Genomic DNA, 55171 nt, shown 5'->3' with positions numbered 1-55171 from the left:
GCGGGATCCGGTGGCGATGGCTGCGGCCTGGGCTCCGATGGCGGCGGACCATATCGGTTTGACCTTCTCGATCGTGGATTATCCGCGCACGGATGCCTCGGATTGGGAATGTGCAACGCAGGCGGCATTGGCCGTGCGGGCAAAGACGGGCCGTCCCTTTGCCGTGGTTGCCAGTTTGCCCGAGCTGCTGCCGGAAGACGTGGCCATGCGGCTGTTGGACGGGGGCGTGGTGCCGATCTGCGGATTGCGCGAGATGATCGTGGCAGCCGAGATCGCGGCGCAGGTTCCCGACCTGGAACCCGAGATGCCGCTGCCGGCGAGCCTGGGGCCCGGGGACGCGGTCTTGCTGGATGAACGCCAGGCCAAACAGGCGCTTGCGGCATATGGTGTGCCTGTGCCCCTGGCGCTGGAGGTCACGCGCGACGGTGCGTGGGACGCCAGCGATCTGAGCGCACCCTTTGCGGTCAAGGGCATGGGGCTGGCGCATAAATCCGAAGCGGGCGCGGTGCGTTTGGGTATCTCGCAGGCGGCGTTGAAAGACGCGGTCAGTGCCATGCCCACGTCTTCGGTTCTGATTGAAGAGATGATAACCGGCGGTGTTGTCGAACTGCTGATCGGGGTGACCCGTGATCCGGCGCATGGGTTCGTTCTGACCATCGGCGCGGGCGGTGTGCTGACCGAGATTCTCCGAGACACCGGTTCGCTTCTGGTGCCCAGCAGCCGGGCGCGGATCAGGGATGTGCTGCATGGGCTGAGGATCGCTCCGATCCTCGCCGGGTATCGGGGCAAACCTGCCGTCAATATCGAGGCTGTTCTGGATGCGATCATGGCGGTGCAGAAATATGTGATGGACCATGCCGACACGTTGGAAGAAGTTGAGATCAACCCGCTGATCGCCACGCCAGAACGTGCAGTGGCTGCGGATGCATTGATACGAAAGGGAATCTGATGGAGTCTTGTGCAGGGAGGGTGAGATGAGCGACCCGATAAAGTCACGGCGCGAGGGTGCCATTCTTGAGGTCACGCTGGATCGACCCAAGGCCAATGCGATTGATCTTGTGACCTCTCGCAGGATGGGCGAGGTCTTTGCCGGGTTTCGCGATGATCCCGACCTGCGCGTGGCGATCATTACCGGGGGCGGCGACAAGTTCTTTTGCCCCGGCTGGGATCTCAAGGCGGCAGCCGATGGCGATGCGGTCGACGGCGATTACGGTGTGGGCGGCTTTGGCGGCTTGCAGGAGCTGCGCGATCTCAACAAGCCGGTGATCGCTGCCGTGAACGGGATCGCCTGCGGCGGCGGGCTTGAGCTGGCCCTGTCGGCGGACATGATCCTTGCGGCCGATCACGCGAGCTTTGCCCTGCCCGAGATCCGGTCGGGCACCGTGGCGGACGCGGCGAGTGTGAAACTGCCCAAGCGCATCCCCTATCATATCGCGATGGAGCTGTTGCTGACGGGCCGCTGGTTTGACGCCGACGAAGCCCATCGCTGGGGGCTGGTGAACGAAATCCTGCCGGCGGACCGGCTGATGGAGCGCGCCTGGGAACTGGCGCGGCTGTTGGCAAGCGGGCCGCCCCTGGTCTATGCCGCGATCAAGGAGATCGTGCGCGACGCCGAAGACGCCAAGTTCCAGGATGCGATGAACCGGATCACCAAGCGGCAATTGCGCAGCGTGGATGTGCTTTATTCCAGTGATGATCAGCTGGAAGGTGCCCGGGCTTTCGCTGAAAAACGCGATCCTGTCTGGAAAGGCCGCTGATACCAGCTCTGCCGCCTGTTTTCATTCCGCGCAGCGATGCTAGGGTGTCGCTCAAAGGAACGGGGGCTATGCGATGCTGGATGTGGTGATTGTCGGGGCTGGCGCGGCCGGTGTCGGTGCGGGACTGGCGCTGCAGGCGGCCGGCAAATCCTTTGTCATCCTGGAAGCTGCAGATCGCATCGGGGGGCGGGCCTTTACGGACAAGGCGACAATGGAGTTGCCCTGGGATCAGGGCTGTCACTGGCTGCATTGCGCGGATGTGAACCCGCTGGTGCCCTGGGCGGACAAGGTCGGGACCCGCTATATCCGGCAGACGCGGCGCAAGCGGTTCATGTATTGGCTGCATGATCGCTGGGCGGGCAAGGACTGGGTCACGGCCAGCAATCAACATATCGAAGAGGCCTTTGGCGCGGTCTATGAGGCCGCGCGCGCGGATCGCGACATTCCCGTGTCCGAGGTGCTGCCTGATGCCGGTGCCTATGGCCCCGGCGTGCGCCATCTGCTGCAACTGATGGCAAGCGAGGATCCCGAGCTGGAATCCGCCTCGGGCTATGGGGATTATGCCGATACCGAGGTCAACTGGCCTGTGCTGAGCGGCTATGGCGATCTGATCGAACGTATGGCGCAGGGCCTGCCGATCCGCACGGGCGTCCCGGTTTCAGCCATTTCCGAACAACCCGGAGGGGTACGGGTCGAAACGCCCGAGGGTCCGGTCGAGGCGCGCAGCGCCATTGTTACCGTGTCCACCAACGTCCTGAATTCCGGCGCAATCCGGTTTTCCAGCCCCGAGGTGCAGCCTGTCCTGGAAACCGTCCAGCATGTGCCCTGCGGATCCTATGAAAAGGTGGCGATCGGATTGCGCCGTCCTTTGCCGGGTCTGGTGGAAACGCAGTTCTTTTCGATCGAACCCGCAGGGGCATCCCCGATCAATGTTCAGTTGCTGGACTGGTCGGACAAGATGGTCATCGTGCATATCGGCGGCGGCACCGCCCGCGAGGCAGGCCGGGACGGGCCTGACGGATTGCGCGCCTTTGTGACGGAACGTATCAAACTTGCCTTTGGTGCCGACATCATGGACGAGGTCACGGCCACGGCCCCGACAGGCTGGCAGGACAATCCCTTTGTTCAGGGCGCCTATAGCGCCGTGCGACCGGGATTTGCGCAGGCGCGGCGCGATCTGATCGGGCTGCACTCCGGGCGCATCGGCTTTGCCGGCGAGATGTTTTCCCTGCACTGGCAGGCCACGGCACATGGTGCCTATCAGACGGGCCAGGATGTCGCCGCGCGGATGATCGCGCACGAACTGTCCTGAGGGCTCAGGCTTTGCGGAACAGCGCCACATAGGCGCGATCGTCCCTATGCGCGCCGCTGGCCTTGGGGCCATAGATCGGCACGTCTTTCAGGGTCAGATCGGTGATGTCAGATCCCAGGGCGTTGAACTTGGCCTGGAATCCCGCGCTTTCATAATGCTTGGCGTTGATCGACAGAGCAAAAAGCGCCTGTGGTCTGGCGACGCGCAGCAACTCGGTTATGGCGTCCGGCCCGACATGGCCCGTCGTGAACGTGCCCGAGGATATGATGCCGGCATAACTGCCTTCCGGGACTGGCAAGCCCTGGGTCAGATCCGCCTCTATCGCGTCGCGATAGATGTCCTTGAGCATCGCGCGGCCCAGCATCTCGCCGCTGATATCGGTCGCGTCGATGGGATGGGCCCCGTGGCCGGCCAATGCGACCCCGCAAAGACCCGTGCCTGCGCCGACATCCAGAAGGGGGCCATGCCCGCCGGCCTCGACAAAGGCGCGGGCGGTTTCCTGCGGCAGGATGTAATCCTGCCGATCGGCAAAATCGCTGTCATAGCTGTCTGCCCATCCCGCATAAAGCTTGCGGGAATCTTCGGAGGTTTTGAGCCCATAGGCATCGGCGAGGTCTGGCGATTTCCTTGTCATGCCCCATCAAGTTCATGACCTGCGATTCGGATCAAGCGGCGTCGAAATCCAGTACCAGCTTGTCTGAGGTGGGACGCGCCTGGCAGGCCAGGGTAAAGCCCGCCTTCAGCTCCCAGTCTTCCAGCGAATAATTCACCGCCATTTCCGCACTGCCTTCGGCGACCTTGCAGCGGCAGGTACAACACATGCCCCCCTTGCAGGAAAACGGCAGTTCCAGCCCCTGGCGTGCGGCCGCGTCGATCACCGTGTCATCCTGCGCTTCGAACCGAAACAGGCGACGTGTTCCATCCAGCATGACTTCGACCGCGACACCCGAGGCGGCCGCGGCCTCGGCGGCTGCGGATTTGGGCGCGCGGGGCACCTCTCCATCCTGGTAAAACCGCTCGAAATGGATGCGCTCTTTGGGGATGTCTGCGGCGACAAGTGCTGCGCTCACATCGTCGATCATCTCGCCGGGGCCACAGAGAAACACGCCATCCGCGCCGATCAGATCAATCGCTCCGGCCTGTCCCAGCGCGATCACCTTCTCTCCGGTGATCCGCCCGTTCAGAATGGCAACATCCTGGGGTTCGCGGCTCAGCACATGGATCATCGTGAAGCGGTCAAGATAGCGATCCTTCAACCCGTCCAGAGCGTCGCGAAACATGATCGTGTCGGTGCGCTTGTTGCCATAGATCACCGTCACCTCGCCGCCCTGATCCAGAACATCCGAGGCGATGGAGACCATCGGCGTGATCCCCGAGCCCGAGGCGATCAGAACGATCTTGCGTGCGCCCTTGGTGACGAAACGGCCCTCGGGCTGCATCACCTGCAGTGTATCGCCGGGCTTGAGGTCCTGGGCATAGGTCGAGAACGCCCCGTCGTCGACACGCTTGATACCCACGGTCAGCGGCTCACCGGGTGCACTGGCAATCGAATAGGATCGCCGGATATCCTGCCCAGACACGCTGGCACGCAGGGTCAGGTACTGGCCCGGCTCAAACGCGAAAGCGGCTGCCAGTTCGGCAGGCACGTCGAAACTGATCGCGACGGCGCTGTCTGTTTCGGGGTGTACGGCGCTGATTGTCAGGTCGTGGAACATCGCGGGCTCCTCAGATGCATTTGAAATAGTCAAAGGGTTCGGCGCAGCTCAGGCAGCGATACTGAGCCTTGCAGGCGGTCGACCCGAATTCGCTCAGCTTTTCCGTATTGGCGCTGTTGCAGCGTGGGCAATGGACGGTTGTTTCACCAAAGAGGGCCATTTTCGAGCCTGTTTCCTGTTCAGGCGGCGCAATCCCATAGGCGCGCAGCTTTTCGCGGCCCTCATCGCTGATCCAGTTTGTCGTCCATGCCGGAGACAGCACGCGCTCGATCCTGGCGTCAAAGCCGACTTGCAGCAATGCGGTCTCAATCGCCAATTCTATGGCGAGGGTCGCAGGGCAACCCGAATAGGTGGGTGTGACCCGGGCCACCGCCACGCCGTCCTCGATGCGCACATCGCGCAGAATGCCCAGATCGGCGACCGTGACGCAGGGCACCTCGGGATCGGGCACAGCGGCAGCGGCGGCCCAGGCGCGTCCTGCGTCCAGAGGGGTGGCCGCACTTACCACGTCGCCCCCGGATGGGCGCGATAGACCGACTGCATCTCGGCCAGCAGATGCCCCAGGCTTTCACCATGCACACCGCGCCGACCGCCGGTCTGCGGATACTGCACGACGGGACGGCTCAGCAGCGCATGGCCAAAGATCTCGTCCACCGTGGCGTCCCAGGCAGGTTGGATGGATGCGCGGGAGGGCAGGGCGTCAAGGCCCTCGGCTGCGCTCTCCTCGAACAGCTCGCCCACATAGATATGCAAGGCCTCAACCGCGTCATTCATGCGCCGGGCGCTTTCGTCGGTGCCATCTCCCAGACGAATCACCCATTCCCCCGCATGGCGGATGTGATAGGCCATCTCCTTGACGGCCTTGCCCGCGACACCGGCGATGATCGGATCCGAACTGTTCAGCGCGGCCTCCCAATAGGGTTTCATGAAGGCGGCGAAATAAAGCTGGCGCAGGATCGTATGGGCGAAATCTTCGTTCGGGCGTTCACAGAGCAACAGGTTGCGATACTCCCGTTCCCCGCGCAGATAGGCCATGTCATCCTCGGTCCGGCCCTGGCCTTCCAGCGTGGCGGCATAGTCATAAAGCGTGCGCGCCGTGCCGATCAGATCCAGCGCCATATTGGGCAGGGCCAGATCTTCTTCCAGCATCGGCGCATGGCCGCACCATTCGCTCAGGCGATGGCCCAGAACCAGATGATCATCCGCCAGTTCAAGAACAGCGTCAAACAAGGCCATCACATATGTCCCACTTCATCGGGAATGTCATAGAATGTCGGATGGCGATAGATTTTCTCACCGGGCTCAAAATTCTCGCCCGCCTGATCCGGATCGCTTGCGGTGATGGCCACAGAGGGCACCACCCAGATCGAATTGCCTTCACCGCGACGGGTATAGACATCGCGCGCGGCCTGCAGGGCCATGACTTCGTCCGCGGCATGGATGGATCCCACATGCTTGTGGGCCAGGCCATTGCGTGGGCGGATAAACACTTCCCAAAGGGGCACTTCACCGGTCATGAGACCCTCTCCTTCATCTTGCTGAAAATATTCCTGGGGAGCGCGAGGGGGCGTACCCCTCGCTCCCGCATGTGACGTCTACTCTGCGGCCAGTTTGCGCGCGCGGCGTTTCTCGGCATGGGCCAGAGCGGCTTCGCGCACCCAGGCTCCCTCGTCCCAGGCCGCCTTGCGCGCCTTGATCCGGTCCTTCGCCATCGGGCCATGACCCTTCACGACGCGCCAGAACTCGTCCCAGTCGATGGGCCCGTGATCATAGCCACCCTTGTCCTCGTTCCACTTCAGATCAGGATCAGGGATCGTCAGACCCAGGTATTCGGCCTGGGGCACGGTCGCATCGATGAATTTCTGTCTCAGCTCATCATTGGAGAACCGTTTGATCTTCCATGCCATCGACTGATCGCCATGCACCGAATCCCCATCATGGGGACCAAACATCATGATCGAGGGCCACCACCAGCGATTGAGGCTGTCTTGTGCCATCGCCTTTTGTTCAGGCGTGCCTTGCGCCAGCGTCATGACGATCTCATAGCCCTGGCGCTGGTGGAAGCTTTCCTCCTTGCACACGCGGATCATCGCGCGGGCATAGGGGCCATAGGAACAGCGGCACAGGGGGATCTGGTTCATGATCGCCGCGCCATCCACCAGCCAGCCGATCGTGCCGATATCGGCCCATGACAAGGTGGGATAGTTGAAGATCGACGAGTATTTCGCGCGCCCGTCCAGCAACTCTTCGGTCATGTCCTTGCGGCTGACACCCAGGGTTTCGGCGGCGGCATAAAGATACAGGCCATGCCCGCCTTCATCCTGCACCTTGGCCAGCAAAGCGGCCTTGCGGCGCAGAGAGGGCGCGCGGGTGATCCAGTTGCCCTCGGGCAGCATGCCGACGATTTCGGAATGGGCGTGCTGGCCGATCTGGCGCACCAATGTGCGGCGATATCCTTCTGGCATCGCGTCATTGGGCTCGATCTTTTCTTCGGCGTCGATGCGTTTCTGGAACGCCTCAAGGAATTCGGGGGTTTCATCCGTGCGCCCATCGGCGCCGATCAGGCCTTGGCTATACATCGTGAGGGCTCCTCCAAACCGGTGCTGAAAATATATGTTACAAAAAACGTCATGGCAAATGATTTTTGTAACACTTGCGCTGCGTCTGCTGGCAGAGCATCAAAGGCCATGGCCAAGACATTGCTTTCATTCGGACACGGCTATTCTGCTCGGGCACTGGCGCGCCGGTTGCTGCCCGAGGGCTGGACGATCTATGGCACCACGCGCGCGCCCGCCAAGGCCGAGGCGATTCGGGAAAGCGGAGTGATCCCGCTGCTGTTTCCCGGCCCGGACTGCGAGGCCGCATTGGCGCAGGCCAGCCATATCCTGATCTCTGCCGGGCCCAGCGAAGAAGGCGATCCGGTTCTGGCCGCTTTTGGCGATCAGATTGCGGCGGCCGCCTCACGGCTTGAATGGGCGGGCTATCTCTCGACCACGGGTGTCTATGGCGACCACCAGGGCGGCTGGGTCGATGAGACCACGCCCCTGACGCCCTCGACCCGACGCGGGCAGTGGCGCAAGGATGCGGAACAGGCCTGGCAGGCGATTCCCGGTTTGCCCTTGCATGTGTTTCGTCTGGCCGGGATCTATGGCCCCGGTCGCGGGCCATTTGCAAAGGTGCGCGACGGCTCGGCGCGGCGCATCATCAAGGAGGGCCAGGTCTTCAGCCGTATCCATGTCGATGATATCGCGCAGGTGCTGCATGCCTCGATCCACCGTCCCCACCCCGGAGCGGTCTATAACCTGTGTGACGATGATCCGGCACCGCCCGAGGATGTCATCGCCCATGCAGCGCTGTTGCTTGATGTGCCGGCACCCCCCGCCGTCGCCTTTGACGAGGCGGATATGACACCCATGGCGCGCAGTTTTTATGCCGAGAGCAAGCGTGTGCGCAACGACCTGATCAAGGATGAGTTGGGCGTGCGGCTGATCTATCCGGATTATCGTGCGGGGCTTGCGGCTCTCTTGGCGCAAGAGGATTGATCGGCGGACCTGTCCGGGTCATTCTGATCGTGTCTGAGTGGTTCGGAGTGAAATGATGCGCGCACATGTCCTTGCGGTAGCGATGTCTCTTGTGATGATGGCCGGGGGCGCGCATGCGCTCAGCTGCGGCAATACATCGGCGGGGTTCGAGACATGGAAATCCGACTTTGCCGCCTATGCGCGCACGCAGGGGGTCCAGGCGCGCGGATTGCAGGCCCTGTCCCAGGCGCAATATGCCTCGCGCACCATTTCTGCGGACCGCAACCAGAAATCCTTCCGCTATAGCCTCGACAAGTTCATGGAACTGCGCGGCTCTGCCACCATTGTGGCGCAGGGCAAGAAGCGCAAAGCGCGCAATCCGGAATTCTATGCAGCCCTCGAGCGGCAATATGGCGTGCCCGCCGGTGTTCTGATTGCCATTCATGGCATGGAGACCGCCTTTGGCGGATTCATGGGCGATAGCCAGATCGTGTCGGCCATTGTCACGCTCACCTTTGATTGTCGCCGGGCCGAGTTCTTCCGGCCCCACGCCATCGGTGCGCTGCTGCTTGTCGATCAGGGAACGATCACCGGAGACACCCGGGGCGCAAAACACGGAGAACTGGGCCATACGCAATTCCTGCCCGGCAATGCGATGACCTATGGCGTGGATGCCAACGGCGATGGCAAGGTTGATTTCTATGACCAGAGCGATGCGCTGGCCTCCACCGCCAATTATCTGCGCCAGAAGGGCTGGATCCCCGGGCGCGGGTATCAGGAAGGCGAGCCGAATTTCGCCGCGATCAAGCAATGGAATGTAGCGACCGTCTATCAGCAGGCCATCGCGATCATGGCAAAACAGATCGACGGTTAATCTTGAAACGCTTCGGGCGGGGCGTCCTGTTCTGACAGAACGAACGTGTGGATCGAAAAGATCACGGCTTGGGTCCGGGGCAGGCGGAAGATGGATTGCTTTTCACACCGGAAAAACCGCGGGCCTGTTTTGCCCGGCCGGGGGCGGGGCGGGCCGTTCTCGGATCTGGGTTGATACAACTCTGCATCCACGTACCACAACCGATTGAAGCGCCAGAGCGGTTTGCCCAGTTGCACACCATCAAACAGGCGCTGCACGCGGCGGCTGATACCGCTGTCATAGCTGGGCACGGGTGCGTGGATCACCGTCATGGGTCGTCCGAATTTCTCGTCCAGACGCCAGCTTGCCGGAAAGCAAAGCACGGCACCGGTCAGCACATGCTCTTGCCCGCGTTTTTCCAGAATGCAGAGGTCTTCCTGCACAAGCTGACCCAGGGTGCCCAATGGATCGCCGGGCTGCAGCGTGATGGCCAGACCATCAGGGCGCGTCACGGTGCTGTCGCTGACCCGGTAGCCCCGCTCAGGCGTCGCGCGCAACAGGGCCAGGGTTGTCGCAAGCAATTCTTCGGCGGCAGGCCGCGCGCTGTCCTGCAGGCTCAGCACATCTGAGCGACGCGCTTTCAACAGTTCGGACCGATAGGCCATCTGCGCGCCAAAAGCTTCGTCCACCATAAGCCAGTCATCGGCCTGCAGTGGCCGAATTCCCGGCAGGCTGCGCGGTGTGACATCGAACGGAATCCGGGTTTGGCAAATCGGTGCGCGCGCTGGGGCGCTGGCGTCATTCATCTTGTCCGTGCCTTCCTGTTGCGCCCCGAACCTATGAAACCTTCCCTCTGCCTGCCAAGCGGCTTTTGGGGGCGATCCAAAGCCTGAATCCCCGGAAAGCCTGCAATCCCAGTCAGAATGCGACGCAAGAACGCGTCGTTTTTCTTCGGTTTGACACTGAAATGCCCGGTTAGCCTTGAGCAGTGCAAGAGGAGCTTAGTGATGAACACGCATTACCGCGACACCCGCAAGATCGACCCGACACAGGGAGCCGTTCTGGGTGATGGCACTCCGAACGACAATGATCGTATCGAGATCGGGCCCACGCAACTGGCCTTTCGCGAATGGGATGCGGCCGGTCTGACACTCCCCAATCTCGAAGAGATGCGCAGGTTTCGCTGGACACGTCTGACCCAGCATATCGTCGATCGCGGCTATGCCGGCCTGTTGATGTTCGACCCGCTCAACATCCGCTATGCCACCGACAGCACCAATATGCAGCTTTGGAACACCCATAACCCGTTCCGGGCCGTTCTGCTGTGTGCGGATGGGTACATGGTGATCTGGGATTACAAGAATTCGCCCTTCCTGAGCGCATTCAATCCGTTGGTGCGTGAACAACGTTCGGGCGCGTCGATGTTTTATTTCTCCAGCGGCGACAAGGTATTGCAGGACAGTTCAAGCTTTGCCGCCGAAGTGGCCGATCTTCTGCGCGCCCATGCGCCTGGCAACACGCGTCTGGCGGTGGACAAGATCATGCTGCATGGCGCGCGTGCTCTCGAAGCCGTGGGTTTCGAGATCATGGAAGGTGAAGAGGTCACGGAAAAGGCGCGTTCGGTGAAGGGTCCGGACGAAATTCTGGCGATGCGATGCGCCAATCACGCCTGTGAAACCGCAGTGCGCGCGATGGAGGATTTCTCGCGCGCCCAGGTTCCCGGTGGCACCATCTCCGAAGATGACATCTGGGCTGTGTTGCATGCCGAAAACATCCGGCGCGGTGGTGAATGGATCGAAACGCGGCTGCTGGCGTCGGGTCAGCGGACAAATCCGTGGTTCCAGGAATGTGGTCCCCGGATCGTTCAGAACAACGAGATCGTGGCCTTTGATACCGACCTGATCGGCAGTTATGGGTTCTGCATCGATATTTCACGGACCTGGTGGATTGGTGACCAGAAGCCCAGCAGTGAGATGGTCTATGCGATGCGTCACGCGCATGAGCATATCATGACCAATATGGAGATGCTGAAACCGGGCGTGACGATCCCCGAGTTGACGGCCAATTGCCACAAGCTGGACGACAGGTTCATGAACCAGAAATACGGCTGCCTGATGCACGGGGTGGGCCTGTGTGACGAATGGCCTTTGGTGGCCTATGCCGACAAGGCGGTCGAAGGTGCGTTCGACTATCCGCTAGAGCCGGGCATGGTCTTGTGTGTCGAGGCGCTTGTCAGTGAAGAGGGCGGCGGGTTCTCGATCAAGCTGGAAGATCAGGTGCTGATTACCGAAGACGGATACGAGAACCTGACGACCTATCCGTTCGATGCGGCGCTGATGGGCAACGCCTAGCGGCCCGAAGGCTGCAGGCGCTGCCCTGATAACCGGATTAGCTGGTCAAGATGAACTGATCGAAGGTCGCTTCGAGCTGCTTGGCCTCTTTTTCGCTATCCGTGGCATAATCGCGAAGCATCTCGAACTGCGAGACAAGTGTTTTCTTCATCTGCTGGCACGACGCTTGCAGATCCTTGGCCAGTTCCGTCTTGAATTCCTTGGAACCGAGGAACTTGTCGAACGAGTCCTGAAGTTTCTTGTTCGCGACCAGCATCTCGCGACATGCGATCACAGCGCGCCCGACCGGTTCGCCCATTTCTTTCACGAACTTGCCATGCGCCTTCTGATAGGCCGACAGGTACTTTGACACATCCGCATCGGATTTCTGCAGGAACTTGGATTTCTTGATGCCGGCCTCTTTCTTGATCAGCTTCCAGGTTTTGCTGTCCAGGGTGGCCACGTCGCACTCGTCAATGATTGACTTTACCATTTTGGCCCGCATTTCCTGCCATCGCAGAATGCGCGCCATATCAATTGCTTTACCTTCGGCTTGCAGCGCGGGTTGCACCTTCTTCAAAACCGCGTTGAACGTCTTTTGATCCATTTTCCGATTCAAATAGGCACTTTTTGCCTTGTTCAAGGCTTCTTCTGCTTTCGACACGGGAGTTTCCTTCGCACATAAAAAAATTGTTCAATGTCGAAAGAGTATCTTCAAACGATCGAAGCGCAACGAATTTTGGCCCGCCACTGCGCAGTCGACCTGAGTTTTTTCAAACCCGCGCTTGTGAAAGTCTCTGGACCGATTTGAAAGAGGCAGCCGGACCACTCTGGCGCAGCGGCGTCAGGCGCGTTTTCCTGCGATCTGGGCCACACCCAATACATGCAGCACCTTGGCCTCGATATCCGCGGCATTCATGCCGGCTACCGCATACATGTCCTCTGGGCTGGCCTGATCAATGAAGATATCGGGCAGCACCATCGATCGGAATTTCAGCCCGTGATCAAACACGCCCTCGTCGGACAAAAGTTGCGCCACATGACTGCCAAAGCCACCCACGGCACCTTCTTCGATGGTGATCAGCGCGTCATGATCCGCTGCAAGTGAAAGGATCAGATCCTTGTCCAGCGGTTTGGCAAACCGGGCGTCCGCCACGGTGGGCGTGATTCCCTTGGCATCCAGCGCTTCGCAGGCCTTCAGCACTTCTGAAAGGCGGGTTCCAAAAGACAGGATGGCAACGCGGCTGCCCTGGCGGATCATGCGGCCCTTGCCGATCTCCAGTGGTTCGCCACGTTCGGGCATATCGACCCCGGTGCCTTCTCCACGCGGAAAGCGGAAGGCGATCGGGCCGTCGTCATGTGCGGCTGCGGTTGCCACCATATGCACAAGTTCGGCCTCATCCGCCGCTGCCATGACGGTAAAGCCCGGAAGGTTGGCCAGAAAGGCAATGTCAAAGCTGCCCGCATGTGTTGCCCCGTCAGCCCCCACCAGCCCGGCGCGGTCGATGGCAAAGCGCACCGGCAGGCGCTGGATCGCCACATCGTGGACCACCTGGTCATATCCGCGCTGCAGAAAGGTGGAATACATCGTGCAAAACGGTTTCATGCCACCCGCCGCCAGGGCTGCGGCAAAGGTCACGCCGTGCTGTTCGGCGATTCCGACATCGAAACACCGGCTTGGATAGCGTTCCGCAAACAGGTTCAGGCCAGTGCCGTCGGGCATCGCTGCTGTCACGGCACAGATCTTGTCGTCCAGCGCGGCTTCTTGCACCAGGCTGTCTGCAAACACGCGCGTGTAGGACGGCGCGTTTGATGGCGATTTGCTCTGCTCTCCTGTCAGCACATCGAACCTTGCGGTCGCATGTCCCTTGTCTCGCGCCGCCTCGGCCGGGGCATAGCCCTTGCCCTTCTTCGTCAGCACATGGATCAGGATCGGCCCCGTTGCCCGCGCCTTGACCGTGCGCAGGACAGGCAGCAACTGGTCCATGTCATGCCCGTCGATGGGGCCGAGATAGGAAAACCCAAGCTCTTCGAACAGCGTCCCGCCCACGGCCATGCCCTTGAGCATTTCCTTGGCGCGCCGCGCCCCTTCGCGGAATGGCTCGGGCAGTAACGACACCGCGCCCTTGGCCGCGGCCTTAAGCTCCTGAAACGGCTCTTCTGCATAAAGCCGCGAGAGATAGGAGGACAGCGCCCCGACCGGCGGCGCAATCGACATCTCATTGTCATTCAGGATAACGATCAGGCGTTTCTTGAGGTGCCCGGCGTTGTTCATCGCCTCAAAGGCCATGCCTGCGCTCATCGCGCCATCACCGATCACCGCGATCGCGTCGCCCAAACCCTCGGGCGTCACGCCTCCCAGATCGCGCGCCACAGCAAAGCCCAGAGCGGCCGAGATCGACGTGGAAGAATGCGCAGCGCCAAACGGATCATAGGGCGATTCCGACCGCTTGGTGAAGCCGCTCAGACCGTCCTTCATGCGCAGCGTGCGAATGCGCTCGCGCCGACCGGTCAGGATCTTGTGCGGATAGCATTGGTGCCCCACATCCCAGATCACCTTGTCGCGCGGCGTGTCGAAGACGGCATGCAGCGCCACCGTCAGTTCAACCACACCAAGGCCCGCGCCCAGATGTCCACCTGTCACCGACACGGCCGAAATCGTCTCCCGACGAAGTTCATCCGCAACCTGGCGCAGCTGGCTGTCGTTGAACTGCTTGAGATCGGCAGGTCTTGTGACCTGGTCCAGCAGCGGTGTCTTGGGGCGGTCTGACATAACGCCTCCTTCTGGGGCGTGGCTTCAATTCCGGCGGGAGATAACGAAACGCGCAGCGTCTCGCAAGGTTTCCGCCTCTTCACCGTAAACAGTTAATGCATCACAGGCCTGCGTCACCAGATCGCTGGCGCGGCGTTTCGCCCCGTCCAGCCCCAGCAACGACACAAAGGTGGCCTTGCCAGCATCGGCATCCTTGCCCACGGCCTTGCCGACGGTTTCGGCATCGCCCTCGATATCAAGGATGTCATCGGCGATCTGAAACGCCAGACCCAGGGCTTTGGCATAGGCCCCCAATGCCGCCGGATCCGCGCCGACCAGCCGGGCACCGGCCTGTGCGGACCATTCGATCAGGGCACCGGTCTTGCCGGCCTGCAGCCGGGTGATCTGCTCCAGCGTAAGCGGCACATCCGCGGTCTCGGCCGCGATATCCAGAGCCTGGCCCAGCACCATACCCTCGACACCGCTGGCGCGCGCAAGGCTCAGGGCCAGGTCGGCGCGCACATCGCCCGATCCCGCCTCCGGGCGGGTCACCAATTCAAAGGCCAGCGTCTGAAGCGCATCGCCCACCAGAACCGCCGTGGCCTCGTCCCATTTCATGTGAACTGTCGGGCGACCGCGCCGCATGTCATCATCATCCATGCAGGGCAGATCGTCATGGACCAGGCTATAGGCATGTAGCGCCTCGATCGCGGTGGCGGGCCACAGCGCGCGCTCAGACGTTACCCCGTGCAGCCGCGCGCCTTCCAGCACCAGAAACCCGCGCAACCGCTTGCCCCCTTGCGTGGCATAGGCCATGCCATGGGCCACGGGCGAATCCTCAAAGGCCGACAGCACCAGATCGAAATGCGCCTGGATCTCGGCGGCGGCCTGCTTCAGCCGGCTATCGAACATCGGGCTAAAGCCCTTCGACAGGCTTGGTCCCGGTCACAGAGCCATCCCCATCCAGGGTAATCGCAGCAACCTTTTCCTCGGCGCGCTTCAACTCATCCTCGCAGCGCTTCTTCAAGGCCGCGCCCCGCTCATACAAGGCGATGGACGCATCCAGAGCCACGTCGCCCCGCTCCAGTTGATCCACAACGGATTCCAGCTCGCGCATGGCGTTTTCAAATGTCATTTCGGATACAGGGGTTTCGCTCATGTCGCGGCCTTCATCAGTTCTTGTACATGCGCCCGGGCGCTGTCGGACAGGGCCTTCAGATCATAGCCGCCTTCCAGTGTCGACACCACCCGCCCCTGACACAGTTCAGCGGCCAGGGCGCACAGCTCTGCGGTGACCCAGGCAAAATCATCGGTTTCCCAGTTCAACTGCGCAAGCGGGTCATCCATATGCGCGTCAAACCCGGCCGAGATGATGATCAGCTCCGGCCCGAACGCGCGCAGGCGCGGGAACACCTGCCTGGTGTATTCAAAGCGCATCTTGGTCCCATCGCTCTCCGGAGGCAGCGCGATGTTCAGCACATTGCCATGCGCCCCGGTTTCCGACGGGTTGCCCGACCACGGCCAAAGCGGCATCTGCTGGCTGGTGATGACCAGGGCGCGGGGCTCATCCCACAACAGATCCTGCGTGCCATTGCCGTGATGCACATCGAAATCGACGATCGCCACGCGCTCCAGGCCATGCACGTCAAGCGCATGTCTAGCCGCCAGAGCCGCATTGCCGAACAGGCAAAACCCCATGGCTGTTTGCCGCTCGGCGTGATGTCCCGGCGGACGTATCGCGGCAAATGCATTGGTCGCCTCGCCCCCCAGCACCATGTCGACAGCCTTGATCGCCCCGCCCGCCGCGCGCAGGGCTGCCTGCAGCGACCCGGGCGACATCCAGGTATCTGCATCGATCTGATGATGGCCCTCATCCGGAGCCCGCCCCCGGATATCCGCGATATGGCTTTGCGGATGCACGCGCGCCAGATCCGTATCGCGCGCCAAAGGGGCTGTCACCCGCGTCAGATCCAGCCCGTCCAGCGCATGCAGAACATGCTCAAGCCGCGCAACGCGCTCGGGGTGGCCTTCAGGCGTCACATGGCCGAGGCAATCGACATGTGTAATCAGCGCTGTTTTCATCAAGACACCCCCGCTTCTTTCTGGTCACAAATACCCCAATCCCACGCCCGACACCGGCACGGATCCGATCAATCCGGAGACAGCATATATCCCGCGCCCCGCACCGTCTGAAGATAACGGGGTTGCTTGGGGTTGTCTTCGATCTTGCGCCGCAGGCGGGTGATCTGAACATCCACGGCGCGTTCCTGCGCCTGCCCGCGATCACGGCCCAGATCCTCGACCAGCTTGTTGCGCGTCACGGCCTCGCCGGGGCGGGCCGAAAAGATCTTCATCAACTGGCTTTCGGTCGCCGTGAGGCGCACGATATCGTCACCGCGCCACATCTCAGCGCGTTCGATGTCATAGCGGATCGGGCCAAGATGCAGGATCTTGGGAGTGGTGTTTTCCGTCGGTGTTTCCGGCATGCGCCGCAGGATCGCGTTGATGCGCAACAGCAGTTCCTTGGGCTCGAACGGTTTGGACAGATAGTCATCCGCCCCGGCTTCAAGCCCGGCGATGCGATGCTCGGTCTCGCCCTTGGCGGTCAGCAGCAGGATCGGGGTCGTATGGGTCTCGCGCAGCGCGCGGGTCAGCGACACGCCATCCTCGCCCGGCATCATCACATCCATGATGATCATGTCGAAATCCAGCCCCAACAAGACACGGCGCGCATGTTCGGCGTCCCGCGCCGCGGTTACCAGAAACCCGTTGCGCATCAGGAATTTCTTCAGCAGATCGCGAATACGCTCGTCGTCATCGACAATCAGCAGATGGGCATCCAGTTCGCGCATCATCCGGCGTCCCTGAGGCGAACGAAGGTTCTGCGCAAATCCACTTCCATCATCGCCTCCAGCACCTGGCGGAACCCGGCAACGGCTTCGGGCCCTGCGTCTCGGTATGCCGCGCGCATGCGGGCGCGCTGGGCATCGGACAATTGCGATTCCAGCTCCTGACCATCCTCTGTCAGATGCAGATGACGTTCGCGCTTGTCTGATTTGCCGACGCGGCTTTCCACAAGCCCGTCCTCGATCAGGGTGCGCAGCACCCGGTTCAGGGATTGCTTGGTCACGCCCAGAATCGACAGCAGATTGTTCACTGTTGTGCCCGGCGCGCGGTTGATGAAGTGAATGGCGCGATGATGCGCGCGCCCATAGCCTTTCTCGGACAGGATACGATCGGGATCCGCGGTAAAGCCGCGATAGGCAAAGAACATCGCCTCGATTCCCTGCCTGAGTTGCTCGTCGGTCAGGAAAAGAAGGCTTTCGCCCATATAGGCCTGAGTGCTGCGTCCCTCTGACATAACCCTCTCTACTTTTCACTGTCCGTCATTGCGCCAAGCTTACGTCAGCCTTGTTGACATTCCAACAGTGAAAAGGTATCGAATCGCAGTTTTGGCGCAAGAATATGTCCGGATCGGACGCAAGTGCGCAACATATGAAAACGCACATGGATGTGCAGGAGAATATAAAATGGCGAGTTATGACGACCGTGATGGCCAGATCTGGATGGACGGCAAGCTGATCGACTGGCGCGATGCGAATGTCCACATCCTGACGCATGCAATGCATTATGCAAGCTCGGTGTTCGAGGGTGAGCGCGCCTATAACGGCAAGATCTTCAAGAGCCGCGAACATTCCGAGCGCCTGCGCCGCTCGGCCGAGATGATCGATTTCGAGATCCCCTATTCGGTGGATGAGATCGAAGCGGCCAAGGCCGAAGTCATGAAGGCGTCCGGCCTGTCTGACGCTTATGTGCGCGCCGTTGCGTGGCGGGGAGCAGGCGAAGACATGGGTGTCGCCTCTGCCCGCAACCCGGTTCGCATGGCCATCGCCGCCTGGGAGTGGGGCGCCTATTACGGGGACTCGAAATTCAAGGGTGCCAAGCTGGACATCTCGAAATGGAAACGCCCCAGTCCGGAAACCATTCCCAGCCATGCCAAGGCGGCGGGTCTGTACATGATCTGCACCATGTCCAAACATGCCGCCGAAGCCAAAGGCTGCGCGGATGCGATGATGTTTGACTATCGCGGCTATGTGGCCGAGGCGACCGGCGCGAACATCTTCTTCGTCAAGGATGGCGAAGTGCACACGCCGACCCCGGATTGCTTTCTCAACGGCATCACGCGCCAGACGGTGATCGGCATGCTGAAAGACCGCCAGATCCAGGTCCATGAACGCCACATCATGCCCGAAGAACTGGAAAGCTTCGAGCAATGCTGGCTGACCGGCACCGCCGCCGAGGTCACGCCCGTGGGCCAGATCGGAGACTATAACTTCGAGGTCGGCGCGCTGACCCGCGATGTCGCCGAAAGCTATGAAAAGCTGGTACGTCTCTGAGCCATGACGATGGACCACGCCGCTTGTTCCCGCGATGGGCAGGCGGCGTGGAGCCCGCCTGATCTAACGGGCATCCCGGCGCGATCCGCCATGCCGGTGTTCAGAAATCCACCCCGCGCTGGGCCTTGATACCGGCGGCATAGGGGTGCTTGACCTCGGTCATCTCGGTAACCAGATCGGCATAGTCGCAGATCTCCGGCTTGGCGTCGCGCCCTGTCAGGATCACGCTGGTGCGGTTCGAGCGGGCCTTCAACCCCTCCAGCACCGCCTCGACATCCAAATAATCATACCGCAGTGCGATATTGATCTCGTCCAGCACGATCAGGTCGAAGGCACCGCTGGACATCATCTCGCAGGCCTTTTCGAAGGCGGCTCTGGCCGAGGCGATGTCGCGATCCATGTCCTGCGTATTCCAGGTGAACCCGTCGCCCATGGTGTGCCAGGTCACCTCGCCCAACCGCTCAAAGAACTGCCGTTCGCCCGTGACCCAGGTGCCCTTGATGAACTGCACCACGCCCACGCTGTGTTTCCAGCCCAGGGCGCGGATGATCACGCCAAAGGCCGAAGATGATTTGCCCTTGCCATTGCCTGTATGCACCAGAACCAGGCCCCGTCCGGGGTCGGTGGCCTCGGCGATCTTGGCGCGCTGACTGGCCTGCAGCTCTTTCATCTTCACTTTGTGGGACTGTGGGTCAGACATGGGTGCCTCCGATAGCTGGCTGTGCGCACAGTAACTGTCCGTGGTGCATGGTAAAGCCCTAGCCGCTCTTGGGGTCGCTGACCGCCCGGACCTTGGTGCGATCCATGCCCAGTTGCCGCTCGCGCCAGATCACCAGAGCGCCGCCCGCGATCACCAGCGCGGCACCGATCAGCATGACGAGTGTCGGCAATTCGTTGAACCAGACATAGCCGATCAGAACCGCAAAGATCATCGAGGCGTAATCATACGGGGCCAGCATCGATGCCCCGCCAAAGCGATAGGACGAGGTGATCAGGATCTGTGCCAAACCGCCCAGAAATCCGGTGCTGATCAACAGCATGACGGTCTGAGCATCCGGCTTGACCCAACCAAAGGGTGCGGTCAGCAGCGACAGGGCCGCCGCGGTGAGGGAAAAATAGAACACGATGGCCGCGGTATGTTCCGTTTCGACCATCCGGCGCACGTGGATCTGCACAACGGAGCGCATCAGAGTGGCGATCAGAATGGCCAGCGCGCCAAGGGTGGCACCATCCTGCAGATCACCGGTTCCGGTCAATCGCGGCCAGAGCATGATGATCACACCGACAAGCCCCAGAACGACGGCCGAAACGCGCACCATGCGGATCTGCTCGCCCAGGAAGATCGCCGCCAGAATCACGGTGAAGATGGGCGTTGCAAAGCCGATCGCCGTGACTTCGGGCAGTGGAAGCAGGCCAAGGCCGGTAAAGGTAAGTCCCATCGCCGTGGTGCCCAGAATCCCGCGCAGAACGTGATAACCGGGCTTGCGGGTGATCAGCCCCTGGCGCAGCTCGCGGCGCATCGCCAGCCAGACCAGAATGACGGGAATCGCGAAGAACGAGCGAAAGAAGACCGCCTGTCCCGGCGGGACCTCTTCCGCCGTGGATTTGACGATTCCGGACATGACAACAAAGACGAAAACCGCCGCCAGTTTCAGCCCGATTGCCAGTCCAGGTCGATGCGAAGTTAAGTTTTCTGCCATGCGCAAGGCATGCGCCTTTTGCGTGATTAAGGCAAGTGGGCCAGGCTCAGTCCTGCGGTCTCTCGACCAGCCGTATCCGAGACGGCAACTTGCCCAGAAAGGCCGTGATGTGACCGGCTATCAGTTCGGGCGCTTCCTCATGCGCCAGATGTCCAAGGCCGGGCAAATGCACCACGTGGGCATTCGGCATGCGCCGCGCGGCCGCTTCCGGGATCGAGGGGGGAACGGCCTCGTCCTTGTCGCCAGCCAGAAACAGGGCCGGTGCCCTGACACTCTGCAGATCAGCCAGCAGATCATCCAGAGACCATTGCGCCATCATCAGCAAGGTTGCGTCCACATGACCGCGATCCGCCACCAGTCGACGATAAAGCGCCAGACCCTCCTCGGGCAACGTTGTGCCTGTTGTCTCGATCAGGTTGCGCACCCGCGCCGGATTCGCCGCGCTGCGCGAAAAGAACCCCGCGACCCCGGGCGTCAGCGCCAGCAGTTTGGCCATGACCGGGAACAGGACGCCCGCCACGCCTTCGAAATGACCCAGTGCGGGGTTGATCCCGACAATCGCCGGGGTGGGTTTCAGCTGCTGAGAGACACGCAAGGCCAGCGCGCCGCCCGCCGAATGTCCGATCAGGGCCTTTGGATGCCAGCCTTGCTGCCGGATCAGGCTGATCAGGTCGGTTGCCATTTGCTCTAGCCCGCAGCGATGGCGGGCGCCCAGCTGAGTCAGACCCTGCCCGGGCAGGTCGATGGCAACGACGTGGAAATCACGCGCCAGAATGGGCAGCAGGTCGCGGAAGGAATGCACCGAACCGCCGGCACCGTGGATCAGGATCAGCGTCGGACCGGTGCCGTCTTCCTGAACATGCCAGCGGTGGGGCTTGCACATGACCTGCCGCGACAGATCGCGGTTTGGCCAATCGGGCGGAGGGGGCCAGCGCATGCGCTCATCCCGTTCCCAAGGCGCCGGACACAGCCTGGCTGACACGCTGGGCATCGGCACGTGGCAAGGGCAGATAGGGCGCATCCAGCAAGGCGGCCAATCCCTGCAAAGCAGGCTGCGGGCGGTTTGATGTATCAATCATCAGCCCCTGAATGTTCTGCGCGCGCAGGGATATGGCCAGCGCCTCGCTGTCGGCGGCGGCGCGCGGGCGGTCAGCGCTGCCATCCAGCGCGATATTGGCACGCCCATCCGTCATCACGACAACAGTGGGCGTCAGACCCTTGGCCCGGCTGAGCACGGCCAGTTCCGCCGCCTGCCTGAGGCCCGCGGCCAGCGGAGTGCCGCCACCGCCCGGCAATGCCGCCAGACGGCGTTTGGTCTGCACAAGGCTGCGTGTGGGCGGCAGCAACAGTTCCGCCCCGGTGCCACGGAAGGCCACAAGCGCCACATGATCACGCCGCGAATAGGCCTCGGCCAGCAGGATTTCGACCGCGCCTTTCGCTTCGTTCAGGCGGCTGATGGCCGAACTGCCCGAGGCATCTACGGCAAAGATCAGCAGGCGGTCGGATTTCTCTTCGAAGCGGCGCATGCGCAGATCGCTTGCCCGGATCAAAAGGCCGGGCGCATCCGGTTGTGCCTTGCGGCGGATCGGTTGCCAGGGGGCCGCGGCGCGCAACGTGGCGACCAGATCGATACGGGTGCGCCCATCCAGACGACCGGGCCGCGATGGCAGGGGGCGGCCACGGCGGTTGCCTTTGCGCTTTTCACCGGCCCCGGACCCTTTGGCGCTGCGGTTGCCCGCCCTGGCCTTTATCTGATCCAGCAGACCCGCCGGCAACAGGGCCGCGACCGCGTCGATCAGCATCTCGCCCGAGGGCAGGCTGTCGGATTGATCGGTCTCATCCGCGCCCTGGCTTTCGTCGGGTGGTGGCTCGGGCATATCCGGCTCGGCGGGGTCGTCTTCCCGGTCCTGAGGCAAAAGCGTCGCCCGGTTTGGATAGACCAGAGCAGCAGCGGCCGTGATGTCATCGCCGCCAACCGTGTCCCGACCGTTCAGCAAAGCATGGGCACGGGCACAGCGCAGCGCCAGAACAGGCGCGCGCAGGCTGTCGATACCAAAGCGCGCGGCCAGCACGGTCAGAGCGGTCAAGGCTTCATCCGGGACGCTGACATGGGTGTCGTCAGGCACGGGGGGCAGCAAGATCGGCGTGATGTCGCGCAGGGGGATGTCACCAAGATCAACGTGGAACGCCAGGCGCTCGGGAAGCGCCGGGGCGACGTGTTCATCCTGTTCCGCGCCCTCGTCCAGACAGATCAGACACGAGCCGTCCTGCGTATCCATATGCTGGGCCAGCCGCGCGGCCAGACCGGTTTCGGCGCGCTCGGCCATTGTCAGCACGATTACCTGCGGTTCAGCCAGAAGGCCCCGGCTGCGCACCACTGTGCCGGCCGCAAGGGTCGCGGCGATATCCACGCCGCCAAAAAGCTGATCATCGCTGATCGTGGGATGGATGCGCCGCACGGGCAGCGGCATCTGGGCCAGTGCAGCCACCAGCGCATCTCGCGCCGGACCCGGGCGTGCACGAATGACCATACCGCCCAGACCGGCGGGATCCATCGCAAGACAGGCCAGCGCGGTTTTCGCCCGCGACCAGATGTCAGAGGCCTCGCTCACCCCAGCACGCTGGCAACAACGCGCGAGACGCGGGCACCGGATCCGGCCTCATCCAGAGGATCGCGGCGCAGCCGGTGCGACAGGGCAAGGGGGGCTACATCGCGCAGATGTCTGCGGGTGACACGGCCATGCCCACGATAGGCCGCAAGCGCGCGCGCGGTCCGCAGCAGCGTCAGTTCACCGCGCAGCCCGTCCGACCCCAGCGCAATGCACAGCTCGGCGCAGTCGCGCAGGATCTTGTCCGAGGCTTTGACATCTTTGACCAGAGCGCGTGCGGCAAGGATACGTTCGCGGATTCGCTCTTCTTCGCCCTGCCATTTCATCATGAATGTCATGCGATCGGCATCGAATGAATCCCGGCGCCGGATGACTTCGACCCGATCATTGATATCCGTGGGCGAGGCCACTTCGACAGAGAGGCCAAAGCGATCCAGAAGCTGCGGGCGCAGCTCGCCTTCCTCGGGGTTGCCCGAGCCGACCAGGACGAATTTCGCCGGATGGCGGATCGACAGCCCTTCGCGTTCGACAACGTTTTCCCCTGATTGCGCCACGTCCAGCAGAAGGTCGACGATGTGATCCTCCAGCAGATTGACCTCATCAATGTAAAGATAACCGCGATTGGCCCGCGCCAGCAGACCCGGCTCGAACGCCTTTTCGCCCCGTGTCAGGGCGCGTTCGATATCCAGCGCGCCAACCACCCGATCTTCGGTGGCTCCCAGCGGCAGGTCGACCACGGGCGTGGGCTTTTCGACGATGTCGGTCCTGAGAACCTCGGCCCAGTCCGGGCAGTCTTCGACGCGGGCCGAATTCACCGGACAGCCGTCGACCTGCTGTATCGGCGGCAACAGAGCGGCCAGCGCGCGCACCGCCGTTGACTTGCCGGTTCCGCGGTCGCCGAAGACCAGAACGCCGCCGATGCCCGGGTCGATGGCCGTCAGGATCATCGCCTGTTTCATGGCGTTCTGGCCCACGATGGCCGAGAAGGGGAAAGGATGTGTCATGTCTTTGCTTCCAGTTTCTTCAGGGGGCTGGCTCCGCCCCAACTTCCCATGTCGCCGGTCACGGTGAACCGGGCATACAGCTCTTCGCGAAACCAATGACCCTCGCGCACCGCGTCAATGGCGCATTGATGCGGCCCGCCCTTGGCGCGCGCAAACAGAGCCATGGATTTCGCATCCGGCCAGATCGAGAACGTGACCTGATGCAGCAGCGGCACCTCTCCGATGCCGATCTTGAAGATCACATTGGGGTCGGCTCCGATGACGTCCGATATGCTTGGCACCTGTTTCCAGAACTTCGCCGCAACCGACGGTTTGACTGTGGCGCGCGTAAGTGCCGCAAGTGGGCCCGGTTTCTGCTCGGTCGTGGCCTCGAAAGGTGTGGTGCCAGACCAGTGTCCGCGCACCGAACTGGGTGCCAGGAACACGGTCCAGTCCTCGTCTGATTTGGCGCGATACGCGTTCCAGATGCCCGAGCCTGCCACTTGCCGTTTTGCAGTCTCCTCATCACGCCATGTGGCCAGAATCGCATAAACAGCCGTGTTCGGGACAGGTGTAAAGCCTTCGCCGGTGCCTGACCCGCACAGCTTCCAGAACTCCAGACCCTCGACCTTGGGCAGGGCGAATCGGGCAGCCCCCATCATTCCCAGCGCCCAAAGACGCGCAATGGGGGTGCGAAAACGAAAAAAGCTGAGTGAAACGGCTTGCATGGCTAGAACTTGACGGCTTCCACAGTGTGTCAATCAAAGTTTACACATTTTCTCTTGCAAGGAAAGCGGGAATAGCCCCATTGTAAATCATAGTAGACATATTGTTTGGACGATGCATGACACGCGTTGACACGATCAGACCAGGCACCCCGGTGGTGTCTTCTCTGAAGAGACGGGATGACACACCGCATGCGCTGGTGATCGGTGCCGGTCTTGGCGGGCTGGCGGGCGCGATGCGTTTGGGTGCCAAAGGCTATCGCGTGACCGTGATCGACAAGCTGGATGCGCCCGGCGGGCGTGGCTCTTCGATCACGCAGGACGGCCATCGTTTTGATCTTGGTCCGACGATCGTCACCGTGCCGCAGGTCTTCAAAGAGCTCTGGGCCGCCTGTGGGCGCAATTTCGACGCGGATGTCGATCTGCGCCCGATGGATCCCTTTTACGAGATTCGCTGGCCGGATGGCTCGACCTTTACTGCCACCGGCGACACCGACCGGATGCGCGCAGAAGTTGGCCGGCTCAGCCCCGGAGATGTCGCGGGCTATGACAAGTTCCTGAAAGACGCCGAGACACGCTATTGGTTCGGCTTCGAGGATCTGGGCCGCCGCTCCATGCATGAACTGTGGGAGCTGATCAAGGTTCTGCCCACCTTCGCCCGGCTGCGCGCGGACCGCTCGGTCTATGCCCATGCGGCGCGACGCGTCAAAGACGAGCGGCTGCGCATGGCGCTGAGTTTCCACCCGCTGTTCATCGGGGGCGATCCGTTCCGCGTGACGTCGATGTACGCTTTGGTCAGTCATCTCGAAAAGGAATTCGGGGTGCATTACGCCATGGGCGGCGTTGCCGCGATGGCGCAGGCAATGGCCAATGTGATCGAGGATCAGGGTGGCACCGTGCGTCTTGAGACCGAAGTCGACGAGATCATCACGAAGAACAACCGCGCCACCGGCGTGCGATTGCTGTCGGGCGAAGAGATCGCCGCGGATATCGTCGTGTCGAATGCCGATGCGGGCCACACCTATGACCGCCTGCTGCGCAAGCGCACCAAATGGCGCTGGACCCTCGACACTCTCAAGCGCAAGCGCTGGTCCATGGGGCTGTTCGTCTGGTATTTCGGCACCAGGGGCACGCGCGACATGTGGTCCGACGTGGGTCACCACACCATCCTGAACGGCCCGCGCTACAAGGGCCTGATCAATGACATTTTCATCCACGGCAAGCTGTCGGATGACATGAGCCTCTATGTGCACCGCCCCAGCGTGACCGACCCGTCTGTCGCCCCCGAGGGGGATGACACGTTCTATGCGCTCAGCCCGGTGCCCCATATCGGCCATGACGATCCCGTGGATTGGACTGAATGCGCAGAAAGCTACCGCGCCAACGTCCAGAAGGTGCTGGAAGAACAGATGCTCCCCGGTCTGGGCGATCACCTCTCAAGCTCGCTGGTGTTCACGCCGGAAACCTTCCGCGATCGCTATCTCAGCCCGCATGGGGCCGGGTTTTCGATCGAACCGCGCATTCTGCAAAGCGCATGGTTCCGCCCGCATAACGTGAGCGAAGAACTCAAGGGACTCTATCTGGTGGGTGCCGGCACGCATCCCGGTGCAGGCTTGCCCGGTGTCGTCTCCAGCGCCGAGGTGCTGGCGCAACTGGTCCCCGATCCAGCCAAAGCAAAGGTGAGCGCATGATTGATCCCAAGGATATGGACGCCTGTCGCGAGGCGATCCGTCATGGATCGCTGTCCTTTTATGCAGCGTCAAAACTGCTTCCGGCATCGGTGCGAGATCCGGCGATGGCGCTTTATGCCTTCTGTCGGTTGGCGGATGATGCGGTCGATCTGCAGGACGCAAAGGCGGATGCGGTTCTCAGCCTGCGCGAGCGGCTTGACCTGGTCTATGCGGGCCGTCCACGCGACGCGGCCGCGGACCGCGCCTTCACGGCGGTGGTCGAAGAATTTGAGATGCCGCGCGCGCTGCCCGATGCCCTGCTTGAAGGGCTGGCCTGGGATGCGGACTGGCGACGGTACCAGACCTTGTCCGAGCTCAATGCCTATAGCGCGCGGGTTGCCTCGGCCGTCGGCGTGATGATGGCGGTGCTGATGCGCGTGCGCGACCCGCAGGCGCTGTCGCGCGCCTGCGATCTGGGCGTGGCGATGCAACTCACCAACATTGCGCGCGACATCGGTGAAGACGCCCTGGAAGGGCGGCTCTACCTGCCGCTGGACTGGTTGGAAGAGGCCGGGCTGACCGCCGAGGAATTCCTCGCCAATCCCAAGCCCACCAAAGAGATTCGCGCCATGGCCAAACGCCTGGTGATGGAGGCCAACCGCCTCTACTATCGCTCGGAAAGCGGGATCGGTGCCTTGCCGCTCGCCTCGCGCCCGGGGATTTATGCGGCCCGGTTCATCTATGCCGGGATCGGAGGCAATCTCGCCGCGATGAACTATGACAGCTTCAGCGCCCGTGCACGCACGACGAAAGCCCAGAAAATCGGCTGGCTGGGTCAATCCCTGCTGCGCACCGCCATAAGCATGGTCATGCCCAGGTCGGCGGTGATCTATGCGGCCCCTTTGCCCGAAGTCGCGTTCCTTGTGGATGCGGCCGCCTCGAACCAGGTACGCTCCCCGGCGCGCTCGGATGCGCTGGTCGAAGTGCTCAATCTTCTGGAACAAAGGCGGCGTGCCGAGCGGAATAACTTGATCGGACGCAACGCCGGGTTAAGCTAGAAGATATGTTCTGGCTGATCTTCTGTATTTTCTTTGCGGCCTGCGTCGGTGCGGGGGCGACCGGTGGCTTGTTCAGCCCCGGACCATGGTATCGTGACCTGAAAAAACCCAGCTGGACTCCGCCTGACTGGGTGTTTCCGGTCACGTGGATGGTGCTCTATGTGTGCATGGCGCTTGCCGGTGCCCGTGTGGCCGTGATGCCGGACAATGGCGTCGCCATGGCTTTCTGGGCGATGCAGATCGCGTTCAATGGCCTCTGGACGCCGGTGTTTTTCGGACTGAAGAAAATCCGGCTGGCGATGGCGGTGATCGGTGTTCTCTGGCTCAGCGTGTTGTTGACGCTGATCGCGCTGTGGCAGGTCGATCTGATCGCGGGCCTGTTGTTCGTCCCCTATCTTGTCTGGGTAACGATTGCTTCGGCGCTCAATGCTGCGGTCTGGCGTCTCAACCCCGACGAGGCGCGCGCCCATTGATCGCGCGTCAGGACGATCGCGGCACCTGCGGTGCCATTCCTTTTTCAAAGGTGCCTCCGGCGGCCGTTTTTTCGCAAGAAGAAGCAGGCAAGGTCCACCCCGCAAACCGGAAGCTTCACGTTCCGGGCGCGGGGCTTCTCCTTGCACGGTCATCGGCTCGGCAGCCTGTACCGTGACCCAAGCCTGCACCCATCAGGGTTAAGCCAAGGTTAAGCCAAGGCGGCAACCCGCCTCTTCTTCTTGCTGAAAATACGGCTCGCAGCAGTTGTCACAGAGCGCCGCATCAACCGTCCCTGAATCTCCAGTTCCGGCGGCGCGGTACGCGCACGGCCAGCATGGGTTTGAGCAACGGGCTTCGGAAACGCCTCAGATCCAGCGCTTCATGCACGCCCACGGTTTCAACGCCGTCCAGTTGCGTCTTGACCGCCGAGCGGGAATAGAACGGCGCATCCAGCATGGCTTTGACCTGATGCGGCTGATAGCCGGCGTCCGCGCGGGTCTCGCGCGACAGTGCCCACAGGGTGCGTTTCATCCGCGCCTTTGGCGGCAACTTGATCACCGAGGCATTGCCCTCCCGGTCGAATGCAAAGCCCGCCGCCAGTTCCGAACCATCCAGTCGTTCGGCGTCGTAAAAACAGGTCGCACCTTCCGGCGTCGGAAAGCGTCCCCATGTCCAATAGCTGAAATCCTCCTCCAGCGCGCGGGCGCCGAAGTTGGCGTCGAAATACCCGTGCCCCGACCAGGTCCAGCCGGGTCTGTCGATCTCGACCTCGATCCTGGCCACGGGGGCGAAGGGGCGCCAGATATGGGCGCGTTGCGCATCCAGCGCCAGTTCCACGCCCGTCACCGCCGAGGGCATCACCCGAATCTGACCCCGGATGCGACTGATCAGGGGCGGTGAGGAGATCTCGTCGATGTCGATGATCAGCATGTCGTTTTCCCAGCGCATCTTCGATGGGCCGACTTCAAGTGCAGAGCTGCTCTGGCGCAGGGCGGGCGTGCCGCGATCGGTCATGGTAAAGCGACCGCCGGGCCCATAGGTGGCGACGTTGATGCAGACATGGTTCTGCGGGACCTTTCGCCCCGACCACCGGTACCAAGGTGAAAATACCGACCCGATGAAGCCGATGACCGACACCGCTCGTGTGCCGTCGTCGCTTATTCCGTCGACATACCACCAGGCATAACCATTCGGCCCAACGTCGACGTTGAAATCAGGTCGCTCAAGATCGCCCCGGCCGCGTGCCGGGCCGAAAGCGTCGCCATCGGAACTCCCGCTCCGGGATGTGCGCCGCCGCCCACCAGGTAGAGACCCGGAATGGTGCTGCGCGCCGTGGGTCTGTGAAACGCTGCCATCATGCCGTGCGGGCTTTGCCCGTAAAGAGCGCCCTGGGTCTGCGGAAACAGCCGGTCGAACATCGCCGGAGTCGTGATCGTTTCCAGATCCGGTGACGGTGTGAATGTCAGATCGAAAGACTGCATCCGCTGTATGATCGTCTCGTGCCATGATTGCAGGTCCTTGTCTGTGTGGTTCTGGGGGCGTGCCGGCGCATTCGTGATGATCTCGAATCGCTCGAGCGGTGGCGGGGCATGGCCCTGTCCGCGATCTTCGGCACAGATATAGAGGCTGGGGTTTTGCGGGATGCGCCCCGCTTTCAGGTCGTCGAACTCCGAGGCCGCGTCATCGGCAAAAAGCACATTGTGATGCGCAAGCTCACGCCCCCGGGGCGTTGCGGCAAAGCTGTAGACCCGGGCCGAATAGGAGCGCGGAGTCGTGAGGGTTTGCGGCGCAATGGTTGAGCAGTCCCGGCCAAGGGCACCGGCAGCCAGTGCGCGCGGGTCGCCGTTGAACACGATGGCATCGGCGGGCAGGCGCGCGCCGCCTTCCAGGATCACGGCCCGGGCGCGACCTTCTGCGATGTCGATGCGCTCCACATGACTGCCCAGGCGGATATCGACGCCCAGTGCTGCGGCCAGTTCTGACATGGCTCCGGCCAGCTTGTGCATCCCGCCTTTGACAACCCAGACTCCGGTGGCTTCGGCATGCCAGATCAGCCCCAGAACCGCCGGGGCCTGATAGGGCGATCCGCCCACATAGGTCGCATAGCGCCCGAACAGTTGCGCCAGTCTCGGGTCGCTGAACTGACGCCGGAGCATGCTGGCCAGTGTCGAAAGGGGTGCCATCGCCCCGATCACCGAGGGGTTTGACAGAACATGCCGTGTCAGCGCCCCCAGTTTCGGCTCGGCCGCGCGCATCATTGGGGCGTCGAAGGCCTCGAACAGGGCGCGGCTTCTGTCGCAGAAGGCCCGGAACTCGGCTTCGGATTTCGATCCGGCGAAGTCCCTGACGGCGGTGGCGCTCTGATCGGGGCTCGCAAAGAGATCCAACTGTGATCCATCGCTCCAGCCGTGCCGGGCCAGCAGGTCCTGCCGGATCAGCGAGACATGATCGTCCAGCCGCGCGCCCGCGCAGGCAAACAGATCGTCAAACATCTGGCGCATCGTCAGAACCGTTGGCCCCGCATCCACCGGTCCGGCGGCGCTGGGCAGGGTTCTGATCTTGCCGCCCGCGTGAGTGTGCCGCTCAAGCACCGTGACGCTCAGGCCCGCTGCGGCCAGGCGAATGGCGCTTGCCAGGCCGCCCACACCTGCACCGATCACGACAACGCGCGTGCGCGATACGGTGGGTTTGTCGAACCGGGTTGGAGAAAAGGTCACGTCTGGGTCCTCGGATTGCGTCTTATAGTTGACTCAGACAGGGCAAGTGTCCAGTATGATTTACACTTAGATGTCGTGAACACGTGACATTTGCGCCAAAAGGGACCACAGCATGCCTCTGACGACACGGATCGAAGCTGCGATAACGCAGGCCATTCTCTCAGGTCAGGGCAAGGTTGCCCCGCCAAGACTGGCCGAGGCGCTCGCCTATGCCACGGCACCGGGTGGTGCGCGGATCCGCCCCACGATCTGCATGTCCGTTGCCCTGGCCTGCGGCGATGATCGCCCGCGGCTGACGGATGCGGCGGCGACCGCGCTTGAGCTTATTCACTGCGCAAGCCTCGTGCATGACGATCTGCCCTGCTTTGACGATGCGGCAACCCGCCGGGGCAAGCCCTCGGTGCACCGCGCGTTTTCCGAACCATTGGCCGTGCTGACCGGTGACAGCCTGATCATCATGGCGTTCGAGGTGCTGGCGCGGGTGTCCGAGGACGATCCCCAGCGCACGGCGCAAATGCTTCTGACGCTGGCCAAGCGGTCGGGGATGCCCTTTGGTATCTGCGCCGGGCAGGGCTGGGAGAGCGAGGCCAAGATTGATCTCTCGGCCTATCATCAGGCCAAGACGGGGGCGTTGTTCATCGCGGCGACCCAGATGGGCGCGATTGCCGCCGGACAGGAGGCCGAACCCTGGTTCGAACTGGGTGCCCGGATCGGCGAGGCCTTCCAAGTCGCCGATGATCTGCGCGACGCGCTTTATGATGAGGAAACACTTGGCAAGCCCGCAGGTCAGGACGATCTGCACGGGCGGCCCAATGCGGTGACCGAACTGGGTGTGCAGGGCGCGGTCTCGCGTCTGAAGGATATTCTGGGCGGCGCGATCGCGTCGATCCCCTCCTGCCCGGGCGAGGCACAGCTGGCCCAGATGGTGCGCGCCTATGCCGAACGTCTGACCCCCGTGATGCCTGCGCGGCAAGCCATCTGATATGGCTGGCGAGGCGACAGAAGGCTGGCGCGGCGGATGGATGAACCGTCTTGTCGCGCGCCCTGGTTTTCAGCGCTGGGCCAGTGATTTTCCCCTGACCCGCGGACGCGCACGCCGGGATGGCGCCGCGCTGTTCGACGTGGTTCAGGGCTTTGTCAAAAGCCAGGTTCTGATGGCTCTGGTCGAGCTGGATGTGTTTCGCCGACTGCGTGCAGGCCCCCTCACGGCCCAGCAGATGGGCCATGCCGTTGATATTCCCGCGGACCGGATGCAGGTGCTTTTGCAGGCCGGTGCGGCCTTGGGCCTGCTCAGGCGCAAGCGCGGGGGGCGGTATGCGCTGGCCCGTCAGGGTGCGGCTCTGATGGGGGTGCCCGGGCTTGAGGCGATGATCCGCCACCACCGTGCGTTCTATCGTGATCTTGAAGATCCGGTGGCCTTGCTGCGCGGTCCCGAAGCGACTGAACTGTCCGAGTTCTGGCCGTATGTGTTTGGCGCGTGGGGCGATGTCGCGCCGGATGTGGCGCGGACCTATTCTGATCTGATGGCGCAAAGCCAGCTGCTTGTTGCGCAGGACACGTTGCAAAGCGTCAGCCTGAAAGGCGTCAGGCATCTGCTTGATATCGGCGGCGGGACCGGCGCGTTTCTCGAGGCGGTGGGCACAGCCTATCCCAAGCTTGAAATGACGCTGTTCGATCTGCCCCAGGTCGTCCCGGATGCCAGCGAGCGCTTTGCCGCTGCAGGCATGGCGGACCGGGTGCGAATCGATGATGGATCGTTCCGAGAGGATTCGCTGCCCGAGGGGGCGGATGCGATCTCGTTGATCCGGGTTCTTTATGATCACGCTGATTCCACGGTTCAGGCGCTTCTGGCAAAGGTCTATGACGCGCTGCCTGCCGGTGGGCGTCTGCTGATTTCCGAGCCAATGGGCGGCGGCGCGGCCCCTGAACTTTCCGGTGATGTCTATTTCGCCTTCTACACGATGGCGATGCAGACCGGGCGCGCGCGCTCTGCCGAGGATATCGGTGCACTTTGCCGTGCTGCGGGCTTTGAGAACATCCAGAGTCCGACCCCGAAACGCGCCTATGTCACGCGCGTTTTGACGGCCGTGAAGCCGGGCTGACATTTCCACAGATAAAGTGTCTAAAGTAATTGACACTTTGAACTGTCAGGTTAAACTGACAGTGCGACAAAATGGATGGTCCGAGTCTTTGACCCGCACCGTTCCGAGACCGGCACGATGTACAGGAGGCCGACATGCATACCGACGCGGTGCTCTTGCGGGGGCCAAAGGATCTTGGATTAGAGCGCATCAAGCTGAACGATCCGGGCGAAAACGACCTGATCATCGACATTTCACACTCCGGGATATCGACCGGGACTGAAAAACTGTTCTGGTCCGGGCAGATGCCACCCTTCCCCGGCATGGGCTATCCGCTTGTTCCGGGCTATGAGGCTGCGGGCGAAGTGGTCGAAGCCGGCGCGCTGACCGGCTTCAAGCCGGGCGACCGGGTCTTTGTGCCCGGCGCGAATTGCTATGACGGTGCGTTTGGCCTGTTTGGCGGCGCAGCTGGGCGGGTCGTCAGTGACGCCGCCCGCGTGACTCGAATCGACAAGGCTCTTGGGGCCGAAGGCGCGCTTCTTGCGCTGGCCGCCACCGCGCGCCACGCCATGGCGGGTATGGACAAGGCCGTGCCCGACCTGATCGTCGGTCACGGTGTTCTGGGTCGCCTGCTGGCACGTCTGACGATTGCTGCCGGAGCGCCTGCGCCAACTGTCTGGGAGATCAACAAGGATCGCCAGGGCGGTGCCGAGGGCTATGAAGTTCTTTCGCCCGAGGATGATCCGCGTCGCGATTACCGCGCGATCTATGACGCGTCTGGAAATGGCGCGCTGCTGAATGATCTGGTGGGACGTATCGTGAAGGGCGGCGAGATCGTTCTGGCCGGCTTTTACACCGAAGCGCTGAGTTTCTCTTTCCCGCCCGCCTTCATGAAAGAGGCACGCTTCCGCGTTGCCGCCGAATGGCAGCGTGACGACCTCACCGCAACGCGCGCTCTCGTTGAAAGCGGCGCGCTCAGCCTGAATGGACTGATTACACATCAGGCGTCCTCGCCAGACGCTCCTGATGCCTATCGCACGGCCTTCGAAGATCCGGCCTGCCTGAAGATGATACTCAATTGGGAGCCCTCGGCATGAAAGACGAAGTACCGAACCTGAAGGACTTTGATCAGCGCTTGCGCGACGAAGCCGCAGAGGAGCCCACATTGGAGGTTCCCCGCGGGGAACCGACGAAGAAAACCCAGATCATCGCGATCTATGGGAAAGGCGGGATCGGCAAGTCGTTCACGCTGGCCAACCTCAGCCACATGATGGCCGAGCAGGGCAAGCGCGTGCTGCTGATCGGCTGCGATCCCAAATCCGACACCACCAGCCTTTTGTTTGGTGGCAAGGCCTGCCCGACCATCATCGAAACCTCGACCAGGAAGAAGCTGGCCGGTGAAGAGGTCAAGATCGGTGATGTCTGCTTCAAGCGCGGCGGCGTGTTCGCCATGGAGCTTGGCGGACCCGAAGTGGGTCGCGGTTGTGGCGGTCGCGGAATCATCCACGGCTTTGAGCTGCTGGAAAAGCTGGGCTTTCATGACTGGGATTTCGACTATGTCCTGCTCGACTTCCTGGGCGATGTGGTCTGCGGCGGTTTCGGCCTGCCGATTGCCCGTGACATGGCGCAGAAGGTCATTCTGGTTGCCTCGAACGACCTGCAGTCTCTCTATGTTGCCAACAACGTCTGTTCGGCCGTGGAGTATTTCCGAAAGCTGGGTGGCAACGTCGGCGTAGCCGGTCTGGTCATCAACAAGGATGATGGCTCGGGCGAGGCGCAGGCCTTTGCCGAAGCGGTCGAAATTCCGATCCTCGCGTCGATCCCGCAGAACGATGATCTGCGCAAGAAGTCCGCGAACTACCAGATCGTCGGCACCGCTGAAAGCGAATGGGGCGCGCTGTTTGCCGCCCTTGGCGACAACGTGGCCGAAGCGCCGCCGATGCGCCCGACCGCCCTGTCTCAGGACGAGTTGCTTGAGCTGTTTGACGGATCTGAAACCGGCGCCGGCGTGGAGCTGGTTCCGGCCACCGACACCGACATGCGCGGCAAGAATGCCAAGCCGATGAAATCCCTAGAAGTCGTTTACGACGAGGCATGATCTGATGACCGAGGAAATCAGATACGACACAGCTGCGGAGGCTGAAGTGATCGAAGGCGACGCGCGCGTTCACGCGCCCGACGCCGCTCCGGTCATCACCGATGGTCTGGGGTGTCATTCCGGTTCGGAAATGAAGAAAGCCGCGGAACTGTCCGGCAATTCCGGGATCCTCGAGCAATATGCCAGGGATTATCCCCAGGGCCCCCATGACAAACCGCAATCCATGTGCCCCGCCTTCGGGTCCATGCGCGTGGGCATGCGGATGCGCCGCGTGGCGACTGTTCTCAGCGGGTCGGCCTGTTGTGTCTATGGGCTGACATTCGTGACCCATTTCTATGGGGCGCGCCGCTCGGTTGGCTATGTTCCGTTCAATTCGGAAACGCTGGTCACCGGGAAACTTTTCGAAGACATCCGTGACAGTGTGCATGAGATGGCGGACCCGGATCGCTTTGATGCGATCGTGGTCACCAATCTTTGCGTGCCCACTGCAAGCGGTGTGCCGCTGCGCTTGCTGCCCAGCGAGATCAATGGTGTCCGGATCGTCGGTATCGACGTGCCCGGATTTGGAATTCCTACCCATGCCGAGGCCAAGGACGTTCTGGCCGGGGCCATGCTGAACTATGCCCGTGCCGAGATCGAGGCAGGGCCGGTGGCAGCCCCCGTGGGTGGGAAATCAGATAGACCCACGGTGACCCTGCTAGGCGAAATGTTCCCCGCCGATCCGATGATTATCGGGCAAATGCTGGCACCGATGGGTCTTGCGGCCGGACCGGTCGTACCCTGCCGGGAATGGCGCGAGCTTTATGCCGCGCTCGACTGTGGCGCGGTTGCGGCGATCCACCCCTTCTATACCGCTGCCGTGCGTGAATTTGAAGCTGCAGGGCGCCCTGTCCTTGGCTCAGCACCTGTTGGCTATGACGGCACTGCCGCCTGGCTTTCCGCGCTTGGCGATACGTTCGGTCTGGCCGCAGACAAAGTAGCCGCGTCCCAGAACGCGTTCCTGCCTGCCATCAAAGGCGCGCTGGCGGGAATGCCGATCAACGGCACGATCACGTTAAGCGGATATGAAGGCAGCGAACTGCTGGTTGCCCGCTTGTTGATCGAAAGCGGAGCCAACGTGCCCTATGTCGGCACGGCTTGCGCCAAGTCGCCCTGGTCGGCGGCGGATGCCGAATGGCTGGCGGCCAAAGGCGTCAAAGTGAAATTCCGCGCCTCTCTGGAAGATGACTGTGCAGCGATGGAAGCGATCAAACCCGATCTGGCCATCGGCACGACGCCGGTTGTCCAGAAGGCCAAGGAGCTGGGTATTCCGGGGCTGTACTTCACCAACCTGATCTCGGCGCGCCCGCTTATGGGTCCGGCCGGTGCAGGCTCGTTGGCGCAGGTGGTCAATGCCGCCATCGCCAACAAGGGACGCATGGACAAGATGAAGGCGTTCTTTGAGGGCGTCGGCGAAGGCGATACCGCAGGTGTCTGGGAAGGCGATCCCAATCTGCGTCCCGATTTCCGGGCGGCTCATCAGAAGAAACTCGACAAGCAGGCACGCGCTGCCAAAGCCCAGGAGATGATCTGATGCTGATCCAGGATCACGATCGGGCGGGCGGATACTGGGGCGCGGTATATGCGTTCTGTGCCGTCAAGGGCCTGCAAGTTGTCATCGACGGCCCCGTGGGCTGCGAAAATCTACCAGTCACCAGCGTGTTGCATTACACCGACGCGCTGCCTCCGCACGAACTTCCGATCGTAGTCACAGGGCTAGGAGAAGAAGAGCTGGGTCGGGATGGGACCGAGGGCGCTATGAAGCGAGCTTGGGGTGTGCTCGACCCAGCTTTACCATCTGTCGTGGTGACAGGCTCTATCGCCGAGATGATCGGCGGGGGCGTGACACCCATGGGAACCAATATTCAGCGGTTCCTGCCCCGGACGATTGATGAAGATCAGTGGGAAAGCGCGGATCGCGCGATGACCTGGATCTTTACCGAGTTCGGAATGACCAAGGGGCGCATGCCTCCCGAGAAGAAGCGCGAGGAGGGTGCAAAACCCCGCGTGAACATTCTGGGACCGATGTATGGCACGTTCAACATGCCGTCGGATCTTGCCGAGATCCGCCGCCTTGTCGAAGGCATCGGGGCCGAGATCAACATGGTCATGCCTTTGGGCGCCCATCTTGCCGAGATGCGCAACCTGGTGAACGCTGATGTCAACGTCTGCATGTATCGCGAGTTCGGCCGCGGCCTGTGCGAAGTTCTGGGCAAGCCCTATCTGCAAGCGCCCATCGGAATTGAATCGACCACCAAGTTCCTGCGCACGCTGGGCGAGATGACCGGGCTGGATCCCGAACCGTTCATCGAGCGCGAGAAACACTCCACGATCAAGCCGGTCTGGGATCTGTGGCGCTCGGTCACGCAGGATTTCTTTGCGACGGCATCTTTCGCGATTGTCGCCAACGAAACCTATACCCGGGGCATCCGGTTGTTCCTTGAAGAAGACATGGGCCTTCCTTGCGCCTTTGCGGTCGCCCGCGTGGCCGGCAAGAAGACCAACAACGACCAGGTGCGCGCGATGATGGGGCAGAAACGCCCTCTGATCGTGATGGGGTCGATCAACGAAAAGATGTACCTTGCCGAGCTGAAGGCCGGCTTCGGTCCCGCGCCTGCGTTCATTCCGGCCAGCTTTCCCGGCGCCGCCATCCGGCGCGCCACGGGGACACCGTTCATGGGCTATGCCGGGGCGACCTACCTGATCCAGGAGGTCTGCAACGGTCTTTTTGATGCGCTGTTCCACATCCTGCCCCTGGGCACGGATCTGGATGCGGCCGAGGCCACACCAACCAATCTGCGCCGCGACTTCCCATGGGATGACGATGCGCAAGCCATGCTGGACCGGATCGTTGCGCAACATCCGATCCTGACACGAATTTCCGCTGCCAAGACGCTGCGAGATGCGGCTGAGAAAGCTGCTCTCAACTCCGGGGCTGAGCGCGTGGTCATCGAGACCGTGCGCGCGCTGGACCCCGCCCTGGCAGAAGCGGACACGGTTAACACAGAGGGAGATCTGCTATGACAGATGCCACCACTCAAACCCCAACCCAAGCGCGCAGCCACAAGCCGCCGCGGACGGAGTTCATGGTCTATTTCGCCATCATCTTCGTCGCGACGTTGCCTTTGGCCTGTCTGACCTGGGCGCTGGCCGCAATCAAAAGCGGCAGTCTGACGGATAAGGGGCCAGTGGCCCGTGCCTGGAGCCAGGCGCGGATCATCACCCCGATGATCTTTTCCGCCTGACAGCGCAGAGCGAATTTCACGACAGACGATGCGTCGTGACAAAGGACTGACTGCCTGGAAACAGGTGGGCAGAGCCCGGAGGGGTTGCAAGGCTCCAAAGGACCCGGCCGCGGGGTGCGCGGCGTCAGCATAGTTTTTCGAAAGGAAAGTTCATGGCTGATAATTCCGACCTGTCCTTCACAGGTCTAACCGACGAGCAGGCGCAAGAATTGCACTCCGTCTACATGAGCGGGCTCTGGCTGTTTTCGGCCGTGGCCATCGTTGCTCATTTGGCGGTGTTCATCTGGCGTCCCTGGTTCTGAGGAAGGATTAAGAAATGGCAAAGTTCTATAAAGTCTGGCTCGTTTTCGATCCGCGCCGTGTGTTTGTTGCACAAGGCGTTTTCCTCTTTTTGCTGGCAGCGATGATTCACCTCGTCCTGCTGAGCACGGGACCAGATGGCTACAACTGGTTCGAAATCGCCGCTGCAAAGCGCGCGATGTAAGCCGGCCCGTTAGGGTAGGCAGACGGACCGGAAGGCGTCTTCAAAACAGCGCTGTGGGCGGGCAGGACTTGTCCGGGGTCGCCCACAGCAAAACAAACCAACTAAACAACGACGGCTTTCGGACTGCTACTGGTCGGGCCGCCAAACGCGGAGACACTGAAGATGGCGTTGCTCAGCTTCGAGAGAAAGTATCGCGTCCGCGGAGGGACGCTGATCGGCGGCGATCTGTTCGACTTCTGGGTGGGGCCTTTTTACGTGGGCTTCTTTGGAGTCACGACAGCCTTTTTTGCCCTGTTGGGCACTGTTCTGATTTTCTGGGGGGCCTCTCAACAGGGGACCTTCAATCCCTGGCTGATCAATATTGCACCTCCTGACCTGAGCTATGGTCTGGGAATGGCGCCGCTGCTGGAAGGCGGTCTGTGGCAGATCATCACGATCTGCGCGACGGGCGCATTCATCAGCTGGGCGCTGCGCGAGGTCGAGATCTGCCGGAAACTTGGCATGGGCTATCACGTGCCTGTCGGGTTCGCCTTCGCGATCCTGGCTTATGTGACGCTGGTCATCATTCGGCCCTGGCTGATGGGCGCCTGGGGGCACGGGTTCCCATACGGTATCTTCAGCCACCTCGATTGGGTCAGCAACACCGGCTATGCCTATCTGCACTTCCACTACAACCCGGCTCACATGCTGGCGGTGACACTGTTCTTCACCACCACATTGGCGCTGGCGTTGCATGGTGCGCTGATCCTGTCGGCTGCAAACCCTGAAAAGGGTGAAGAAATGAAAACCCCGGATCACGAAGACACGTTCTTCCGCGATCTCATCGGCTATTCGATCGGCACATTGGGTATTCACCGGCTTGGCTATCTGCTTGCGATCAACGCGGTGTTCTTCAGTGCCGTGTGTATCGTGATCTCTGGTCCCGTCTGGACGGCCGGCTGGCCCGAGTGGTGGAACTGGTGGCTTGACCTGCCGATCTGGGGCGAAAATCCAATGCCGGTCGGAGGAATGTAATCATGGCCATCCGCGAATATCAAAACATCTTCACGCAAGTGCAGGTCCAGGGTAACCCCGAATGGGGGATGGACGACAACGGCCAGATGGGTCGTGAACGGATCGGCCGCCCTTTCTTCAGCGTCCTGGCCGGTTGGTTCGGGAACGCCCAGATCGGCCCGTTCTATCTGGGCTCGCTCGGGATGATCTCGCTTGCGACCGGTCTGATCTGGTTCAACATCGTCGGCATGAACATGCTGGCGCAGGTTGGCTGGTCGATCCCTGAGTTCATCCGGCAGCTGTTCTGGCTGGCGCTCGAGCCTCCGGGACCGGAACACGGTCTGTCCATGCCTCCGCTGAATGATGGCGGCTGGTACATCATCGCCAGCTTCTTCCTGCTGGTCTCGGTGATGACCTGGTGGCTGAGAACCTACCAGCTGGCGGCGGACCACAAGATGGGCAAACACGTTGCCTGGGCGTTTGGCTCTGCGATCTTCCTCTTCCTGGTTCTGGGTCTCTTCCGCCCGATCCTGATGGGATCCTGGTCCGAGGCTGTGCCTTACGGCATCTTCCCGCACCTGGATTGGACGACCGCATTCTCGATCCGCTACGGCAACCTTTATTATAACCCCTTCCACTGTCTCTCGATCGTGTTCCTGTATGGCTCGGTGCTGCTGTTCTGTATGCATGGTGGCACCATCCTTGCCGTGACCCGCTTTGGCGGCGACCGGGAACTGGAACAGATCGTCGACCGTGGAACGGCCACGGAACGTGCGGCTCTGTTCTGGCGCTGGACCATGGGCTTCAACGCCACGATGGAAGGTATTCACCGCTGGGCCCTGTGGTTTGCGATGCTCACCCCCATAACGGGCGGCATCGGGATCCTTCTGACAGGCACTGTCGTCGACAACTGGTTTATCTGGGCGCAAGAGCACAACTTTGCTCCGATCTACGATGGCTCGTTTGGCTACGAAGACTACGGCTCATACGAAACCTTCATCGGGAAGGAGAACTGATCATGCTGCCCAAGTGGTTTGATAAATGGAACCGGGAAAACCCGACCGACATATTCGGTCCGGCCATCCTGGTGGGTGCCCTGGGAGGCGCAGTGTTCGTCGCGATCCTTCTGGTCACCTGGGGGCAACCCTTTGCCACCAACTCGATGCAGACAGGTCCGCGTGGTACAGGGATGTCTGTTCCCGAATTCAGCGCGGCCCTGGCCAAGCCTGACCCAACGATCGAGAATTACTTCACCGCAGAGCCTTTTGTGCCCGAAGGTGGAGAGGCCCTGGCCAAGGATGTATACCAGAACGTGCAGGTCCTGGGTGAACTGACCGAGGACAACTTCAACCGGCTGATGAATGCCATGACCCAGTGGGTCGCACCCGATCAGGGCTGTGCCTATTGCCATGGCGACGGCGATCTGGAGACCTATGGCTCGGACGATCTTTACACCAAGGTTGTCAGCCGCCGGATGATCCAGATGACCCAGACCATCAATGATGGATGGGCGGGCCATGTGAATGCCAACAAGGAAGTGGGTGTCAATTGCTATACCTGCCACCGTGGTGAGAACGTGCCGTCCGAGATCTGGTTCAAGATCGGACCTGTGAACCAGGCAGCCGCCGGCTGGTCTGCGATTCAGAACAGAGCGACGATGATCAGCCAATCGACCTCGCTGCCATCGGATGCTCTTGAAAAGTACCTGCTGGACGGTGAACAGATCGTTGTTCACGACCTGGAAAGCCGCGTTGCCGGTGGCCCGGCAAGTGACGACAATCCGCTTCCCTCGATCCAGAATACCGAGCGCACCTATTCGCTGATGAACTATTTCAGCAACTCACTGGGTGTGAACTGTGTGTTCTGTCACAACTCGCGGGCCTTCTATGCCGCCGCCGGTGAAGTGACGCCGCAGTGGTCGACCGCGGGTCTGGGTATCCTGATGGTGCAGGAGTTGAACAACGATTACCTGGTTCCGCTGAGGGATGTGTATCCTGCCGAACGGCTGGGACCGGTGTTTGCGGACGCCCCCAAGGTTGCCTGCAAAACCTGTCACAAGGCCTATCAGCAACCGATGCAAGGCCTGAATGTGATCGCCGATTGGCCCGAGCTCGCCTCGTCAGAGCCACCGGTATACGAATAAGGGCTGGGCAGCGGGTTCCCTGTCCGCTGCCCCCCTTAGCCTAGCACGGACCCGCGGCTTCCTGGGTCCGGGCTCGGGGTCTCAACACCCCGGTTCCCTTCCTGTTGGCTACAGGAAACCGGCGTCGTGGGCGTGGGGGCGCTCCTATCTCCCACGACGCCTTCTATCACACGAAAGGTGATTGATCCATGACTCATACTCGCACCCCTCTTCTGGATCGTGTCGCTGGTCCGCAGGATCTGAAATCTTTCACCGACGCAGAACTTGGCCGGGTTGCGGGTGAGTTGCGCAACGAGGTCATCTCGGCCGTGTCCGAGACCGGAGGCCACCTGGGATCGTCTCTGGGTGTTGTCGAACTGAGCGTGGCGATCCACGCGGTTTTCAACACACCGAATGACAAGCTGATCTGGGATGTCGGTCACCAGTGTTACCCTCACAAGATTCTCACCGGTCGTCGTGATCGGATGCGCACGCTGCGCCAGAAAGACGGGCTGAGCGGCTTCACCAAGCGCTCGGAAAGCGAATATGACCCCTTTGGTGCGGCCCATAGCTCGACCTCGATTTCGGCGGCGCTCGGGTTCACCGTGGGCCACGATCTGGGCATGGCGACAGGAGACGCGATCGCCGTCATAGGCGACGGGTCGATCAGCGCGGGCATGGCCTATGAGGCGCTGAACAATGCCGGGGCCGAAGGGCGCCGGATGTTCGTCATCCTGAATGACAACGAGATGTCGATTGCTCCGCCCGTTGGCGCGATGAGCACCTATCTGAGCCGGATCTCGCAGATCGGCCCTCTGCCGCTGTTTGATGCCGTGGCCAAGGATATGGAGAAACTGCTGCCCGAACCGATGCGCCTCGGGGCGCAGCGCGCGCGCCAGATGGTGACGGGCGTTCAGGGTCAGGGCACCTTCTTCGAAGAGCTGGGTTTTGAATACATCGGCCCCATTGACGGCCATGACATGGATCAGCTTCTGGGCGTTTTGCGGGCTGCGCGCACGCGGGCCACAGGGCCGGTCCTGATCCATTGCTGCACCGTCAAGGGCAAGGGATATTCCCATGCGGAAGGCTCGGCGGACAAATATCACGGCGTGTCGAAATTCGATGTGAAAAGCGGCGTGCAGGCCAAAGCCACCGCCAATGCGCCCAGCTATACCAAGGTGTTCGGACAAGCGCTGGCGCAGGAGGCCGCGCGCGATCCACGCATCGTGGCCGTGACGGCGGCGATGCCCGGAGGCACCGGGCTGAACATCATGGCCGAGCGCTTTCCGGCGCGGGTCTTTGACGTGGGTATTGCCGAGCAACATGGCGTGACCTTTGCCGCCGGGATGGCGGCTTCGGGCCTCAAGCCCTTCTGCGCGATCTATTCGACCTTCCTGCAGCGAGGGTATGATCAGGTCGTGCATGACGTGGCCCTGCAGAAGCTGCCGGTACGCTTTGCGCTGGATCGTGCCGGACTGGTGGGTGCGGATGGGGCGACCCATGCCGGTGCCTTTGACATCGGGTTTCTGGGTGCCTTGCCCGGCATGGTGGTCATGGCGGCCTCGGATGAGGCGGAACTGGCCCATATGGTCGTGACGGCCGCCGAATATGACGAGGGTCCGATTGCCTTCCGCTATCCGCGCGGCAATGGCACGGGCGTCCAGATGCCCGAGCGCGGCGAGGTCATCGAGATCGGCAAGGGCCGCGTGGTGCGCGAAGGCACGGATGCGGCCATCCTGTGCTTTGGCACCCATCTGGCGGAATGCGAAATGGCAGCGGCCATGCTGGAAGCCGAGGGCGTTTCGGTCACATTGGCGGATGCGCGGTTTGCCAAACCTCTGGACATGGATCTGATTGCCTCATTGGCGGCCAATCACGCGGCACTGATCACGATCGAGCAGGGCGCGATGGGCGGTTTTGGGGCCTTTGTTCTGCAGGCGATGGCGGCGCAGGGCCTGTTGGATGGCAAGCTGAAGGTGCGCACCATGTGCCTGCCGGATCGCTTCATCGATCAGGCAAGCCCGGCCGAGATGTATGCGGACGCCGGGCTTACGGCGCTGGACATCATGAGCGAAGTCAGCCGCATGCTGAAGCGTGACACCACGGTTGTGGGCTTTTCCGGGCGCGCCTGATCACGGGCGCGCGCGCTTCAGGTCCTGTGTGACCCGAGGAAACCGAGAAGCTGTGCGGTCACGGCCTTTGATGCATCCCAGTGGATCGAGTGCCCGGCACCGGCAATGGTATGATGCGTGGCATTGGCGAATGCGGCGAACCCGGCGCGCGCCTCATCTTCGGGCAACAGCACGTCCTTTTCGCCATAGAGCACCTGGGTCGGACATGTGAGATCCGAGATATCGGCCTGCGGTACATAGGTCCTCAGGATGTCGATCTGGTGCATCATCGCCGCGCGTGATTGCGCATGCGGATAGGCAAGAGCGGCCTGGAGCGCGATTTCGGTATTCTCGGGGTTTTCGAAAAAGGCGCTGGAAAAGACCCAAGGATAGAGCGCCTTGAGCCAGAGCGTTTCGCCATCAGGTTGGGCGCGGATTTCGCTCAGGGCGTCGAACACCGCGATCGAGCGGGCCGAACGTTGCGGGGCTGACGCCATGACGGTCAGGGACGAGACCCGCCCTGCGGCCAGACCCGCCAGTTCGATGGCCATGCGCCCGCCCATGGAATGACCCACCACATGAAAGGCGTCATGCCCAAGATGGTCCATCAGCGCCAGCGCATCCTGCGCCATGCCGAGGATGCTGACGGGCGCATCCCAGGGCGTGGTGCGCCCCGTGGTGCGGTTGTCGGGGCGGATCAGGGTGAATTCCCGGGACAGGGGCTCGACCAGCGGGGTCCAGCTGGCACTGTCGGACAGCATGCCGGCCAACAGGATCACGGGCGGGCCCGCGCCGTCGATTTCATAGTGCAGGGTGATGTCGTCACGGTCCAGATCAGGCATTCAGATCGCTCCAGCAGGGCAGGATGTCGCCCGGTGCGGGGCGCGCGTGATAGATCGCGCGGGCAATGGCGCGGGCAAGGCAGAGGGACGCGGCGTGGCCGATCAGGGCCAGACCGCGTTCGGGGTCATGCAAGGGGCGATCGGCGGTGGAGAGGGCGAAGACCAGATCGCCGTCTCCGGGGCTGTGCGCAGGCAGGCAGGCACGCGCAATGCCGTCATGGGCCGCGGTCGCCATGCGCTGGCACTGGGCCTTGCTGAGCGTGGCATCGGTGGCGACGATCGCGATGATGGTATTGGCGCGCGAGGTTTCGGCCCCCAGCATGGCGGCGACCTTGCGGCTGTGCAGATCGCGGCCAAGGCCTGCCGCGGGGTCGGGGCCCTGGCCTCCGAACTCGCAGTCGATCTCGAAGGGGGCGGCCCAGAAATGACGATCCCCGGGGGTTGTCACACTGCCCATGGGATTTGCGGCCACAAGCGCGCCGACGGTGCTGCCATCGGGCAGGACCAGCGAGGCCGAGCCCAGCCCGCCCTTGGTCATGGCGGTCAGCGCGCCGGTGCCGGCACCCTGGGTGCCGATCTCGAAATCGGGGGCGGCGTTGTCAAAGGCCGCTCGGCCCAATGCGCGGTAGGGGTTCTTGTCCCAGTCCTTTTGCCCGCCATTCAGCAGATCAAAGATGATCGCGCCGGGGACCAGCGGAATGCGCGCCGGGCCGACCCGAAAGCCGCGGCCGGCGGCGCGCAATCCGTCCATCACACCCGAACAGGCGTCCAGCCCATAGGCGGAGCCGCCCGCCAGGCAGAGCGCGTCGATGGCCACCACCGATTTGTCGGCGGCCAGCAGATCGGTTTCCCGTGTCCCCGGTGCTCCGCCCATCACATTGACCGAGGCCACGAAAGGTCGGTCGGACGTCAGCACCGTGGCTCCGGATTTCAGCAGATCGTCGCGGGCATTGCCCACATGAAGGCCGGAAATGTCAGTGATCAGATTGCGGGGGCCGGGATGCATGGGCTGCCTTTGGGATGGGTATTTGGGACCAGAAAGAAGCGGGGGTCAGATACAGCGGCCGCCATCGACTTCGAGGGCGACGCCGGTGATCATCGAGGCGGCGTCTGAGCACAGGAACGCGGCGGCGCTGCCCATATCGTCGGGGGTGGAAAAGCGCCCTATGGGGATGGTGGAGAGAAACCTGGCGCGCATTTCGGGCGTGTCTTCGCCCATGAAGCTTTTGAGCAGCGGGGTTTCACCGGCAACGGGGCAGAGGGCGTTTACGCGCAGGCCTTTCGGGGCGAGTTCCACGGCCATGGTCTTGGTTGCGGTGATCATCCAGCCCTTTGAGGCATTGTACCAGTTGAGATTGGGGCGCGGGGAGAGGCCGGCTGTCGAGGCGATGTTTAGGATCGCGCCTGATGCGCGCGATTTCATATGGGGCACCAATGCGCGCGCGGTCAGGTACACGGATTTCACGTTCACGTTCAGAACGCGGTCGAATTCATCTTCGCTGACGTCTTCGAGCGGGGTGGGCATATGGGTGACACCGGCATTGTTGACCAGGATATCGACATGGCCGAAGGCCGCGATGGCAGCCTCCGCCATGGCGTTCACCGAAGAGCCATTGGCGACATCGACCTGTTGGGCGATGGCCTGGGCGCCAATCTGGGCGGCCAGTGCGGTTGCGGCCTTACCGTTGATGTCCGCGATCATCACCCGTGCGCCCTGAGCGACGAAGGCCTGCACGATGCCTGCGCCAAAGCCCGAGGCTCCGCCTGTTACGATCGCCGTCTTTCCTGTCAGTTGCATGGGTCATCCTCCGTTCTTGTGGACGATGCCGCGAAGAGGGGAGGCCTGCAAGGGCTGGTTGGGCAATAGATCAGCCGTGATGGGCCGCCACGGTTTTCAGCGTGGAAAAACCATAGAGCGCCTCGAAGCCTTTCTCGCGGCCATGGCCGGATTTTCCGACACCGCCGAACGGCAGTTCCACGCCACCGCCCGCGCCGTAATTGTTGATGAAGACCTGTCCGGCCCGCAGCCGTTTGGCCAGTCGCATTTGCCGCGCCCCGTTGCTTGTCCAGATGGAGGCGACAAGGCCATAGTCGGTGCCGTTGGCGATGCGGATCGCGTCCTCTTCAGTGTCAAAGGGGATCAGCACCTGGACGGGGCCGAAAATCTCGTCACGGGCCAATCTGTGATCAGGCGGCACATCGGCAAAGAGGGTCGGGATGACATAGGCCCCTGTGGCCGGAGCGGTCTGCAACAGCTGGCCCTGTCCGGCGATCGGCAGGTCTGCGCCTTGTGCAAGAAAACCCTCGACGATCTGTTTCTGGCGGGGCGAGATGAGAGGGCCGACGCGCAGGTCTTGGATCGCGGGGCCGACGGTGAGCCGGGCATAGGCCTCGGACATGCGCGCGCGCACCGTGTCATAGACGCCGCGCTGAACCAGGATGCGCGAGGAGGCCGAGCAGGTTTGCCCGGCATTCTGGATCCCGGCATTCACAAGGAAGGGCAGGGCGGCGTCCAGATCGGCATCCTCGAACACAAGCTGGGGGGATTTGCCGCCCAGTTCAAGCGTGACAGGCACCACGTTGCGAGCGGCTGCGGCCTGAACCAGCGCCCCGGTGGCGACCGATCCGGTGAACGAGATGTGGTGGATACCGGGGTGGGCTGACAGCGCCGCGCCGGCCTCGGCCCCGAGACCGGGTATGACATTGAGCGCACCCGTCGGCACGCCGGCCTCCTGTGCGAGATGGGCAAAGGCCAGAGCGGTCAGGCAGGCTTCTTCGGCGGGCTTGAGCACGCAGGCATTGCCCATTGCAAGGGCGGCCCCCACCGAGCGCCCGATGATCTGCATCGGGTAATTCCACGGCACGATATGACCCGTCACCCCATGGGGTTCGCGCAGCGTATAGACCGTGTAGCCTTCGAGATAGGGGATGGTTTCGCCCATGACCTTATCGGCCGCGCCACCGTAAAACTCGCAATAGCGCGCCAGCGCCACGGCATCGGCGCGCGCCTGGGTGAGGGGTTTGCCGACATCCGCGGCTTCGAGCTGGGCCAGATCTTCGACCCGTTCAAGCACCAACTGCCCCAGTCGCGTCAGGATGCGCCCGCGTTCAAGCGCGCTCATGCCGCCCCAGTCGCCGCTGAGCGCGCTCTGGGCGGCGCTGACGGCACGGTCGATATCCGCGCCGGTGCCGCGGGCGATGCGCGCCAGTTCGCTGCCGTCCGAGGGGTTGATCAGAGGCAGGGTGTCGCCGCCTGTCGCGGGCACCCAATCTCCGGCGATCAGACAGAGAGAGGGGTCAAACCAGATGGGGTTGGTCATGTCGGGGTTTCCTTGACGGTGAAATGCAGGCTTGCGGATTGGTTGGGCGTAAGCGGGGGGCCGCGTTTGATCGGGTAGTCGGCCAGGGCGCGCGTCCAGAAGTCGCGCGCGCCGGGCGATCCCTTGGCCAGGCCCAATTGCCAGCGACCGGGAAAGCGGGGCAGGATGGCACCAACCATCGCCCGCCCCAGACCGGCCTTGCGATGGGTCGGGGCGATGTAGAATTCGCTCATCTCATGCGTGCCATTGGCAAGCCGTGTGATCAGCGCGAACCCGACGAGGCCGCCGTCATGGAGCGTGAAGGCAAAGCGGTCGGGATCGCTCCAGGAGCGCGCGATACGTTCCGTTGCCGGGGGGGCGAGCGTGGGGGCAATTTCAGCCAGATAGAGGCTGACAAGCGCGACGAATGCGGCGCGATCTGCCGGGGCCAGCGGGCGTATATCGGGCGCGCGCGTCATGCTGCGCCCTGGTTCAGATCGGGCAGGATCGGCGCGGCTGCAATCAAGGCGCGGGTATAGGGGTGTTGGGGGTTGGCAAAGACGCTCTGGGTGTCGCCCTGTTCGACGATTTCGCCGGATTTCATGACCAGAACGCGGTCGGTGACGGATCGCACGACGCTGAGGTCATGGCTGATGAACAGATATGTCAGATCGTACTGGCGACACAGATCGGCCAGCAGATCAAGGATCTGCGCGCGCACGGATACATCAAGCGCGCTGACCGCCTCGTCAAACAGGATCAGTTCGGGGCGGATGATCAGCGCGCGTGCAATGGCGATCCGCTGGCGCTGTCCGCCCGAGAACTCATGGATATACTTGCGTGCATCCGAGGCGGTCAGGCCGACTGCGGTGAGGGCTTCTGCAATGGCGGCCTCGCGTTCGGCTCCACGGGGCGGGTTGTCGAGAAGGTGGAAGGGTTCGGTGATCAGGCGGTCGACGCGGTGGCGGGGGTTGAAGCTGCCGAAGGGGTCCTGAAACACCACCTGCATTTTGCGCCGGACTGCCAGATTGGGCCTGTGGCCGGAAAAGACGGGTTCGCCGTCCAGCCTGATCTCGCCGTGCTGGACCTGTTCGAGACCCAGAATCGCGCGGGTGAGCGTGGATTTTCCGCAACCGGATTCTCCGACCAGACCCAGGCGTTCTCCCTTGTCGATGGTGAAGGTGACGTTGTTGACGGCGCGAAACTGGCCCGGTGTGCTGAACAGATGCGTGCGGGGCAGGCGGTAGTCGCGTGATACGTTGCGCAGCTCAAGCAGAGGGCGGGGCGCGGGTTTGGCAGGCAGGTCCACCTGATGGGTCGAGGCCGCAAACAGCATGCGGGTATAGTCATGCTGCATATGCGCTAGCAGCTGGGCGGTTGGTGCGGATTCGACCACCTCGCCCTTGCGCATGACGGTGATGTGGTGGGCCATATCGGCGACCACGGCCAGATCATGGGTGATCATCAGCATCCCCATGCCCTCTTCGGCGACGAGGCCCTTGAGCAGATCCAGGATCTGCGCCTGCGTGGTGACGTCCAGAGCCGTTGTCGGTTCATCCGCGATCAGCAGTTTGGGGCGCAGCGCGATGGCCATGGCGATGACGACGCGCTGGCGTTGTCCGCCGCTGAGTTCATGGGGGTATCGCGATAGCGCAAAGCGATCGGCGGGCAGGCCTACGCGGTCCAGCACGGCGCGGGCGCGGGCGCGGGCCTCGGCCGGTGGCAGAGCCTTGTGGATGAGAATGGTTTCGGCCACCTGATCGCCGATGGTCTTGACCGGGTTGAGCGCGGTCATCGGTTCCTGAAACACCATGCCGATATCATTGCCGCGCAGGGTGCACATCTGTGCTTCGGAGGCCTGCAGGATGTCGATATGATCCAGCATCACCTGACCTGTCGCCCGTGCGCCGTTGGGCAAAAGTTGCATGACGGTGAAGGCGGTCATCGACTTGCCCGAGCCGGATTCGCCGGTCACCGCGTGGATTTCTCCGGGCGCGATGGAGAGCGATACGTCCTTCAGGATCGCCGTGCCGTGGATCGACAGCGAGAGGTTGCGGATGGAAAGCAACCGAACGCCGGTGCCGTCAACCGCGGGTGTGGTCTGAATGGCCTCGCTCATGTCCGCGCCACCCTGAGCCTTGGGTCGAGATAGTCGCGCAGCCCATCTCCCATCAGGTTCAGCCCCAGCACGGTGAGGATGATGGCCACTCCGGGCATCAGGGCCAGATGCGGCGCGATGCTGACCATTGTCTGCGCATCCGCCAGCATCCGCCCCCAGCTGGGCGTGGGTGGTTGGGCTCCCAGGCCGACATAGGACAGTCCGGCTTCGGCCAGAATGCCAAGGGAAAACTGGATTGTCCCCTGCACGATCAACAGGTTGGCGACATTGGGCAGGATATGTTCGAAGCTGATGCGCGTGGCCGACTTGCCCGACACGCGGGCCGCCATGATGAATTCCCGCTCCCACAGGGACAATGCGGCCCCCCGCGTGATCCGCGCAAAGACGGGGATGTTGAAGATGCCGATGGCAATGATCGCATTGATCGCGCCGGCTCCGAACACGGCGGTGATCAGAATGGCGATGACCAGCGACGGAAAGGCAAAGATCAGGTCATTGGTGCGCATGATCAGCTCGTCCAGCCATGACCCTTTGCGCGCGGCCGCCGCCAGTCCAAGAGGGACACCAAGAGACATGCCGATGCCCACCGCCACAAGGGCCACGGCAATCGAGGTGCGCGCGCCCACCATGAGCATGGAAAGGATATCGCGCCCGAAATGATCCGTGCCCAGCCAATGCGTTGCATTGGGCCTTTGCAGTTTTTCGGGGATGTTCATCTGGGTGTGTTCGAAAGGCGTCCAGACAAAGGACACAAGCGCGGCCAGCAAGAACAGCGAGGACAGCAGCGCGCCAAGAATCAGGTTGCGCCTCATGTGCGTGACCTCAGTCTTGGGTCGACGATCGCATAGGCCAGATCCACAAGGAAATTCACCACGATCACCGCAAAGACCAGCAGCATGACGACCGATTCAACGACGATCAGATCGCGTGAACTGATGGATTGGAAGATCAGCCGCCCGAGGCCGGGGAGGTAAAACACCTGTTCGATGATGATGCCGCCCGCGATCAGGAATGCAAACTGTAGCCCGATGATCGTCAGAACCGGGATCAGCGCGTTGCGCAGGCCGTGTCGCCACAGCGCCTGTCGCCGTGTCAGCCCCTTGGCGCGGGCGGTGCGCATGAAATCTTCCCCCAGGATATCCAGAAGCGACGAGCGCATGACGCGTGCCAGAATGGCCGCCTGCGGCAATGCAAGGGCAATCGCAGGCAGCGTCAGGGAATGCAGACCCGTCCAAAGCCCATCGTCCCAACCGGCAAAGCCACCGGCGCTGAACCAACGCAGGTTGATGGCAAAGACCAGCACCAGCATCATGGCAAACCAGAAATTCGGAATCGCCACACCCAGTTGCGTGGCCCCCATCACAGCGACGTCACCCGGCGTGCCCCGGCGTGCCGCGGCATAGATCCCTGCGGGAAAGGCAATCAAGGTGGACAGGGTCAGCGCATAGAGCGCCAGCGGCAGCGAGACCCACATCCGGTCAGCGATCATCCCGGCCACCGGCGTGCGATAGGTATAAGAGGTGCCGAAATCGCCCACCAGCATCCCGCCGACCCAGTTGAGATACCTCTCCCATTTGGGCACATCGAGCCCCAGTTCGGCGCGCAAGGCAGCGACCGTATCGGGCTGAGCGTTCATCCCCAGCATGAACTGTGCAGGATCACCGGGGGCGACCTCGATCACAAAGAAAATCACCAGGCTGGCAATCGCCAGACTGAGCATCAGAGAGAGCAGACGTTTGAACGTATAGCGCACCATTGCGCCGACGTTAGGGCGCGGCGGGCCGCGGGTCCAGATGCTGCGGGCAGAGGCCTTTGCATGGCCGCCACTTGCTCTATCCTTTCAGCACATGACGCCCCGCTTTATCGGATCCGAGATTTACAGAACCTCCAGCTATGGTCGCTGGCACCCGTTGCGCGTGCCACGGGTATCCACGGTCATGGATCTATCGCGCGCGCTGGGCTGGCTGCCTGCCGCACAGTTCATTGCCTCGCCGCGCGCCAAGCCGGCGGCCTTGATCAACTGGCATGACCCGGCCTATGTCGAGGCCCTGCAACGCGCCGAAGCCAACCAGAGCGTCACGGCGGAAGAGACGGCGCGCTTTCACCTTGGCACGGTGTCCAATCCGGTCTTTCCCGAGATCTTCCGGCGGCCCGCCACCGCTGCTGGTGGCTCCATCCTGGCGGGCGAACTGCTGAGGCAACCGGGGATGATCTATAACCCGGCAGGCGGTACGCATCACGGTATGCCGGGGCGGGCGAACGGCTTTTGTTATCTCAATGATCCGGTGCTGGCGATGTTGTCGCTGCGCGCGCAGGGCATCCGGCGGATCGCCTATGTCGATATCGACGCCCATCACCCGGACGGGGTCGAGACGGGCTTTGGCGGGGATCCCGACCTCTTGATGATCTCGGTCCATGAAGAGGGCCTCTGGCCCCGTACCGGCCTGCTGAGTGATGACGCCGGCGGCAATGCGCTGAACCTGCCGGTGCCGCGCGGGCTGAATGACCGTGACATGGCGCTGATCCGCGAGGACCTGATCCTGCCGCAGGTGACCGCGTTCCGTCCCGAAGCCATTGTGCTGCAATGCGGGGCGGATGCGGTTGAAGAGGATCCGCTGGCCCACCTGTCGCTGTCCAACAGGGCGCATTGGGCGATTGTCGCGGGGCTGATGAGGGTCGCGCCCCGGTTTCTGGCGCTGGGCGGGGGCGGGTACAACCCCTGGACGGTGGGGCGGCTTTGGACCGGTGTCTGGGGCGTGATGAACGGCCATGATATCCCCGAACGCCTGCCACCCGAGGCACAGTCCGTGCTGCGCGCCCTGACCTTTCCGGGCAACCGGCAGGGGCGCAATACGCCCGAGCATTGGTTCAGCACGCTGAAAGATGCCCCGCGCGAGGGTCCTGTGTCAGATCAGGTGCGCGCGCGGGTGAGAACGTTGAACGCGCGCACGGCGATCTGGGTGTGACGTTACAGGCTGGCCGTGGCGCTCAGGCGTTGCGTGTCGGCCCCGGTGATGCGTGCAGCCACGATCTGGCCTTCTGTCTGGGGCGCATCGAATGTCACTTCGGTGAACTGTTCGGTTCGTCCCATATGCGGGTTTTCCATAAGGACGCGGTGGGATTTGCCGATCTGTTCGCTCAGATGGCGGGTCACGGCCTGCTCTCCGGCGGCGCGCAGACGGGCGGCGCGGGCCTTGATCGCGCGGCCATCGACTTGTGGCATGCGGGCAGCCGGGGTGCCGGGGCGCGGAGAATAGGGGAACACATGCAGCCAGGTCAGCCCGCATTCCTCGACCAGCTTCAGAGAGTTCTCGAAATGCGCCTCGGTCTCGGTCGGGAAGCCGGCGATGATATCGGCGCCAAAGGTCATGTCCGGGCGCAGCCGACGGGCTTCCTGGGCGAACCGGATGGCATCATCGCGCAGGTGGCGACGTTTCATCCGTTTCAGGATCAGGTCATCGCCATGCTGAAGCGACAAATGCAGATGTGGCATCAGGCGCGGTTGCGTTGCGATGGCTGCCATCAGATTTTCGTCTACCTCGATGCTGTCGATCGAGCTGATCCGCAACCGCGCCAGATCCGGCACCAGTTTCAGGATGCGCATGACCAGGTCGCCCAGCCTGGGTGCGGCAGGAAGGTCTGCGCCCCATGAGGTCAGGTCCACTCCGGTCAGCACGACTTCGTTATAGCCGCGACCCACCAGGCGTTTGATCTGCTCGACAACCACGCCCGCCGGAACCGAGCGTGAATTGCCCCGGCCAAAGGGGATGATGCAGAAGGTGCAGCGGTGATCGCAGCCATTTTGCACCTGAACATAGGCGCGGCTGCGCGTGCCGAACCCGTCGATCAGGTGCCCTGCGGTTTCGGTGACGGACATGATGTCGTCGACCTGGACGGCCTCGGTCTCGCCAATGAAATCAGAGGCCAGACGGCCCCATGTCTCGGGCTGCATCTTTTCGACATTGCCGATGACGGCATCGACCTCATCCATCGCGGCAAAGGTTTCCGGTTCAGTCTGGGCCGCACAGCCTGTGACGATCAGGCGGGCACCGGGATTTTCGCGGCGCAGCTTGCGGATCTCCTGACGCGCCTTGCGGACGGCTTCGGAGGTCACGGCACAGGTGTTGATCACCACCGCGTTCTGCAAACCGGCCTGGGCGGTCAGCTCTTTCATGGCCTCGGTCTCGTAGGCGTTGAGCCGACAGCCGAGCGTGGTGAAGAGCGGCGCGCTCATGTCAGCCCCTCCAGAAAGGCGGGAGTCAATGTCCCCGAGAAGACATGCGTTGTCGGGCCGGTCATCCAGACGCCGTCTTCGCCCCATTCGACCTGCAGGGTGCCGCCGTCCAGATCAATCCGGACGCACCGCCCGGTCAGGCCGCGCCGCGCGGCCGCCACGGCTGTTGCGCAGGAAGACGATCCCGAGGCCAGCGTGATGCCCACGCCGCGCTCCCAGACCCGCATGCGGATATGGTCGGGGCCGATGATCTGGGCCACCTGCACATTGGTGCGCTCGGGAAAGAGATCGTGATGTTCATGGATCGGCCCGAATGTGGCCAGATCCACGGTCTCGGCATTCTCGACGAAGAAGGTGCAATGGGGATTGCCCATGCCCGTCGCCACCGGATCGCCGTCGATTGGCAGATGCAATGTATCCATCGCATGGGCCAGTGGGATCTCGTGCCAGTCAAGCTGGGGCTGGCCCATGTTGACCGATGTGATCCCGTCGCCCAGATCCCGCGCATAAAGATCGCCGCGCGCGGTGGTCAGATGCAGCCGGGTCAATCCGGCTTCATCCATCACATGACGCGCGATGCAACGGGTGGCATTCCCGCAGGCGGCCGAGGTCGATCCGTCGGAATTATAGAAGGTGAGATGCACATCGCCTGACCCGTTTGTCATCACCGCCAGCTGGTCGAAGCCCACACCGCGATGCCGGTCGCCCAGAGCGCGCGCCAGAGCTGCGCTGACCTCAAAATCGCGCGCACGGCTGTCGATCACGACAAAGTCGTTTCCCAGCCCATGCATCTTCATGAAGGGCAGCCCGGTATCCCTGCGTTCAGCCATTGCGCGCATATAGACGGGGTCCGCAGGCAAATCCAGTCTGCTGCTGCAAAACGGCCTGTTTTGGGGCTTGACCCCTATCGTCGGCTTTTCTACTTAGACCC

General features: G+C 62.3%; 56 protein-coding genes (1 of these 56 cut by a window edge). 24 read left to right on the top strand and 32 right to left on the bottom strand.

What is annotated here, in order from left to right:
• The 3 genes from WAO69_RS18200 to WAO69_RS18190 form a co-directional block, all read left to right on the top strand.
• A protein-coding gene (locus tag WAO69_RS18200) for an acetate--CoA ligase family protein (RefSeq protein ID WP_422181788.1) crosses the window boundary here: on the top strand, positions 1-949 show its end. Its footprint begins 1082 nt before the window's first position; 949 of the gene's 2031 nt are visible here — the last part of the coding sequence; its start codon lies off the left edge, out of view; its stop codon occupies positions 947-949.
• A gap of 25 nt (positions 950-974) precedes the next feature.
• On the top strand, positions 975-1757 hold the full coding sequence (locus WAO69_RS18195) for a carnitinyl-CoA dehydratase (protein ID WP_422181786.1): 783 nt from the start codon (positions 975-977) through the stop codon (positions 1755-1757).
• Between the two features lie 73 nt (positions 1758-1830).
• Positions 1831-3069 (top strand): flavin monoamine oxidase family protein, encoded by a 1239-nt coding sequence (locus WAO69_RS18190; RefSeq protein WP_422181784.1) that lies wholly within the window; start codon positions 1831-1833, stop codon positions 3067-3069.
• Positions 3070-3073: 4 nt separating this feature from the next.
• Here the strand turns inward: WAO69_RS18190 and WAO69_RS18185 are convergent, their stop codons facing one another.
• The 6 genes from WAO69_RS18185 to paaA form a co-directional block, all read right to left on the bottom strand.
• Entirely contained in the window at positions 3074-3703 is a 630-nt protein-coding gene (locus WAO69_RS18185; protein ID WP_422181782.1) for a class I SAM-dependent DNA methyltransferase, read from the bottom strand.
• A gap of 31 nt (positions 3704-3734) precedes the next feature.
• A complete protein-coding gene (locus tag WAO69_RS18180; RefSeq protein ID WP_422181780.1) occupies positions 3735-4784 on the bottom strand; it encodes a 2Fe-2S iron-sulfur cluster-binding protein in 1050 nt (349 codons plus the stop codon).
• Between the two features lie 10 nt (positions 4785-4794).
• Positions 4795-5292, bottom strand: coding sequence for a 1,2-phenylacetyl-CoA epoxidase subunit PaaD (paaD, locus tag WAO69_RS18175; protein WP_422181778.1), 498 nt, complete (start codon positions 5290-5292; stop codon positions 4795-4797).
• Positions 5286-6020, bottom strand: a complete 735-nt coding sequence (gene paaC / locus WAO69_RS18170) for a 1,2-phenylacetyl-CoA epoxidase subunit PaaC (RefSeq protein ID WP_422181776.1) — start codon at positions 6018-6020, stop codon at positions 5286-5288. Before paaC ends, paaD begins: the two co-directional genes overlap by 7 nt.
• The gene (gene paaB / locus WAO69_RS18165) at positions 6020-6301 is read right to left on the bottom strand and encodes a 1,2-phenylacetyl-CoA epoxidase subunit PaaB (RefSeq protein ID WP_422181774.1); all 282 of its coding nucleotides are present in this window, start codon (positions 6299-6301) and stop codon (positions 6020-6022) included. The genes paaC and paaB overlap by 1 nt, the downstream gene beginning before the upstream one ends.
• A gap of 78 nt (positions 6302-6379) precedes the next feature.
• Positions 6380-7363, bottom strand: a complete 984-nt coding sequence (paaA, locus tag WAO69_RS18160) for a 1,2-phenylacetyl-CoA epoxidase subunit PaaA (RefSeq protein WP_422181772.1) — start codon at positions 7361-7363, stop codon at positions 6380-6382.
• Between the two features lie 108 nt (positions 7364-7471).
• On the opposite strand from paaA, the gene WAO69_RS18155 reads away from it, so the two are divergent.
• Together WAO69_RS18155 and WAO69_RS18150 are read left to right on the top strand one after the other, a co-directional pair.
• Positions 7472-8326 (top strand): SDR family oxidoreductase, encoded by an 855-nt coding sequence (locus WAO69_RS18155; protein WP_422181770.1) that lies wholly within the window; start codon positions 7472-7474, stop codon positions 8324-8326.
• A 55-nt stretch (positions 8327-8381) separates the two neighbouring features.
• Positions 8382-9179, top strand: a complete 798-nt coding sequence (locus tag WAO69_RS18150) for a lytic murein transglycosylase (protein WP_422181768.1) — start codon at positions 8382-8384, stop codon at positions 9177-9179.
• On the opposite strand, the gene WAO69_RS18145 is transcribed toward WAO69_RS18150, so the two are convergent.
• Positions 9176-9964 carry a heme-dependent oxidative N-demethylase family protein gene (locus WAO69_RS18145; protein WP_422181766.1) on the bottom strand — a complete coding sequence of 263 codons (789 nt, stop codon included), beginning with the start codon at positions 9962-9964 and terminating at the stop codon, positions 9176-9178. The genes WAO69_RS18150 and WAO69_RS18145 overlap by 4 nt on opposite strands.
• Before the next feature lie 201 nt (positions 9965-10165).
• On the opposite strand from WAO69_RS18145, the gene dddP reads away from it, so the two are divergent.
• A complete protein-coding gene (gene dddP, locus WAO69_RS18140) occupies positions 10166-11509 on the top strand; it encodes a dimethylsulfonioproprionate lyase DddP (RefSeq protein WP_422181764.1) in 1344 nt (447 codons plus the stop codon).
• 37 nt (positions 11510-11546) lie between these two features.
• On the opposite strand, the gene WAO69_RS18135 is transcribed toward dddP, so the two are convergent.
• From WAO69_RS18135 to WAO69_RS18105, 7 genes are all read right to left on the bottom strand, one after another.
• The gene (locus WAO69_RS18135; protein ID WP_422181762.1) at positions 11547-12095 is read right to left on the bottom strand and encodes a hypothetical protein; all 549 of its coding nucleotides are present in this window, start codon (positions 12093-12095) and stop codon (positions 11547-11549) included.
• A gap of 237 nt (positions 12096-12332) precedes the next feature.
• Entirely contained in the window at positions 12333-14261 is a 1929-nt protein-coding gene (gene dxs, locus WAO69_RS18130) for a 1-deoxy-D-xylulose-5-phosphate synthase (RefSeq protein ID WP_422181760.1), read from the bottom strand.
• Positions 14262-14285: 24 nt separating this feature from the next.
• Positions 14286-15152, bottom strand: coding sequence for a polyprenyl synthetase family protein (locus WAO69_RS18125; RefSeq protein ID WP_422181758.1), 867 nt, complete (start codon positions 15150-15152; stop codon positions 14286-14288).
• A 4-nt stretch (positions 15153-15156) separates the two neighbouring features.
• Entirely contained in the window at positions 15157-15399 is a 243-nt protein-coding gene (locus tag WAO69_RS18120) for an exodeoxyribonuclease VII small subunit (RefSeq protein ID WP_422181756.1), read from the bottom strand.
• Positions 15396-16322 carry a histone deacetylase family protein gene (locus WAO69_RS18115; protein WP_422181754.1) on the bottom strand — a complete coding sequence of 309 codons (927 nt, stop codon included), beginning with the start codon at positions 16320-16322 and terminating at the stop codon, positions 15396-15398. The genes WAO69_RS18120 and WAO69_RS18115 overlap by 4 nt, the downstream gene beginning before the upstream one ends.
• 68 nt (positions 16323-16390) lie before the next feature.
• Entirely contained in the window at positions 16391-17092 is a 702-nt protein-coding gene (locus WAO69_RS18110) for a response regulator (RefSeq protein ID WP_422181844.1), read from the bottom strand.
• Positions 17092-17601: a MarR family winged helix-turn-helix transcriptional regulator gene (locus WAO69_RS18105; protein ID WP_422181752.1), complete on the bottom strand. Its 510-nt coding sequence runs from the start codon at positions 17599-17601 to the stop codon at positions 17092-17094. Before WAO69_RS18105 ends, WAO69_RS18110 begins: the two co-directional genes overlap by 1 nt.
• Positions 17602-17770: 169 nt before the next feature.
• Here WAO69_RS18105 and WAO69_RS18100 point away from each other — a divergent pair, with 169 nt between their 5' ends.
• Positions 17771-18637 carry a branched-chain amino acid aminotransferase gene (locus tag WAO69_RS18100; RefSeq protein WP_422181750.1) on the top strand — a complete coding sequence of 289 codons (867 nt, stop codon included), beginning with the start codon at positions 17771-17773 and terminating at the stop codon, positions 18635-18637.
• Between the two features lie 100 nt (positions 18638-18737).
• Here the strand turns inward: WAO69_RS18100 and cobO are convergent, their stop codons facing one another.
• Genes cobO through crtA form a run of 6 tightly spaced genes read right to left on the bottom strand, consistent with a single transcriptional unit; the run spans position 18738 to position 24657 of the window.
• A complete protein-coding gene (gene cobO / locus WAO69_RS18095; RefSeq protein WP_422181748.1) occupies positions 18738-19337 on the bottom strand; it encodes a cob(I)yrinic acid a,c-diamide adenosyltransferase in 600 nt (199 codons plus the stop codon).
• Positions 19338-19395: 58 nt separating this feature from the next.
• Positions 19396-20337, bottom strand: a complete 942-nt coding sequence (locus WAO69_RS18090) for a DMT family transporter (protein WP_422181746.1) — start codon at positions 20335-20337, stop codon at positions 19396-19398.
• A gap of 46 nt (positions 20338-20383) precedes the next feature.
• Positions 20384-21274 carry an alpha/beta fold hydrolase BchO gene (gene bchO / locus WAO69_RS18085; protein WP_422181744.1) on the bottom strand — a complete coding sequence of 297 codons (891 nt, stop codon included), beginning with the start codon at positions 21272-21274 and terminating at the stop codon, positions 20384-20386.
• A 4-nt stretch (positions 21275-21278) separates the two neighbouring features.
• Positions 21279-22892 (bottom strand): magnesium chelatase subunit D, encoded by a 1614-nt coding sequence (locus WAO69_RS18080; RefSeq protein ID WP_422181842.1) that lies wholly within the window; start codon positions 22890-22892, stop codon positions 21279-21281.
• Positions 22893-22945: 53 nt separating this feature from the next.
• Positions 22946-23950 carry a magnesium chelatase ATPase subunit I gene (gene bchI, locus WAO69_RS18075; RefSeq protein WP_422181742.1) on the bottom strand — a complete coding sequence of 335 codons (1005 nt, stop codon included), beginning with the start codon at positions 23948-23950 and terminating at the stop codon, positions 22946-22948.
• Positions 23947-24657 carry a spheroidene monooxygenase gene (crtA, locus tag WAO69_RS18070; protein ID WP_422181740.1) on the bottom strand — a complete coding sequence of 237 codons (711 nt, stop codon included), beginning with the start codon at positions 24655-24657 and terminating at the stop codon, positions 23947-23949. The genes bchI and crtA overlap by 4 nt, the downstream gene beginning before the upstream one ends.
• Before the next feature lie 116 nt (positions 24658-24773).
• On the opposite strand from crtA, the gene WAO69_RS18065 reads away from it, so the two are divergent.
• Genes WAO69_RS18065 through tspO form a run of 3 tightly spaced genes read left to right on the top strand, consistent with a single transcriptional unit; the run spans position 24774 to position 27855 of the window.
• Positions 24774-26345: a phytoene desaturase gene (locus WAO69_RS18065; protein WP_422181738.1), complete on the top strand. Its 1572-nt coding sequence runs from the start codon at positions 24774-24776 to the stop codon at positions 26343-26345.
• On the top strand, positions 26342-27382 hold the full coding sequence (gene crtB / locus WAO69_RS18060) for a 15-cis-phytoene synthase (protein WP_422181736.1): 1041 nt from the start codon (positions 26342-26344) through the stop codon (positions 27380-27382). The genes WAO69_RS18065 and crtB overlap by 4 nt, the downstream gene beginning before the upstream one ends.
• Positions 27383-27387: 5 nt before the next feature.
• On the top strand, positions 27388-27855 hold the full coding sequence (gene tspO, locus WAO69_RS18055; protein WP_422181734.1) for a tryptophan-rich sensory protein TspO: 468 nt from the start codon (positions 27388-27390) through the stop codon (positions 27853-27855).
• Between the two features lie 283 nt (positions 27856-28138).
• Here the strand turns inward: tspO and crtC are convergent, their stop codons facing one another.
• Complete coding sequence (gene crtC / locus WAO69_RS18050) at positions 28139-29017, bottom strand: carotenoid 1,2-hydratase (RefSeq protein ID WP_422181840.1); 879 nt, start codon at positions 29015-29017, stop codon at positions 28139-28141.
• Positions 29014-30573, bottom strand: a complete 1560-nt coding sequence (gene crtD / locus WAO69_RS18045; RefSeq protein WP_422181732.1) for a 1-hydroxycarotenoid 3,4-desaturase CrtD — start codon at positions 30571-30573, stop codon at positions 29014-29016. The genes crtC and crtD overlap by 4 nt, the downstream gene beginning before the upstream one ends.
• A 112-nt stretch (positions 30574-30685) precedes the next feature.
• Between crtD and WAO69_RS18040 the strand changes: the two genes are divergently transcribed.
• The 13 genes from WAO69_RS18040 to dxs (WAO69_RS17980) all read left to right on the top strand — a co-directional run bounded on the left by WAO69_RS18040 (position 30686) and on the right by dxs (WAO69_RS17980) (position 43767).
• Positions 30686-31555 (top strand): polyprenyl synthetase family protein, encoded by an 870-nt coding sequence (locus tag WAO69_RS18040; protein WP_422181730.1) that lies wholly within the window; start codon positions 30686-30688, stop codon positions 31553-31555.
• Position 31556: 1 nt separating this feature from the next.
• Complete coding sequence (locus WAO69_RS18035; RefSeq protein ID WP_422181728.1) at positions 31557-32675, top strand: methyltransferase; 1119 nt, start codon at positions 31557-31559, stop codon at positions 32673-32675.
• Positions 32676-32809: 134 nt separating this feature from the next.
• Positions 32810-33751: a chlorophyll synthesis pathway protein BchC gene (bchC, locus tag WAO69_RS18030; protein WP_422181726.1), complete on the top strand. Its 942-nt coding sequence runs from the start codon at positions 32810-32812 to the stop codon at positions 33749-33751.
• A complete protein-coding gene (locus WAO69_RS18025) occupies positions 33748-34752 on the top strand; it encodes a chlorophyllide a reductase iron protein subunit X (protein ID WP_422181724.1) in 1005 nt (334 codons plus the stop codon). Before bchC ends, WAO69_RS18025 begins: the two co-directional genes overlap by 4 nt.
• 4 nt (positions 34753-34756) lie before the next feature.
• Positions 34757-36325: a chlorophyllide a reductase subunit Y gene (bchY, locus tag WAO69_RS18020; protein WP_422181722.1), complete on the top strand. Its 1569-nt coding sequence runs from the start codon at positions 34757-34759 to the stop codon at positions 36323-36325.
• Positions 36325-37815: a chlorophyllide a reductase subunit Z gene (bchZ, locus tag WAO69_RS18015; RefSeq protein ID WP_422181720.1), complete on the top strand. Its 1491-nt coding sequence runs from the start codon at positions 36325-36327 to the stop codon at positions 37813-37815. Before bchY ends, bchZ begins: the two co-directional genes overlap by 1 nt.
• Positions 37812-38036, top strand: a complete 225-nt coding sequence (gene pufQ, locus WAO69_RS18010) for a cytochrome PufQ (RefSeq protein WP_422181718.1) — start codon at positions 37812-37814, stop codon at positions 38034-38036. The genes bchZ and pufQ overlap by 4 nt, the downstream gene beginning before the upstream one ends.
• A gap of 152 nt (positions 38037-38188) precedes the next feature.
• The gene (pufB, locus tag WAO69_RS18005) at positions 38189-38338 is read left to right on the top strand and encodes a light-harvesting antenna LH1, beta subunit (RefSeq protein WP_290558749.1); all 150 of its coding nucleotides are present in this window, start codon (positions 38189-38191) and stop codon (positions 38336-38338) included.
• A gap of 14 nt (positions 38339-38352) precedes the next feature.
• Positions 38353-38520: a light-harvesting antenna LH1, alpha subunit gene (gene pufA, locus WAO69_RS18000; protein WP_422181716.1), complete on the top strand. Its 168-nt coding sequence runs from the start codon at positions 38353-38355 to the stop codon at positions 38518-38520.
• Positions 38521-38682: 162 nt separating this feature from the next.
• Positions 38683-39534, top strand: a complete 852-nt coding sequence (gene pufL / locus WAO69_RS17995) for a photosynthetic reaction center subunit L (protein ID WP_422181714.1) — start codon at positions 38683-38685, stop codon at positions 39532-39534.
• A gap of 2 nt (positions 39535-39536) precedes the next feature.
• On the top strand, positions 39537-40529 hold the full coding sequence (gene pufM, locus WAO69_RS17990) for a photosynthetic reaction center subunit M (protein WP_422181712.1): 993 nt from the start codon (positions 39537-39539) through the stop codon (positions 40527-40529).
• Between the two features lie 2 nt (positions 40530-40531).
• On the top strand, positions 40532-41656 hold the full coding sequence (pufC, locus tag WAO69_RS17985) for a photosynthetic reaction center cytochrome PufC (RefSeq protein WP_422181710.1): 1125 nt from the start codon (positions 40532-40534) through the stop codon (positions 41654-41656).
• 188 nt (positions 41657-41844) lie between these two features.
• On the top strand, positions 41845-43767 hold the full coding sequence (dxs, locus tag WAO69_RS17980; protein WP_422181708.1) for a 1-deoxy-D-xylulose-5-phosphate synthase: 1923 nt from the start codon (positions 41845-41847) through the stop codon (positions 43765-43767).
• A gap of 17 nt (positions 43768-43784) precedes the next feature.
• Here dxs (WAO69_RS17980) and WAO69_RS17975 read toward each other — a convergent pair whose 3' ends face one another.
• The 8 genes from WAO69_RS17975 to WAO69_RS17940 all read right to left on the bottom strand — a co-directional run bounded on the left by WAO69_RS17975 (position 43785) and on the right by WAO69_RS17940 (position 51762).
• Positions 43785-44588 (bottom strand): alpha/beta fold hydrolase, encoded by an 804-nt coding sequence (locus WAO69_RS17975; protein ID WP_422181706.1) that lies wholly within the window; start codon positions 44586-44588, stop codon positions 43785-43787.
• Positions 44581-45594 (bottom strand): P1 family peptidase, encoded by a 1014-nt coding sequence (locus tag WAO69_RS17970; RefSeq protein ID WP_422181704.1) that lies wholly within the window; start codon positions 45592-45594, stop codon positions 44581-44583. The genes WAO69_RS17975 and WAO69_RS17970 overlap by 8 nt, the downstream gene beginning before the upstream one ends.
• A 45-nt stretch (positions 45595-45639) precedes the next feature.
• Positions 45640-46386, bottom strand: a complete 747-nt coding sequence (locus WAO69_RS17965) for an SDR family oxidoreductase (protein ID WP_422181702.1) — start codon at positions 46384-46386, stop codon at positions 45640-45642.
• Positions 46387-46456: 70 nt separating this feature from the next.
• Positions 46457-47908, bottom strand: coding sequence for an aldehyde dehydrogenase family protein (locus tag WAO69_RS17960; RefSeq protein ID WP_422181700.1), 1452 nt, complete (start codon positions 47906-47908; stop codon positions 46457-46459).
• Positions 47905-48366, bottom strand: coding sequence for a GNAT family N-acetyltransferase (locus WAO69_RS17955; RefSeq protein WP_422181698.1), 462 nt, complete (start codon positions 48364-48366; stop codon positions 47905-47907). The genes WAO69_RS17960 and WAO69_RS17955 overlap by 4 nt, the downstream gene beginning before the upstream one ends.
• Positions 48363-50006, bottom strand: coding sequence for an ABC transporter ATP-binding protein (locus WAO69_RS17950; RefSeq protein WP_422181696.1), 1644 nt, complete (start codon positions 50004-50006; stop codon positions 48363-48365). The genes WAO69_RS17955 and WAO69_RS17950 overlap by 4 nt, the downstream gene beginning before the upstream one ends.
• The gene (locus WAO69_RS17945) at positions 50003-50818 is read right to left on the bottom strand and encodes an ABC transporter permease (protein ID WP_422181694.1); all 816 of its coding nucleotides are present in this window, start codon (positions 50816-50818) and stop codon (positions 50003-50005) included. The genes WAO69_RS17950 and WAO69_RS17945 overlap by 4 nt, the downstream gene beginning before the upstream one ends.
• A complete protein-coding gene (locus tag WAO69_RS17940) occupies positions 50815-51762 on the bottom strand; it encodes an ABC transporter permease (protein WP_422181692.1) in 948 nt (315 codons plus the stop codon). Before WAO69_RS17940 ends, WAO69_RS17945 begins: the two co-directional genes overlap by 4 nt.
• A gap of 91 nt (positions 51763-51853) precedes the next feature.
• Between WAO69_RS17940 and WAO69_RS17935 the strand changes: the two genes are divergently transcribed.
• Complete coding sequence (locus WAO69_RS17935) at positions 51854-52972, top strand: acetoin utilization protein AcuC (protein WP_422181690.1); 1119 nt, start codon at positions 51854-51856, stop codon at positions 52970-52972.
• Positions 52973-52974: 2 nt separating this feature from the next.
• Here WAO69_RS17935 and mtaB read toward each other — a convergent pair whose 3' ends face one another.
• Both mtaB and dapF read right to left on the bottom strand, forming a co-directional pair.
• A complete protein-coding gene (gene mtaB, locus WAO69_RS17930; protein WP_422181688.1) occupies positions 52975-54240 on the bottom strand; it encodes a tRNA (N(6)-L-threonylcarbamoyladenosine(37)-C(2))-methylthiotransferase MtaB in 1266 nt (421 codons plus the stop codon).
• Positions 54237-55070, bottom strand: a complete 834-nt coding sequence (gene dapF, locus WAO69_RS17925) for a diaminopimelate epimerase (protein ID WP_422181686.1) — start codon at positions 55068-55070, stop codon at positions 54237-54239. The genes mtaB and dapF overlap by 4 nt, the downstream gene beginning before the upstream one ends.
• Between the last annotated feature and the right edge of the window lie 101 nt (positions 55071-55171).

The organism is Aestuariivita sp., assembly GCF_049276915.1.
In the GTDB taxonomy this organism is placed as follows: Bacteria; Pseudomonadota; Alphaproteobacteria; order Rhodobacterales; family Rhodobacteraceae; genus Aestuariivita.
The sequence above is the reverse complement of the archived record's forward strand: the minus strand, read 5'-3'. Positions and strand labels throughout refer to the sequence as shown.

What these genes read in the sequence shown, in the direction of transcription:
- WAO69_RS17965 (WP_422181702.1), bottom strand. Translation starts at nt 46,386, where the DNA reads ATGCAACTGACAGGAAAGACGGCGATCGTAACAGGCGGAGCCTCGGGC.
- dxs (WP_422181760.1), bottom strand. Translation starts at nt 14,261, where the DNA reads ATGTCAGACCGCCCCAAGACACCGCTGCTGGACCAGGTCACAAGACCT.
- WAO69_RS17970 (WP_422181704.1), bottom strand. Translation starts at nt 45,594, where the DNA reads ATGCATCCCGGCCCCCGCAATCTGATCACTGACATTTCCGGCCTTCAT.
- crtA (WP_422181740.1), bottom strand. Translation starts at nt 24,657, where the DNA reads ATGCAAGCCGTTTCACTCAGCTTTTTTCGTTTTCGCACCCCCATTGCG.
- WAO69_RS17955 (WP_422181698.1), bottom strand. Translation starts at nt 48,366, where the DNA reads ATGACGCGCGCGCCCGATATACGCCCGCTGGCCCCGGCAGATCGCGCC.
- bchZ (WP_422181720.1), top strand. Translation starts at nt 36,325, where the DNA reads ATGCTGATCCAGGATCACGATCGGGCGGGCGGATACTGGGGCGCGGTA.
- WAO69_RS18125 (WP_422181758.1), bottom strand. Translation starts at nt 15,152, where the DNA reads ATGTTCGATAGCCGGCTGAAGCAGGCCGCCGCCGAGATCCAGGCGCAT.
- pufM (WP_422181712.1), top strand. Translation starts at nt 39,537, where the DNA reads ATGGCCATCCGCGAATATCAAAACATCTTCACGCAAGTGCAGGTCCAG.
- WAO69_RS18025 (WP_422181724.1), top strand. Translation starts at nt 33,748, where the DNA reads ATGAAAGACGAAGTACCGAACCTGAAGGACTTTGATCAGCGCTTGCGC.
- WAO69_RS18090 (WP_422181746.1), bottom strand. Translation starts at nt 20,337, where the DNA reads ATGGCAGAAAACTTAACTTCGCATCGACCTGGACTGGCAATCGGGCTG.
- WAO69_RS18135 (WP_422181762.1), bottom strand. Translation starts at nt 12,095, where the DNA reads ATGGATCAAAAGACGTTCAACGCGGTTTTGAAGAAGGTGCAACCCGCG.
- WAO69_RS18040 (WP_422181730.1), top strand. Translation starts at nt 30,686, where the DNA reads ATGCCTCTGACGACACGGATCGAAGCTGCGATAACGCAGGCCATTCTC.
- WAO69_RS18190 (WP_422181784.1), top strand. Translation starts at nt 1,831, where the DNA reads ATGCTGGATGTGGTGATTGTCGGGGCTGGCGCGGCCGGTGTCGGTGCG.
- mtaB (WP_422181688.1), bottom strand. Translation starts at nt 54,240, where the DNA reads ATGAGCGCGCCGCTCTTCACCACGCTCGGCTGTCGGCTCAACGCCTAC.
- tspO (WP_422181734.1), top strand. Translation starts at nt 27,388, where the DNA reads ATGTTCTGGCTGATCTTCTGTATTTTCTTTGCGGCCTGCGTCGGTGCG.
- bchI (WP_422181742.1), bottom strand. Translation starts at nt 23,950, where the DNA reads ATGACACATCCTTTCCCCTTCTCGGCCATCGTGGGCCAGAACGCCATG.
- WAO69_RS17935 (WP_422181690.1), top strand. Translation starts at nt 51,854, where the DNA reads ATGACGCCCCGCTTTATCGGATCCGAGATTTACAGAACCTCCAGCTAT.
- paaA (WP_422181772.1), bottom strand. Translation starts at nt 7,363, where the DNA reads ATGTATAGCCAAGGCCTGATCGGCGCCGATGGGCGCACGGATGAAACC.
- WAO69_RS17945 (WP_422181694.1), bottom strand. Translation starts at nt 50,818, where the DNA reads ATGAGGCGCAACCTGATTCTTGGCGCGCTGCTGTCCTCGCTGTTCTTG.
- WAO69_RS17975 (WP_422181706.1), bottom strand. Translation starts at nt 44,588, where the DNA reads ATGCCTGATCTGGACCGTGACGACATCACCCTGCACTATGAAATCGAC.
- pufL (WP_422181714.1), top strand. Translation starts at nt 38,683, where the DNA reads ATGGCGTTGCTCAGCTTCGAGAGAAAGTATCGCGTCCGCGGAGGGACG.
- WAO69_RS18150 (WP_422181768.1), top strand. Translation starts at nt 8,382, where the DNA reads ATGCGCGCACATGTCCTTGCGGTAGCGATGTCTCTTGTGATGATGGCC.
- WAO69_RS18145 (WP_422181766.1), bottom strand. Translation starts at nt 9,964, where the DNA reads ATGAATGACGCCAGCGCCCCAGCGCGCGCACCGATTTGCCAAACCCGG.
- WAO69_RS18185 (WP_422181782.1), bottom strand. Translation starts at nt 3,703, where the DNA reads ATGACAAGGAAATCGCCAGACCTCGCCGATGCCTATGGGCTCAAAACC.
- bchY (WP_422181722.1), top strand. Translation starts at nt 34,757, where the DNA reads ATGACCGAGGAAATCAGATACGACACAGCTGCGGAGGCTGAAGTGATC.
- WAO69_RS18105 (WP_422181752.1), bottom strand. Translation starts at nt 17,601, where the DNA reads ATGTCAGAGGGACGCAGCACTCAGGCCTATATGGGCGAAAGCCTTCTT.
- WAO69_RS18100 (WP_422181750.1), top strand. Translation starts at nt 17,771, where the DNA reads ATGGCGAGTTATGACGACCGTGATGGCCAGATCTGGATGGACGGCAAG.
- WAO69_RS18120 (WP_422181756.1), bottom strand. Translation starts at nt 15,399, where the DNA reads ATGAGCGAAACCCCTGTATCCGAAATGACATTTGAAAACGCCATGCGC.
- paaC (WP_422181776.1), bottom strand. Translation starts at nt 6,020, where the DNA reads ATGGCCTTGTTTGACGCTGTTCTTGAACTGGCGGATGATCATCTGGTT.
- WAO69_RS18180 (WP_422181780.1), bottom strand. Translation starts at nt 4,784, where the DNA reads ATGTTCCACGACCTGACAATCAGCGCCGTACACCCCGAAACAGACAGC.
- pufB (WP_290558749.1), top strand. Translation starts at nt 38,189, where the DNA reads ATGGCTGATAATTCCGACCTGTCCTTCACAGGTCTAACCGACGAGCAG.
- dddP (WP_422181764.1), top strand. Translation starts at nt 10,166, where the DNA reads ATGAACACGCATTACCGCGACACCCGCAAGATCGACCCGACACAGGGA.
- WAO69_RS17960 (WP_422181700.1), bottom strand. Translation starts at nt 47,908, where the DNA reads ATGACCAACCCCATCTGGTTTGACCCCTCTCTCTGTCTGATCGCCGGA.
- WAO69_RS18035 (WP_422181728.1), top strand. Translation starts at nt 31,557, where the DNA reads ATGGCTGGCGAGGCGACAGAAGGCTGGCGCGGCGGATGGATGAACCGT.
- bchO (WP_422181744.1), bottom strand. Translation starts at nt 21,274, where the DNA reads ATGCGCTGGCCCCCTCCGCCCGATTGGCCAAACCGCGATCTGTCGCGG.
- WAO69_RS17950 (WP_422181696.1), bottom strand. Translation starts at nt 50,006, where the DNA reads ATGAGCGAGGCCATTCAGACCACACCCGCGGTTGACGGCACCGGCGTT.
- WAO69_RS18080 (WP_422181842.1), bottom strand. Translation starts at nt 22,892, where the DNA reads ATGGATCCCGCCGGTCTGGGCGGTATGGTCATTCGTGCACGCCCGGGT.
- WAO69_RS18110 (WP_422181844.1), bottom strand. Translation starts at nt 17,092, where the DNA reads ATGCGCGAACTGGATGCCCATCTGCTGATTGTCGATGACGACGAGCGT.
- bchC (WP_422181726.1), top strand. Translation starts at nt 32,810, where the DNA reads ATGCATACCGACGCGGTGCTCTTGCGGGGGCCAAAGGATCTTGGATTA.
- dxs (WP_422181708.1), top strand. Translation starts at nt 41,845, where the DNA reads ATGACTCATACTCGCACCCCTCTTCTGGATCGTGTCGCTGGTCCGCAG.
- paaB (WP_422181774.1), bottom strand. Translation starts at nt 6,301, where the DNA reads ATGACCGGTGAAGTGCCCCTTTGGGAAGTGTTTATCCGCCCACGCAAT.
- WAO69_RS18115 (WP_422181754.1), bottom strand. Translation starts at nt 16,322, where the DNA reads ATGAAAACAGCGCTGATTACACATGTCGATTGCCTCGGCCATGTGACG.
- pufC (WP_422181710.1), top strand. Translation starts at nt 40,532, where the DNA reads ATGCTGCCCAAGTGGTTTGATAAATGGAACCGGGAAAACCCGACCGAC.
- WAO69_RS18195 (WP_422181786.1), top strand. Translation starts at nt 975, where the DNA reads ATGAGCGACCCGATAAAGTCACGGCGCGAGGGTGCCATTCTTGAGGTC.
- dapF (WP_422181686.1), bottom strand. Translation starts at nt 55,070, where the DNA reads ATGGCTGAACGCAGGGATACCGGGCTGCCCTTCATGAAGATGCATGGG.
- cobO (WP_422181748.1), bottom strand. Translation starts at nt 19,337, where the DNA reads ATGTCTGACCCACAGTCCCACAAAGTGAAGATGAAAGAGCTGCAGGCC.
- crtB (WP_422181736.1), top strand. Translation starts at nt 26,342, where the DNA reads ATGATTGATCCCAAGGATATGGACGCCTGTCGCGAGGCGATCCGTCAT.
- pufQ (WP_422181718.1), top strand. Translation starts at nt 37,812, where the DNA reads ATGACAGATGCCACCACTCAAACCCCAACCCAAGCGCGCAGCCACAAG.
- WAO69_RS18155 (WP_422181770.1), top strand. Translation starts at nt 7,472, where the DNA reads ATGGCCAAGACATTGCTTTCATTCGGACACGGCTATTCTGCTCGGGCA.
- WAO69_RS17940 (WP_422181692.1), bottom strand. Translation starts at nt 51,762, where the DNA reads ATGGTGCGCTATACGTTCAAACGTCTGCTCTCTCTGATGCTCAGTCTG.
- WAO69_RS18065 (WP_422181738.1), top strand. Translation starts at nt 24,774, where the DNA reads ATGACACGCGTTGACACGATCAGACCAGGCACCCCGGTGGTGTCTTCT.
- pufA (WP_422181716.1), top strand. Translation starts at nt 38,353, where the DNA reads ATGGCAAAGTTCTATAAAGTCTGGCTCGTTTTCGATCCGCGCCGTGTG.